Below are 56,747 nucleotides of genomic sequence, written 5' to 3'. Positions count from 1 at the left end.
GCCGGTTCGACCGACCCGCACGCCATCGCGACGCATCTCGTCGCGTTCGCCAACGCGGCCGGCGGGCAGGACAACATCACCGCGACCCTCGCGCGCGTCGGCGGCGCGGCTCAGCCCGTCGAGGGTCTCGTGACAGGCGCTAGCGCGCCTTCCTCGACCAACGGGGCGACCGACGTAGGTAAGAATGCTGCTCCGACCACAGGGGAGACCGATGGCTGACTTCACCGCGACCGTGTACCAGAACGAGTTCCTGCCCGACGGCGGGACCGACGTGCACGCGATCGTGACCATCGACTGCTCGGGCGCCGGCACCGCCGGTCAGACCGGCTCCGGCGCCGCGGGCGAGATCATCATCATCGACACGTCCGGCTCGATGGGTCAGTCCGCGATGGCCGCGGCCAAGGAGGCCGCCCAGGCCGCGCTGGCCGAGATCGTGGACGGCACGTACTTCGCCGTGATCTCCGGCAACGGCGCGGCCTTCCTGGCCTACCCGCTCGTGCAGTCCGGCCCGGCCATGGTGCCGATGGACGACGGCACGCGGCGGGAGGCGGCCGAGGCGATCTCCCGGCTCCGGTCCGGGGGAGGTACGGAGATCTCGACGTGGCTGGACATGGCCGGCGTGCTGTTCACCTCCGTGCCCGAGGTCGTGCAGCGGCACGCGATCCTGCTCACCGACGGCGAGAACAACGAGCCCGGTCCCGTGCTGGACGAAGCCATCGCCCGCGCCACCGGCTTCTACCAGTGCGACTGCCGCGGCGTCGGTGTCGACTGGAAGGTCGAGGAGATCCGCCGCATCGCCCAGGCCCTGCTCGGCACCGTCGACATCATCCCGTCGCCCGAGCAGATGGCCGCCGAGTTCGAGGCGATGATGCGCCAGTCGATGTCGCGCGGCGTGGCCAGCGCGAACCTGCGCGTCTGGACGCCCCAAGGGGCCCAGATCCTCTTCGTGCGGCAGGTCTCGCCGACCGTGGAGGACCTCACCAACCGGCGCACGGTCGTCAACGACCTCACCGGCGACTACCCGACCGGCGCCTGGTCGGACGAGTCGCGCGACTACCACGTCGCAGTCCGCCTCGCCGCGAAGGCCGTCGGGCAGGAGCAGCTCGCCGCCCGCGTGCAGCTCGCCATCGGCGACGAGGTGAAGACCCAGGGCCTGGTGAAGGCCAAGTGGTCCGACGACTCCGAGCAGACCACGCGGATCGACCCGCAGGTCGCGCACTACACCGGGCAGACCGAGCTGGCGCAGGCGATCCAGGAGGGCCTGGCCGCCAAGGCCGCCGGCAACGAGGAGCTCGCCACCACCAAGCTCGGCCGCGCCGTCCAGCTCGCGAAGGAGACCGGCAACGAGGAGGCCACCTCCAAGCTGCGCAAGGTCGTCGACGTCGAGGACGAGGACGCCGGCACCGTGCGGTTGAAGAAGACGGTGGAGAAGGCCGACGAGATGGCCCTCGACACCGCTTCCACCAAGACGACCCGGGTGCGCAAGCAGTGAAGTGCCCGAACGGCCACGACAGCCAGGCGACCGACTACTGCGACGTCTGCGGCGCAGCCATGCCGACCGGCGGGGCCGCGGCCGGCTCGCCCGGCGACACGGTCGCCGTACCGGTGCTCGATCCGGACGCCGCTGCGCCTGCCTCGGATTCGACCCCGTCAGCGCCGTCAGGTCAGGAGTGCCCGAACTGCGGCACCGCGAACGCCGCCGACGCCCTGTTCTGCGAGGCCTGCGGCTACGACTTCACCACCGGGACCATGCCGCGCAAGGGCGAGCATGCCTCCACCCCGGACGCGGCTCCGGGGAACGTCTCCCCGCCGCTCGACGACACCTGGGTGGCGGAGCTCTGGATCGACCCGCAGTGGTACGCCGAGCAGTCCAGCCCCGACCCGCTGCCCTCGGCCGGACCGCCGACCGTCGTGCCCCTGCGCAACACCTCGTTGCTCATCGGGCGCGAGTCCAAGTCCCGCGACATCCACCCTGACGTCGACTGCGGCGCCGACAACGGCGTCAGCCGCCGGCACGCCCAGCTGACCACCGACGGCACCCGCTGGTGGGTGGAGGACCTCGGCTCCTCCAACGGCACCTTCGTCGCCGGCGCCGTGGACCCGCTGCCCAAGAAGCCCATCGACGTCGGCGTGAAGCACGAGGTCGGCGCCGACGACCGCATCTACGTCGGCTCGTGGACCCGGCTCGTCATCCGCAAGGCCGCTCCGGGCGAGGTGGTCTGACGCTCGGCCCACCGCGGACGCGTCACTCCGCGAGTGGGGCGAGCGGTTCTCTCCTCGGCTCGACGACGATGTCGCGCGGGAAGCGCCGGAACGCCGGGAACTGGTCCTGGTGGCTCGAGAAGCGGTTGGTCTCCGCGTCGTAGTGGTAGATCGAGGCAACGAAGCCCGCCCACCTGAGGTGCGTCACGTCTCCCAGGCAGGCTCGTGAGAACAGGACGGCGACCACGTCCGCGGCGTAGTCGACCCGATGCTCCATCCGGGGGCAGCTGATCTTGGTCTTGCGTCCCCACTCGAAGAACCTGACGGAGTACAGAGACATCTTCTGCACGGGCCGCGCCGGGTTCTTGCCCAGGTACCAGCTGAGCTTGAACTCGGGCCAACGGTCACCGTCGGTGTCCAGGTAGATCCTCACGATGTCCGTCTGGTTCTTGACGAAGTCACGGCCGAACACGCGTACGCGGTAACGGCCGTCGACCATTGTGTCGAGCTGGGTGCCGGTCACGTCCACGATGCGCCGGCCGTCGTACGTGGCGTCCTCGTAGCTCCAGGACGTGACGGCGTCTCGCGCGACGGGGTCCGCGACGCCGGCGGGTGGAGCAGCGGGAGTCAGCGACGCCGCGACGACCCCGAGAGAGAACAGCCCCATCAGCAGTCCCATGAGAGCCTCCCCCGCCGACCATGAGCACCTGGTCGTCGACGCTACGCCGGTCACCGGACCCGGTCCAGGTCCCAGCCGCTCGCCGGCGCAGCACCGCCGCGCCCGCCGGTGGCCGTCTAGGTCGTGCCCTCGGGCGGAGTGTGCGTCTCGCCGGCCTGTCTCAGCATGCCGGCCAGGGTCTGCAGCAGCGTCCAGGCCATGGTCGGGCTGCGCTGCACGAGCGGCTGGAAGTCCCAGAGCGTGATGCCCTGGCAGACGAGCTCATCGTCGGCGGTGACGGTTGCGGTCCGGGCGCGCCCGTCGATGAGGGCGATCTCGCCGAAGTGATCTCCGGCCCCGAGCGTGCGCCGGAAGGCGCCACCCACGGTCACCGTCGCGGTGCCCGACTCGATCAGGTAGAACGCCGCCGCGTCGGCACCCTCCTTGGTCACCGTCTCACCGGGTGCGAACGTGCGCTGGGTGAAGAGCCGGGCCACGGCGTCGCGGTCCGCCTCGGCGAGACCGGACAGCAGCGGCACACGCTCCAGGGACTCGACCAGCTCCCCGGGCGGCTTGAAGGACGCGGGCGCCGCCGCGCCCGCCGATGTCGTGAGTGCGCGGCATTGCAGGAGGTAGAGCTGTCCGCCCGCGAACGCCCACTCGATGTCGCGCTCCGGGCCGTAGACCCGCTCGCAGTCGGCGGCCAGGTCGGACAGGGCCCGCAGCTGGACGTCGCTGAGGCACAGCGACTCCACCAGCTCGGGTGCGACGTCCTCGTCCACGGTGCCGCCGTCCGGTGAGGAGCGGATGGCGAAGCTCTTGAGTCCGGCACGGGCCGCGAGCACCTCGCCGCTGCGGTCCACCCGGAAGGAGTCGGGGATGACCCGGCCGGAGACGACCGCCTCGCCTAGGCCCCAGCTCGCCTCGATCATGCGCTCGTCCGCGCCGGTGATCGGGTTGCGCGTGAACATCACCCCGGCGGAGTCGGGCTGGAGCAGCGACTGCACCACCACCCCGACGCTCGGCCTCGCGAACACGCCCAGCCGCTTGCGGTAGGTGATGGCCGAGTCGGAGTTCGCCGACCACCACACCTCCCGGACCGCGCCCTCGACGTCGGCGGCCGACGGCACGTTCAGGACGGTGATGTGCTGGCCCGCGAAGCTGGCCCCGGCGCTGTCCTCGCCGACGGCGGACGACCGTACGGCGAGAGGTGCCGGCAGATCGCGGACGGCCTCGAGCAGGGCGGTCGTGCTCGCGGGCTCGCCGGACGCGATCGAGTCGACCAAGGGCCCCGGGAGGGCCACACCCGGCGGGACCGGGAGCCCGGCGCGCAGGGCGTCTCCCAGGCCCACGGCCTTCGCGCCGTACAGCTCCTCGGTGTCCGCCTCGACCAGCGGCACGATGCCGCTCACGCGAGGACCGTCACCGTGCCCTCGTCGCCGTCCACGCGCACCCGGGCGCCGTCCTCGATCCGCGCGGTGGCGTCCCGCGTGCCCACGACGCCGGGGATGCCGTACTCGCGCGAGACGATCGCCGCGTGCGACAAGGCCCCGCCGCTGTCGGTGATGATCGCGCTGAGCAGCGGCAGCAGGATGTTGAAGGCCTCGGTGGTCGCCTCCGTGAGCAGCACGTCGCCCTGCTGGATGCGGTCGAAGTCGCTGGGACCCGCGACGCGGCGCACGGTCCCCTCGCGCGAACCGGAGCTGGCGCCGAGGCCGCGGATCACCGTCTCGTCGTGAGCGACCTCGGAGACCCCGAACATCTCGCCCATGGCGGTCCCCAACGCCGCCATCAGCCGCGCCATCGGCGGCGGGAGCGCCGAGGCGTCCGGCATCGGCGGCGGGTCGTCGCCGATGTGGGTCGGCGCCTCCTTCGCGGTGTGCGCCTTGTGGAAGGCGTACCGCGTGGCCAGCTCGTCGGCGGTCGGCGACGCCGCCCCCTGGACCAGCGCGCACATCTCGTCGATGTCCGCGAAGACGATGTGCTCGGGATCGTGGAGGCGGCCGCTCGCCGCGAGCCGACGGCCCGCGGCGAGCGCCGCGCGACGCATCAGGCCGGACGCCCAGATGTCGGAGTAGACGCCGCGCTCGTCGCGGACGCTGTAGCCGACGCGAGCATCGGCGAGCAGCTCGTCGTACTCCTCGCGGTGCTCCTCGGGGACGTGGCTGCGGACGTCGGCGATCTCCGCCTCGACGTCCGAGACGGCCCCCGCCTCGTCGATGGCGGAGCGGATGGCGCGCAGGAGGACGTCGGGCATCTCGAGCGCGTAGTGGTTGGAGATGTCGAACCCGTCGAGCAGCCGGAAGCCGGCGAAGTCGAGGTAGGCGTCCAGCGCCCGGCCCGTCTCGGTGGGTTCCCGGCGCAGCCGCTCGAGCAGGGCTCCGGGCTCCTCGTCGGCGTCGAGGGCCTCGCGCGCGGCCGGGTCGGCACGGTACGCCGCGACCAGCGCGGCGTGCTGCGGCGACCCGCCGCCGGAGATGAGGGAGGCGCCCCGCATCAGGCCCAGCAGCTTCACCGTCGGCAGCCCGGTCCACTGTGCGGCGTGGACGAGGAAGTCGCTCGGCGGGATGACCGCGGTGCCGGTGAACGCCATGTGCTGCCGGATCATCGCGGCGTGGTGGGCGCGGCACCGGCGCAGGTAGTCCACGAGCTCCTCGTCGCTCAACCCGTCCGGGTCGATGTCCTGGATCTCGTGGTGGGCGAGGACGGACGCCGGCTTGCGCACGTCGTGCCACTCGGCGGCCTGCTCGCGCCACAGCTTGCGGTCGAACACCTCGCCGGCGCGCGCCACGCGGTCGGGGAAGGACTCCGGCGGGACCGGACGCATCTGCCCGTAGCAGAACCCGCTGACGTAGGCGGTCACCCTGGTCTGGAAGGGGGCACCGTAGAACGTCATCATGTCGCCGTAGCCGAGGCTGAACGGCTCCGGGTGCATCTCGGCCCAGTACGCCGTGACGGGCCGCGGGAAGTGCACCGGGTCGAGGTCCCACGGACCGGGGCCTGGTGGCTCGAAGACGAGTTGCGGCTGGGTCATGGTGTCCATCGAGGCCCCTTCTCGACGCGAGAGAACCTCAGTCTGGGGTCGCGGGCATGCCGGCACAAGAGCCCGGGACCGCGACGACCATCCTCCGCCCCGACTCCCGCCGGGGCCACAGGACCACGAGCACAGCCGCGAGCACGAGCGCGCCGCCGAGCAGCTGGGTCTGCGACAGCGACTCCCCGAACACCGCCGCCGCCGAGGCGACGGTGACGACCGGTTCGAGCACGGACAGGATCGAGGCGACCGACGGGCCGACGCGCGCGAGGCCCGCGAAGAACAGCAGGATCGAGGCGACCGTGCTGACCAGCGCGACGGCGACCAGCCAGCCCCAGGCGACGGCGCCGAAGTCGAGCGACGGGCCGCCGCGCACGAGCGAGGCGACCAAGTACGTCGTGAACGCACCGCAGCAGACCAGGGTCGTGAGCGGGACCGGCGGCACGCCGGCGACGACGCGGTCGCCGACCAGGATGTAGACCGTGTAGACGACGCCCGCGGTCAGGCCGAGGGTCACGCCGAGCCAGTCGAAGCGGTGGCCGGCCGCGGCGCTGAGCACCAGCAGGATGCCGAACAGCGCGAGGCACAGGGCCGAGGCGCGGCGGGCCGACCAGTGCTCCCGGCGCAGCAGCACCGCGCCGACCATGACCAGCACGGGATAGACGTACAGCAGCAGCGTGAGCAGGGAGGCGTCGATGCGGTCGAGCGCGGCGAAGTACGCCGCGGACTGGGCGGCGTACCCGACCGCGCCCATCAGGAACGCGGCGGCCGCCGTCCGACGCGGAAGCCCGCCGAGACCGCCGCGCCGGCGCACGATCGCCAGCATCACCAGCGCCGCCAGCCCGAACCGCACCAGCAGCAGGTCGCCCAGGCCGACGCCCTCGTCGTACGCGAGCTTGCCGAACACCGCCATCAGCCCGAAGCCGACGGCGGACAGCAAGCAGAGGACGGCGCCCACGAGACCAGCCTGACCGAACCATACCGTGAAGGTCCATCGCGAGAAACTGCACAGAACCGTGAAGGTATGCTGAAACGGTGCTGGACCTCCACCGCCTCCGCCTGCTGCGCGAGCTCGAGGCGCGCGGCACGGTCAGCGCGGTGGCGCAGGCGCTCGGGTACACCACCAGCGCCGTCTCGCAGCAGCTCCAGGTCCTCGAGCGCGAGGCCGGAGCCGGCCTGCTGCGGCGCGTCGGCCGCAACGTCCAGCTCACCGACGCCGGCCGGGTCCTGGCGGGGCACGCACGGACGCTGCTCGACGGCGCCGAGGCGGCCGAGGCCGAGGTGGCCCAGGTCGCGGCCGGACGGGTCGCCGGCACGGTCCGCGTCTCGTCGTTCCAGTCGGCGTTCCTGCGCATCGTCGCTCCCGCGGTCCGTGCCCTCGCCGACAGCCACCCCCAGGTCCGAGTCGAGGCGAGCGAGCTCGAGGTCGAGCAGGGTGTGCCCGGCCTGCGGCTCCAGCACCTCGACGTCGTCGTGGGGGACGAGTACGACGACCAGCCGCGGCCCGTCCACCGCGACCTGGCTCGCACCGACCTCGTGCGCGAGCGCGTGCGCATCGTGATGCCCGAGGACCACCCGCTCGCCCGCCGCCGCAAGGTGCCGCTCGCGGCCCTCGCCGAGCAGCCGTGGGCCGCGTGCCAGCCGGGCACCGGCCACCGGGAGATGCAGATCCGTACCTGCCGGCAGCTCGGCGGCTTCGAACCGGACCTCCGCTACGCCTCCGACGACTTCCTGATCCTGCTCGAGCTGGTGCGCACGACCGGTGCCTGTGCGCTGCTGCCGGACCTGGTCCTCGGGTACGACGCCCCGGGCGTGGTCGTGCGCGACGCTGCCGAGGGCACGATCGGTCGCACGGTCTACCTGCTCACCCGTACCTCTCGCACGCCGGCGGTCGAGGCCGTCACGACGGCGCTGCGCGACCAGGCCGGCCACACCCGATGAGTTCGCCGCCGAGCGCGGGTCGGACCGGTCATGGCTGAGCAGCTCGTGGACCTGGGCGACGTCACGCTGTGCGTGGAGAGCTTCGGCGACGAGGCGGCGACCACCCTGTTGCTGATCTCGGGCGCGTGCGAGTCGATGGACGGGTGGGACACGTCGTGGTGCGAGGAGCTCGCCGCGGGCGGTCGCCGGGTGGTGCGGTACGACCACCGCGACACCGGTCGGTCGACCGCGAGTCCGCCTGGTCGGCCGACGTACACGACGCAGGACCTCGCGGGCGACCCCCTGAGGATCCTCGACGCACTGGGCGTGCCGCAGGCCCACCTGGTGGGGCTCTCGATGGGCGGCGGCATCTCGCAGGAGCTGGCGGCCCGTCACCCCGGACGAGTCGCCAGCGTGACGCTGATCGCGACGAGCCCTGCCGGCGCGCGGGCCGACCGGTCAGCGCTGCCGGGTCCCGAGCCTCGGATCGCGCGCACGTTCGAGGACCCCGACCCGGAGCCGGACTGGGGCGACCGCGATGCCGTGATGACCTACCTGGTCGAGGCGTACCGGCCCTACGCCGGCTCCCTGGGCTTCGACGAGGACGCGACGCGGCGGATGCTCGAGGTGGTCCTGGACCGGACGACCGACCTCCAGGCCGCGAACACCAACCACTGGCTGCTCGACGGCGGCCCCTCCGAGTTCGCGATGGCCGACATCGGCGCGCCCGCGTTGGTCCTGCACGGGACCGACGACCCGATGTTCCCGTTCCCGCACGGAGAGGCGCTGGCCCGCGAGATCCCCGACGCCAGGCTGGAGCCGATGGTGGGCATGGGCCACGAACGCCCGCCGGCCGCACTGCGGGGACGGGCCACCGAGCTGATCTTGCGCCACACCTCGGGCTAGGGCTCAAGCGCCGACGAGCGGGTCCTCCTGGCCGCGGTTGAACTCGGAGTCCTTGCGCGAGAACGTCTCCCGGCGCTCCTCGAACGACATCGCCTCGACGATGGGCACCACGTCGGACCCGAACCCGCTGATCTCGGCCGAGTCGTGGGTCGGGACGACGGAGGTGACGATCGTGTCGTCGTACACGTGCAGCACGTTGACCGACTGGTCGGTGTCGACGGCGGAGATGAAGCGCTGGTCCGGCGCGATGTCGCTGATGTAGCAGGTCGCCGAGGCGACCGAGACCGGGATGCCGGCGAAGGTGCCGTACGACGAGTAGTGGAAGTGCCCGCCCAGGATCATCCGCACGTCGGTGCCGGCCAGCGCTGTCGCCAGCCGGTCCTGCCCGTCGAGCTCGATGATCGCCGCGGCCGGGAGCATCGGGATCGCGATCGGCGGGTGGTGCATCGCCAGGATCGTGCCGAGCGGTGCGGGCTCGGCCAGGACCGAGGCCAGCCAGTCGTGCTGCTCGTCGGTGATCTCGCCGTGGTGGTAGTTCGGCACCGAGGTGTCGAGCGCGACGATGCGCAGCCCGTCCACCTCGTACACGCGGTCCATCACGTCGGCGGTCGGGTCGGCGCCGAACAGCGACCGGGCGTACGCCGTCCGGTCGTCGTGGTTGCCCATGCACCAGACGACCTGCGCGCCCATCGCCGCCGCGGCCGGTTCGATCATCGACCGGAGCTGGGCGTAGGCCTCGGGCTCGCCGCGGTCGGCGAGGTCGCCGGTCAGCACGATCGCCTGCGGGACCGGGTCGATCCGCCTCAACCGGTCGAGCGCCATCTGCAGGTGCTGGACGGTGTCGACCACGCCGTACTGCAGCTTCCCGCCCGCGAGCAGGTGGGTGTCGCTGATGTGCGCGATCGTGTGGCTGGGGTGTGGGTACTGGCCGAGGGGCTGCACGGGAGGAAGCGTAGACACCCCTCGTGGTGGTCGAGGAAGGACCCGAGTCCTCCGCTGGTCGAGGAGGGACGACGTCCCGTCACGAGACCGAGGACCCCTCACCAGGTCTCGTGACGGGCGCCAGGGCGCCCTCCTCGACCGGCGGGCGGGTGCGGGACGATGACGGCGTGAGTCCCCGGCAGGTGCACAACATCGGGCGCCGCCGGGCGTGGGCCGTCTGGGCGGTCGCGCTGTCGGTCTACGTGCTCGCGGTCTTCCACCGCAGCTCGCTGGGGGTCGCGGGGCTGCTGGCCGCGGACCGGTTCGGGATCTCGGCGACCGAGCTGGCGGCGTTCACGGTGCTCCAGCTGCTCGTGTACGCCGGCATGCAGGTACCCGTCGGGGTCGCGCTGGACCGCTTCGGGTCGCGCCGGCTGATCGTCACCGGCCTGGCGCTGATGACCGTCGGCCAGCTGGCCTTCGCGTTCGTGGAGTCGTTCCCCGCGGCGCTGCTCGCGCGCGCCGTCATCGGCGCGGGCGACGCGATGATCTTCACCTCCGTGCTCCGCCTGGTGACGGCCTGGTTCCTGGTGCGACAGGCGCCGGTGGTCACCCAGCTCACCGGCCAGGTGGGCCAGCTGGGCGCGATCGCCGCGGCCGGCCCGCTGTCGTACGCCCTCCACGCCTGGGGCTGGACGCCGGCCTTCGCCGCGGCTTCCTCGATCGGCGTGGTGCTGATGGTCGTGGTGGTGCTGGTCCTGAAGGACTCGCCGTACGTCTCCGACGGCGTCGTCCGGATCAAGCTCGTCGCGCTGGCCCGGTCGCTGCGCGCCGTGTGGGGCAACCCGGGCACCCGTCTCGGGCTGTGGTCGCACTTCGTGTCGCAGTTCTCGGTGACGGTCTTCTCCCTGCTGTGGGGGTTCCCCTTCCTCGTGCGAGGCGAGGGGCTCTCCACCGGACAGGCGTCCACCCTGCTGATGGCGATGACCGGCTGGGTGGTGGTCAGCGGCCTCGTGCTGGGCTGGCTGGTCACCCGTCTCCCCTTCTACCGCTCGGTGATCGTGCTGTGCGTGGTGGCGACCATGGCCCTGTTGTGGGGAGTGGTGCTGGTGAGGGACACGCCCGCTCCGATGTGGCTCCTCGTGCTGCTCGTGTTCGCGATGGCGTCGGGCGGCCCCGCGTCGATGGTTGGCTTCGACCTCGCGCGGAGCTTCACCCCGGTCGAGGTCAGCGGGCGCGCCAACGGATTGGTCAACATCGGCGGCTTCTCCGCCTCGCTGCTGACCATGGGGCTGGTCGGCCTGGTGCTCGACCTGCGCGAGCCGGCCGGTGGGACGGCGTACGACCTCGGCGACTTCCGCGTGGCCATGTGCGTGCAGTACCTGTTCTGGGGCATCGGCGCCTTCCAGGTCGTCCGCTACCGCCGCAAGGCGCTCGACCACCTGGCCCGCGTGCACCCCGGCGCGATCGAGCAGCTCCGGCGCGGCGAGACCTTCGTGCACCCGGGCATCGGGGAGCGCGAAGGCGTCTAACCTGGCGACCATGCCGAACGCCGACCAGCAGGAGGCGCACGAGCAGCTCGTGCGCGACCTCGCGGCGGCGTACGGCGTGGCCACCGACTACTGGGACTGGCAGGGCCGGCACGTGGTCGTCGAGACGGCCACCATGGTGGCCGTCCTGGCGGCGCTCGACGTCGACGCCGCCACCGAGGGGAGCGCCCGGCAGGCCGCCGCGACCCAGCAGGACGCGGCCTGGGCACGGATGCTGCCGCCGGTCCTGGTCACCCGGCAGGGCTGGCAGCCGACGTTCGACGTGCACGTGCCCGAGGGCTCGCCCGTCGACCTGTGGATCGAGCTGGAGACCGGCGAGCACCGTGGCGGCGTCGAGCAGCGCGAGAACTGGAACCCCCCGCGCACCGTCGCTCACGAGCAGGTCGGGGAGGCGACGTTCCAGTTGCCCGGCGACCTGCCGCTCGGCTACCACTGGGTGCATGCGCGGACCACTGCGCAGGGCGGTGACCGGCTCGCGCGGATGAGCCTGGTCGTCACCCCGCACTGGGTCGGTACGCCGGCGCGGCTCGGCGACCAGCCGCGGTGGGGACTGGCCACCCAGCTCTACAGCGTCCGCTCGCCCGGCTCGTGGGGCACCGGCGACCTGGCCGACCTGGCCGACCTCGGGAGCTGGGCCGCTGTCGCGCACGGCGCCGACTACGTGCTGGTCAACCCGCTGCACGCCGCGGAGCCGACGGCGCCGATGGAGCCCTCGCCGTACCTCCCGACCTCGCGTCGCTTCGTCAACCCGCTGTACCTGCGGCCCGAGCTCATCCCCGAGCACGCGGCCCTGGGTCCCAGCGACCGCGCGGCCCTCCGGGCGTTCCAGGAGAAGGCCGGCGACCCCGTCGGCGAGCGGATCGACCGCGACACCGCCTGGACGGCCAAGCGCGAAGCGCTGCGCCGGGTGTACGCCGCCCCGCGCACGCCCGGGCGACAGTGGGCCTTCGACGGCTACTGCCGGCGCGAGGGACGCGGTCTCGAGGACTACGCCACCTGGGCCGCGATCGCCGAGGTGCACGGATCGGACTCCCTCGGCTGGCCGACGGAGCTCAAGCACCCCGACCTGCCGGCCGTCCGGGCCTTCCGAGCCGAGCACGCCGAGGCGGTCGACTTCCACCGCTGGCTCCAGTGGGTGCTCGACGAGCAGCTGGCCGGCACCCAGCTCGGCCTGCGTCGCGCCGGCATGGGCCTCGGCATCATGACCGACCTCGCCGTCGGCGTGCACGGGAGCGGCGCGGACGCGTGGTCGCTCCAGGAGACGTACGCCGCGGGCGTCACCGTCGGCGCCCCGCCCGACCCCTACAACCAACAGGGCCAGGACTGGAACCAGCCGCCGTGGCGGCCGGACCGGCTGGCGGAGGCGGCGTACGACCCGTTCCGCCGGATGGTCGCCGCCGCGCTGCGCAACGCCGGCGGCCTGCGCGTCGACCACGTCATCGGGCTGTTCCGCCTCTGGTGGATCCCGAAGGGCGCGGGCCCGACGGCGGGCACCTACGTGCGCTACGACCACGAGGCGATGATCGGCATCCTCGCGCTCGAGGCGCACCGCGCGGACGCCGTGGTCGTCGGCGAGGACCTGGGGACCGTGGAGCCGTGGGTCCGCAGCTACCTCGCGGACCGCGGCATCCTCGGCACCTCGATCCTGTGGTTCGAGATGGACCACGACCATGGCGGCGGTCCCCTTCCCGCCGAGCGCTGGCGCGAGTGGTGCCTGGCCTCGGTGACCACCCACGACCTGCCGCCGACGGCTGGGTACCTCGCGGGCGACCACGTGCACCTCCGCGACTCCCTCGGCCTGCTCACCCGCCCGGTCGAGGAGGAGCTGGCCGTCGACTCCCTCGAGCGCGAGGCCTGGTTGGGCGAGCTGCGCCGCGTCGGCCTGCTCAGCGACGACGGCGCCCAGGTGCAGGGCATCGTCGAGGCGCTGCACGCCTACCTCACCCGAACGCCGTCCCGCCTGCGCTGTCTGGCCCTCACCGACGCCGTCGGCGACCGCCGCGCCCAGAACCAACCCGGCACCATCGACGAGTACCCCAACTGGCGCGTCCCCCTCAGCGGCCCCGACGGCCGCCCCATCCTGCTGGACGACGTCTTCACCAGCGAGCGGGCCGCCCGGCTCTGCGCCGTCACCGCTGGTCGAGGAGGGACGTAGTCCCGTCGCGAGACCTCGTCATCAGGCGCCAGCGCGCCTTCCTCGACCAGCGGTGATCAGCGCGCGGGCTCGATCCGTCCTCTCACCTCGCCGAGCGCGATGCGCCCGCCGCCGGTGCCCGGAGCGGTGTACCTGAGCACGACCTCGTCGCCGTCCTCGAGGAACGTGCGGCCGTCGCCGAACGGCTCCGTACCTCCCCAGCTGAGCTCCAGGAACGACCCCCGCTGCTCGGGAGCCGGCCCGCTGATGGTGCCCGAGGCGAACAGGTCGCCCGGCCGGATGCTCGCGCCGTTGACGGTGAGGTGAGCCAGCATCTGGGCCGGCGACCAGTACATGGCCGAGTACGGCGGGCGGCTGACGACCTCGCCGTTGAGGACGACCTCCACGTCGATGTCCAGGCCGCTGGTGTCGCCGGGGGCGAGGTACGGCAGGGGCTCCGGCTCCTGACCGGGCAGGTCGACCCACGCGTGGTGGAACGCCGCCAGCGGCGTGACCCACGCCGAGACCGTCGTGGCGAAGGACTTGCCGAGGAACGGGCCGAGCGGGACGTACTCCCAGGCCTGGATGTCGCGCGCCGACCAGTCGTTGAGGCCGACGACACCGAAGACGTGGTCGGCGAACGCGTCCGCGGTGACCGAGTCGCCCAGCGTCGTGCCGGTCCCGACCACGAAGCCCAGCTCGGCCTCGATGTCGAGGCGCGTGCTCGGCCCGAACTCGGGCCCGTCGTCGCCCTTCCGCTGTCCGGAGGGTCGGACCACCGGCGTCCCGGAGGGCACGACCGTGCCGCCGCGGCCGTGGTACCCGACGGGCAGGTGCCGCCAGTTCGGCAGCAGGGGCTCGGCGTCCGGGCGGAAGATCCGGCCGACGTTCGAGGCGTGGTCGAGCGAGGCGTAGAAGTCGACGTAGTCGCCGACCGCGAACGGCATCCGCAGCTCCACCTCGTCGAGTGGCACGAGGTTGGGCTCGACCAGGTCCCGCTCGGTCTCGTCGCTGACCAGGCCCACCAGCCACGTGCGGACCGAGTCCCAGACCGGCCGGCCCTGCGCGAGGAACTCGTTGAGCGTCGGCTCCCCGAAGACAGCGTGCACGTCGAGCATCTCCGCCGCCGCGATCGGCGCGAGGTCGAGCACGAAGTCGCCGATGCGGACGCCCACCCGTGGCTCCTCGCCCTCCCGCACGAACACGCCGTACGGCAGGTTGTCGGCGTCGTACGCCGACCCCGCGGCGCCCTCGACCCAGCTGCTCATGCCTGCTCCTCCCCATGTCCCGGGTCGACCAAGCCCAGACCGACCAGGTCGTCGAGCGGCTCCTGGACGCTGCACGACCCGAACGAGACGAACCACCGCCGGGCGCCGGCCAGGTCCGAGGTGCGGGCGAGAGCGACCAGGTCGTTGGGGTAGTGGTCGGCCAGCAGCGTCGCGACCTCGCTCGTGGTCGCGCCGTCGAACGCCTGCCGTGTCGCCAGCAGGACGTTGAGGAACCCGTGGTGCGGGAAGCCCGTCTCGTGGTCCCGGTGGGCGATCGCGTGGTGCAGCCCGGCCGTGCACTTGAACGGCGTCTCGCGGTCCAGCGCGGCGTCGATCCAGCCGGCCAGTGTCTCCGGGGTCGGGAACTTCTCCGCCTCCAGCCCGCCGGTCCGGAGCTTCAGGCGGTGCTCGCCCTCGGCCACCACGTCGGCCGCCGCGAGCCAGGACGCCGTCGGCTCCGACTGCGGCAGCTCGACGTACACCGGCGTCTCCTCCCCGAGCACGCCCTCGCCGCGCGCGGCGTCCACGGCCGCGGTGACGCGCCGGGCGTTGCCGGCCAGGTCGTCGGGGTCGCGCAGCGCGATCTCCAGACCCGCGACGGGCAGGTCGTGCCTGGCGGCCAGCTTCAGCGCACCGGCGATCGCGCCCGCGCCGCCGGTCACCACGACCGACACCGGGACGCGCTCGGTCACCGACGGCAGGGCCACGTCGGTGACGACGAACGACCCGACGAGGTCGGCGTACCAGGCGTCCTGACGGCCGACGTACGCCGCCAACGCCTCGGGCAGCGGTGCGTCGCCGGGTGGGAACACCGCGGCGTCGTCGACCAGGCCTCGGAAGGGTTCCGGCAGCATCCCCTCACCCTAGTGAGCCTCAGCGGCGCCCTACGACGTCCAGGCCCTCCACAGCGCGGCGTACTCGCCGCCTTGCGCGACCAGCTCGTGGTGCGAGCCGAGCTCCACGATCCGCCCGTCGATGACGACCGCGATCCGGTCGGCGTCGTGGGCGGTGTGCAGGCGGTGGGCGATCGCGACGACGGTGCGGCCCTCGAGGAGGGCGTTCATCGAACCCTCGAGGGTGCGTGCCGTGCGCGGGTCGATCAGCGAGGTCGCCTCGTCGAGCACGAGGGTGTGCGGGTCGGCGATGATCAGCCGCGCCAGCGCGATCTGCTGCGCCTGGGCCGGGGTCAGCTGGGTGTTGCCCGAGCCGATCTGGGTGTCCAGCCCGGCCGGGAACCGCTCGACCCAGTCGTCCGACCCGACCGCGCGCAGGGCGTCCCAGACCGCCTCGTCCGAGGAGTCCTCGCGCGCCAGGATGATGTTGTCGCGCACCGATCCCTTGAAGACGTGGTGCTCCTGGGTGACCAGCGCGACCTCGGTGCGCAGCGTCTCCAGCGGCAGCTCGACCAGCTCGACGTCGCCGATCGTGACCGAGCCGGTGCGCGGCCCGTTGATGCCGGACAGCAGCCGGCCCAGGGTCGACTTGCCGGAGCCGGACGGCCCGACGATGGCCAACCGCTCGCCGGTGTCGAGGGTCAGGTCGACGCCGTGCAGCACGTCGTGGCCCTCGCGGTAGGCGAACCGCAGGTCGCTGCCGACCAGGTCGGGGCCGTCGGGCAGCTGGGTGCCGGGCGTGCGGTCCGGCGGCACCTGGGCGATGCCCAGCAGGCGGCTCGTCGAGGCGGCGCCGACCTGGAGCCGGTCGACCTCGCCGACCAGCCGGTCCAGCGGGCCGCTCAGTGCCTCGACGTACAGCACCGCCGCGGTGATCTGGCCGAGCGAGACCCAGCCCTCGTGGTAGCCCCAGGCACCGACCAGCAGGGTCACGACCCGCGGCAGGTTGAACGCCACGTCGATGACCGCGAACAGCAGGTTGCGCAGCGTCATGGTGTAGCGCTCGGCCTGGGCGGAGACCGCGATGTCGTCGTCTCCGGCACCCACGCGGCGGTCGGCGAGCCCGAGCGCCTCGACGGTGCGGGCGCCCTCGACGGTCTCGGTGAGGGTGGAGTTGATGCGGGAGTACGTCGCACCCTCGTTGATGTAGCCCTTGGGCGCCTTGCGCAGGTAGCGGCGTACCTGCGGGTAGGCGAGCGCGATCACCATCAGCGACGGCACCGCCAGCACCAGGGAGTTCAGCAGCATCGCGATGATCGAGAGCACGACGGTGAGGCCGGAGATGATCGACATCGGCACGCCGTACTGCACCGACCGGCTCATCGTGCCCACGTCGCGGGTCACGCGGGTGACCAGGTCGCCGCTGCTCGCGCTCTCCACGCGTCCGAGCGGCAGCTGGAGGATCGTGCGCACGATGTACTCGCGCGCGGAGGAGAGCAGGTCCTGCCCGAACACCGTCGAGGTGCGCTGGGCCAGGAAGGTGAAGCCCGCCTGGGCGACGACCACCACGACCACGAGCACCGCGAGGGCGTTGAGCGAGGACGCCGCGTCGCCGGCGACGGTGCGGTTGATCAGCGCGCCGAGGAGGCGGGGTACGACGAGTCCGGTCGCTGCGGCCATGCCGTTGAGCACCACCAGCAGCACGAAGGTGCGCTTGCGGTCGCGTAGCAGCGCGCGCAGGAAGTGCAGCACGGCCTGGTTGTCGGCCACCGGCCAGCCGCGCTCGGGCTTGCGGGACTGGGCGTAGTTCTCCAGCGCGCGGCGCTCGCGCAGGGAGTGCCGCCGCCGCAGCGCGGTGACGCGGTCGGTGAACGAACCCTCTCGGGGAGGCTCGAGCTCGTGCGGCACCGCCGGGGGCTCGGTGGCGCGGTCACGCCAGGTGTCCGGTGAGGTCGCCAGCAGATCAACCACGGTCGTCCACCTCCTCCCTCGTCTCGGCGTTCGCGTCCATCGCGCGGGTCACCACGCGGCGGTAGTCGGGGCTGTCGAGCAGCAGGTCCTCGTGCGTGCCCTCGGCGATGGCCCGGTTGTCCTGCACGAGCACCACCCGGTCGGCGTGGTGCAGCCACAGCGGCGACACGGTGGTCACCACGGTGGTGCGGCCGCGCCGGACGTCGGCCACCCGCTCCGCGATGCGCGCCTCGGTGTGCGCGTCCACCGCGGACGTCGGCTCGACCAGCACGAGGACGTCGGCGTCCTGCGCCAGCGCCCGGGCCAGCACGACCCGCTGCCGCTGCCCGCCGGACAGCCCGCGGCCTCGCTCGTCGATCCGGCCCTGCCAGCCGCCCGGCAGCGCGTCGTACACGTCCTCGGCGTTGGCCACCCGCAGGGCCTCCTCGGCCTCCTCGCGGGTGAGCCGCGCGTGCGGGTCGACGGCGTCCTGGAGCGTGCCGGCGAACAGCTGGCTGGTGGCGTCGCTGACCAGGATGCGGCGGCGTACGTCGGCCAACCGGGCCGCGGCCAGGTCCACGCCGCCGAGGGTCACGCCCCAGGCAGCGCGGGCGCGCTCCTCGTCGAGCTCGGCCAGCCGCGCGCGGTCGATGGCCCGTTGCTCGCGGGCCCGTCTCGCGGCGCGCCCCTTCAGGCCCTCGCCGATGTCCTGGCTGACCGGCTCGGTGTCCGGCGACAGGTAGCGGCCCAGGCGGTCGGCCAGGGCCGACGTGTCCTCGGGCACGGCGCTGACCACGATCGTGAGCTGGCCCTCGTGCGCCACGAACCCGGTCTGCTCGTCCGCGAGGTCGCCGTGCACGGGCAGCCCGACGGGCTGGGCCGGGTCCTGCCACGGCGGCCGCTGCTCGAAGATCGCGATCGCCTTGCGGGCCGACACCGACGCCCGGGTGAGCTTCTGGGCGAACTCGAAGAACGTCTGGATCGGGTAGATCATGAACAGCGCGTAGCCGAGGAAGCTGATCAGCTGGCCGATCGTCAGGTCGCCGCTGATCACCTGGCGGGTGCCGAGCCACACCAGCAGCACCACGAACACGCCGGAGAACAGCACGCCGACCGCCTCGATCGCGGCCTGCCAGATGCCGGCCGACTGGCCGGCCTGGCGGGCGAGCTGCGACTGCGCGGCGTAGTTGCTGCCGAACGTCCGCTCGCCGCCGATCCCCCGCAGGATCCGCAGCCCGGCCACGATGTCGGTGGCCAGCGAGGTCAGGTCGGAGTTGCGGCTGCGCTCGATCTCCTGGCGGCGGTGCAACGGCTTGAGGAGCGGGTACGCCGCGCCCACCAGCACCGGCGCGGCCACCAGCAGCAGCACGCCGAGCTCGAGGGACGTGCTGAGCACGATGAACGCCACCACGAGGTAGGCCACCAGCTGGGTCCACGTGCGGGCCAGGATCTCGGTCAGCGCACCGAACTCGTCGGAGTCGCTGCCCGCCACGCTGAGCACCTCGCCGGTGGGGGTGCGCCGCGGCAGCACGTGACCCATCTGCGCGGCCTTGCGGGTGACCATCTTGATGGTGCCGTAGAGGGCGATCAGCCAGGTGCGCACGATGAACGTGTGCATGAGGATGCCGAACAGGGCGCCGACCATCGTCACGGCCAGCAGCACGGCGCCCCACTGGAGCGTCTTGCTCACGTCACCGGGGACGATGCCCTCGTCGACCGCCCGGCCGAAGATCCACGGCCCCGCCATCGGCGGCAGCTGCCAGAACATCCCGAGGAAGGTCGTCGTCAGGATCACCGGCCACTGGAGCCGCAGCGTCCACAGCAGGAACCGGAACGGGGTGCGCGTGTCCGGCGCAGCAAGGGGCCCCGTCGTCGGCCCGTCCCCGCTGCGCGCGTAGAAGGTGGTGATCACCGGAGGGAAGTCGCGCATCGCCCTGCCAGGGTAGGAGCGGCCACCGACGGACCGCGATCCATTAAGCCGTCACCGATGAGTTGTCGAAGGTCGGCCCGTCTGAACGTCGACCAGTCGTGACCGAAGAACCGGAGGCCCGCATGGGCAAGCTCGTCCTGTACACCCTCGTCTCGCTCGACGGCGCCACCGAGGACCCGCACCGCTACTTCCCCGAGACGCCGGAGTACGTCGGTCCACCCATCGTCGACGAGGACATCGCCCGCCACGAGGAGGCGCTGCTCGCCCGCACGGCCGCCGTCCTCCTCGGCCGGACGACGTACGACCAGTGGTCGCGGTTCTGGCCGACCTCCTCCGACGAGTTCGCCGGCTTCATCAACAACGTCAAGAAGTACGTCGTCACCTCGAGCCCGCTGACCGGTGACTGGCCGAACGCCGAGGCCGTCTCGGGTCCGTTGGCCGACATCGTGCGCGACGTCAAGGCAGCCACCGACGGCGACGTCTGCGTGCACGCGAGCATCACCCTGGCGAAGGCCCTGCTCGCCGCGGGTCTCGTCGACGAGCTGTGCCTGAGCGTCGGTCGCGTCATCGACCCGGCCGGCCCGCGGCTCTTCGACGAGGTGCCGGACCGGGTCGTGATGACCCTGCTCGAGGCGGCCCCGACGTCCAGCGGCAGCGTGTGGCTGAGGTACGCGATGGACACGGCCCCTCACTAAGGTGCCGACATGGCGTACTACCGGGCCGTCGGCTCCGTACCCCCCAAGCGGCACACCCAGCACCGCGACGAGACGGGCTTCCTCTACCGCGAGGAGCTGATGGGGGAGGAGGGGTTCAGCTCGGACTCCTCGCTGCTCTACCACCGCGGCGTACCGTCCGCGATCGTCGACAGCGTCCCGTGGCAGCTGCCCGACCAGGGCCGGACGCCGAACCACCCGCTCAAGCCACGGCACCTCAAGCTGCACGGGCTGTTCCCTGCTCTGGGTGAGGGCGAAGGCGCCTGCCCGGTCGAGGGCCGCCGACTGGTGCTGGGCAACAACGACGTGCGTATCAGCTACGTGGTGACCGGCACCGACGCCTCCCCGATCTACCGCAACGCGATCGGCGACGAGTGCGTGTACGTCCAGGAGGGCTCCGGCACCGTCGAGACGGTCTTCGGCGTGCTGCCGTACCGCACCGGCGACTACGTGCTGGTCCCGCGGGCGACCGACCACCGGTGGGTGCCCGCCGAGCCGAGCCGGCTGTACGCCATCGAGGCCAACTCGCACATCGCCCCGCCGAAGCGGTACCTGTCCCGGTACGGCCAGCTGCTCGAGCACGCGCCGTACTGCGAGCGCGACCTGCACGGCCCCACCGAGCCGCACCTGGTCGAGGGCACCGACGTCGAGGTGCTGGTCAAGCACCGCGTGTCCAACCTGCCCGGCGGGGTCGGCGGCAGCCGGCTCACCTACGCGACGCACCCGTTCGACGTGGTCGGCTGGGACGGCTGCCTCTACCCCCACACGTTCAACGTCGAGGACTACATGCCGATCACCGGCAAGGTGCACCAGCCGCCGCCGGTGCACCAGGTGTTCGAGGGCCACAACTTCGTGGTCTGCAACTTTGTGCCGCGCAAGGTCGACTACCACCCGCTGGCGATCCCCGTGCCCTACTACCACTCGAACGTCGACTCCGACGAGGTCATGTTCTACGTCGGCGGCGACTACGAGGCGCGCAAGGGCTCGGGCATCAACATCGGCTCGATCTCCCTGCACCCCGGCGGCCACGCCCACGGCCCTCAGCCGAGCGCGATCGAGGCGTCGCTCGGCGCCGAGGCGTTCGAGGAGCTCGCGGTCATGATCGACACGTTCCTGCCCCTCGACCTCGGCGAGGCCGGGCTGGCGTCGGAGGACCCGGCGTACGCCTGGACCTGGGCCGGCCGCGGACCCGACCGCTCGGACATCGACGACGAGTCCGGCGACGGCGGGTCCGCGGTCTACTCCAACTCCTGACCGGACCAGCGGCTGGCTAGGGCACCAGCAGCCAGCGGCCGCGCTGGCCACCACCGCCGACCTTGGCGAACACGGTGGCCGCCTCGTGCAGCGGCGCCGTGCCGGCGACCCGCACGGCGAGCTCGCCGTCGGCCGATCGCCGCAGCAGGTCGGCGAGCAGGGCGCCGTCACGCCTCACCTGGACCGCGGTGACGGTGATGCCGCGCTCCGTGGGCACCGGCTGGCTCGGCTGGACGCCGACGAACGTGCCGCCGTCCTTCACGTAGGCCAGCGCGCCGGCCTGGAGCACCGCACCGTCGAGCACGGCGTCGTACGACGCGGGCTCGACGTGGGCGGTGAAGCCGGCGCCGGTCGACCGCACGAACTCCTCGTCGCCGGGCCGTCCGAGACCGGTGACGTCCCAGCCCGCGGCCCGCGCGAGCGCGACGGCGTACCCGCCGACCGCCCCGCCCGCACCGGTCACCAGCAGGCTCCGACCGTCCGGCTCGCCGAGCAGCGCGAGCGCCTGGTGAGCGGTGACCGAGTTCAGCGGGATGGACGCCGCCTCGACCAGGTCGAGGCCCTCGGGCACGACGGCCACGGCCTCGGCGTCCAGCAGCACGTACTCGGCCAGCGCGCGGTCGGCGCCGACCATGTCGTCGTCGAGGCCGGCGACGGGGTCGCCGACGGCGTACGCCGTGACGTCCGGGCCGACCTCGGCGACCCGGCCGGAGACGTCCCAGCCGAGGCCCACCTGGCGGCCACCGGCCACGAGGTCGGTGCCGAGGGACGACGCCACGAACGCGTCGACAGGGTTGACCGCTGCGGCCACGGTCTCGACGAGGACCTGGCCGGGGCCGGGAACAGGACGGTCGCGCTCGACGACCTGGGGCTCGTCGTGGCCGGGGACGGACTGGATGGATCGCATCGTGTTCTCCTCTGGTGTGGATGTCGTTGTCACTCCACGATGCGTCGGTTACTCTCTTTTCGGAAGTAGGCACCCAGAAGTGGGGCAGGCACCCGGAGGTAAGCACATGCCGACGATGACCGCGGCGCAGCAGCGCGAGCAGGCCAAGCACGAGTTCGACGCGTTCCTGGCGGACTGCCCGAGCCGGGTCGTGCTCGAGCGGATCTCCGACAAGTGGGTCACCCTCGTGATGGCGTCGCTGTCCGACGGCCCGAGGCGCTTCTCCGAGCTGTCGCGCCGGCTGGCCGGCGTGAGCCAGAAGATGCTCACCCAGACCCTGCGCACGCTCGAGCGCGACGGCCTGGTCAGCCGCACGGTCACCGCGTCGGTGCCCGTGCGCGTCGACTACGAGCTCACCGACCTCGGCCACTCGCTGCAGGACCCGATCAAGCTCCTCAAGGCCTGGGCCGAGGACCACGTCCCGGACGTCCGCGAGGCGCAGGAGCGGTACGACGCGGCACACGACGCGGGGAAGAACTCATGAGCTCCGTGCAGGTGCTGACGCCGCGCGACGTACCTCTCGGTGGGCTGCGCGCGATGCGCGTCCGCCGTACCCTCCCGCAGCGCGAGCGTTCCCTCGTCGGCGCGTGGTGCTTCGCCGACCACTACGGTCCCGACCCCGTCGCCGAGACCGGCGGCATGGTGGTGCCGCCGCACCCGCACACCGGGCTGCAGACGGTGAGCTGGCTGTTCGCCGGTGAGGTCGAGCACCGCGACTCGGCCGGCAACCACGCGATGGTCCGGCCCGGCGAGCTCAACCTGATGACCGGCGGCCACGGCGTCAGCCACTCCGAGGTCTCGACTCCTGGCACCGAGGTGCTGCACGGCGTCCAGCTGTGGGTCGCCCTGCCCGACGGTGCCCGCGACCGTCCGGCCCGGTTCGACCACTACGCGCCGCCGCCCCTCACCGGGCCGGGTTGGTCGGCCCACGTCTTCCTCGGGTCCCTGCTCGGCCACACCTCGCCCGTCGAGACGGCCACCCCGCTGCTCGGCGCCGAGATCGTCCTCGACCCCGGGGCGGTGCTCGAGCTCGCCGTCGACGCGACGTACGAGCACGGCGTCCTCGTCGACACCGGCTCGGTCGTCGTCGCCGGCCAGCCGGTGAAGCCGTCCGAGATGGGGTACGTGGAGCCGGGCTCGCCCGACCTGCGGATCGAGGCCCTCGAGGCCAGCCGTGTCGTCCTGCTCGGCGGCCCGCCGTTCGGCGAGCAGATCGTGATGTGGTGGAACTTCGTCGGCCGCGACCACGACGAGATCGCGCGGTACCGAGAGGAGTGGCAGGCCCAGATCACCCGCGACGGCGAGGTCGTCGGCGACAGCCAGGACGTCGCCGACGGGCGCTTCGGCATCGTGGTGGGCGACCACCTGCCTCCGATCCCGGCCCCGGTGCTGCCGACCGCGCGGCTCAAGCCCCGCGGCTGACTCATCCGCCGAGTTGCGTCCCCGGAACGGTCGAGTTGCGCCCCCGGGACAGCCGAGTTGCGCCCTGAGCACGCTCGCTTCTCGTGCCAGTGGCGCAACTCGACGGTGTCGGACGCGCAACTCGACGGTGTCGGAGGCGCAACTCGCCCTGTCGGTGGGTGGTGCCAGGATCGCCCCGTGCCCGGACCCATCGTCGGTGACGACGGCCTGGCTCGCTGCCCCTGGGGGGCGAGCCACCCCGTTCACCTGGCCTACCACGACGCCGAGTGGGGGATGCCCGTCCACGGCGAGGCGGCCCACCTCGAACGACTGACCCTGGAGGCGTTCCAGTCCGGGCTGTCCTGGTTGACCATCCTCAACAAGCGGCCGGCCTTCCGGGCCGCCTTCGCCGGCTTCGACGCGGACGTCGTGGCGGCGTACGACGACGCCGACCGGGCCCGCCTGATGGCCGACGCCGGCATCGTCCGCAACCGGCTCAAGGTCGACGCGGCCATCACCAACGCCGCCGCGACGGTGGCGCTGCGTGAGGAGGGCGGGCTGGCGGCGTTCATCGAGGGCTTCCGCCCGGAGGTGGGCCCGGCGCCGGTCACGACCGAGGACATGGTGGCCACCTCGGCCGAGTCCGTGGCGCTGTCGAAGGCCCTGAAGAAGAAGGGGTTCGTGTTCGTCGGACCGACCACGATGTACGCCCTGATGGAGGCCATCGGCATCGTCGACGACCACCTCGTGGGCTGCCACCGACGGGGCTGCGCGAACGCCTGATCCAGGGCCGGATCGACCGCGGAATACCCGCTGGTCCAGCGTGGTTCAGACGATTTCGTGGTCTCCGGACCGCCTGTGTATTCTCAACGGTCGTTGCCCCTTTAGCTCAGTCGGCAGAGCGTCTCCATGGTAAGGAGAAGGTCTACGGTTCGATTCCGTAAAGGGGCTCTCGATCCCGGCGGGGTAGCTCAGGTGGTTAGAGCACACGGCTCATAATCGTGGTGTCGCGGGTTCGAATCCCGCCCCCGCTACTGCACCACTGCGACACGCATCATCGACCGAAGGATTCCCCGTGGCCAGCAAGACCAGCGACGTTCGCCCCAAGATCACGCTCGCCTGCACCGAGTGCAAGGAGCGCAACTACATCACCAAGAAGAACCGGCGCAACGACCCAGACCGCATGGAGCTGAACAAGTTCTGCCCGCGCTGCCGCAAGCACACCGCGCACCGCGAGACCCGCTGACCCCTCTTCTGCTGCACGACGACCCGCCCGGTCCTCCGGGCGGGTCGTTTGCTGTCCCGCCTCCCGCGATTCGTCAGCGGTCTTCCGGGTGCCCGCACCGGGGCGATCTCTGACGAATCGCGAGAGGGGCGGCCACTAGGGTGAGGAACATGCCCGTCGACCAGTCCCTCGTCGGCCGGGAGTTCCCGCCGACGCAGCCGTACCGGGTCTCGGCCGAGAAGGTCCGCGAGCTGGCGAGTGCGACAGGGAGCCGCGAGGACCCCGTCCCGCCGACGTTCCCGATCGTGATGGCGTTCGAGGCGATGAACGCGTTCCTCGCCGACGTCGGGGTCGAGCTGCACCGGATCGTGCACGGCGAGCAGCGGTTCGCCTACGAGCGCCCGATCGTCGTCGGCGACGAGCTGACGGCCACGCTGAAGGTCGCGACCCTGAGACAGATCGGCGGCAACGACATCATCGGCACGCGCAGCGAGATCCGTGACGCGGGCGGCGACCTCGTCTGCACCACGACGGCCACCCTCGTCCACCGGGGTGACGCGTGACTCCCGGGGACGTGCTCGAGACGAAGACCTACGCCGTACGCCGCGCCGACCTGGTCCGCTACGCCGGCGCGAGCGGCGACTTCAACCCCATCCACTGGTCCGACCGCGTCGCCACGGCCGTCGGCCTGCCCGGCGTGATCGCCCACGGGATGTTCACCATGGCCCTGGCCGCCCGCGCGGTGGGCGAATGGACGGACGGAGCCGAGGTCGTCGAGCTCGGCTGCAAGTTCACCAACCCCGTCGTCGTCCCCGACGACGACGAGGGCGTCGAGGTGCAGGTCGCCGGCACCGTCAAGAGCGTCGAGGACGGCCTGGCCACCATCGCCCTCGAGGTCACCTGCGACGGGCAGAAGGTGCTCGGCGTCTCCAAGGCCGTCGTCCGTGCCTGAGCTCCTCGCCGACCACACCACGCTCCGCCTCGGCGGACCCGCAGCGACATGGGTCCGTGCCGAGACCGAGGCCGCGCTGATCGAGGCCGTCAGTGAGGCCGACCAGCAGGGAGAGGAAGTCCTCGTCCTCGGGGGCGGCAGCAACCTCGTCGTCGCCGACGACGGGTTCCCCGGCACGGTCGTCGAGGTCGCCACCCGCGGCATCGACAGCGACATCGGCGACGACGTCGACGCCTCGTGCTCCGGCGCCACGGTCAAGGTCGCGGCCGGCGAGCCCTGGGACGCGTTCGTCGCGCTGGCCACCGAGAAGCGCTGGGCGGGCATCGAGGCCCTGGCCGGCATCCCCGGGTACGTCGGCGCCACCCCGATCCAGAACGTCGGCGCCTACGGGCAGGAGGTCTCGCAGACCATCGCCAGCGTCCGGGTCTGGGACCGCAAGCTGCGGGGCGTGCGTACCTTCGCCGCCGCGGACTGCGGGTTCGGCTACCGCACCAGCCGGTTCAAGCAGGACCCCGGCCGCCACGTCGTCCTCGACGTCACCTTCCAGCTCAGGCTCGGCACCTACGGCCCGCCGATCGAGTACGCCGAGCTCGCGCGCACCCTCAACCTCGAGGTCGGCGAGCGCGCCCTCATCACGTCGGTGCGCGAGGCGGTGCTGGCCCTGCGCACGCGCAAGGGCATGGTCCTCGACCCGACGGACCACGACACCTGGAGCGCGGGCTCCTTCTTCACCAACCTCGTGCTGCCCGCCGACGCGGTCCCGGACGGCGCTCCCGCCTGGCCCCAGCCGGACGGCCGGGTGAAGACGAGCGCCGCCTGGCTCATCGAGCACGCCGGCTTCGCCAAGGGTCACGGGAACGACCGCGTGAGCCTCTCCACCAAGCACACCCTCGCCCTGACCAACCGCGGCACCGCCACCACCCACGACCTCCTGGACCTGGCGCGCGAGGTCCGCGACGGCGTACGCGAGAAGTTCGGCGTCACCCTCGTCAACGAGCCCGTGCTGATCGGCTGCGAGCTCTAGCGACACTTCGCGCACGACCCGTGTCGGATGCGCACGAGGTCGAGGGGTTGAGGGGTTGGCGGGGCCGGTCACAATACGGGCCTGTCCTTCGTCAGACCCGTGTGCCGGAACCCCGACCGACCCCTGGAGAGACCCCGATGAGCCACGTCGCCGACAGCCACGACCTGATCCGGGTGCAGGGTGCCCGCGAGAACAACCTCAAGGACGTGAGCGTCGAGCTGCCGAAGCGCCGGCTGACCGCGTTCACCGGCATCTCCGGCTCGGGCAAGAGCTCGCTGGTCTTCGGCACCATCGCCGCCGAGTCCCAGCGGATGATCAACGAGACGTACTCCGCCTTCGTGCAGGGATTCATGCCCACGCTGGCCCGCCCCGAGGTCGACCTGCTCGAGGGCCTGACGACCGCGATCATCGTCGACCAGGAGCGGATGGGCGCCAACCCGCGCTCGACGGTCGGCACCGCGACGGACGCGAACGCGATGCTGCGGATCCTCTACAGCCGCCTCGGGCAGCCGCACGTCGGTCCTCCCACGGCGTTCTCCTTCAACGTGCCCACCCGCAAGGCCAGCGGCGTGTTGAGCACCGAGAAGGCCGGCGGCCGCGTCGAGAAGAACGTCGTGCGCGAGGTCGTCTACCTCGGTGGCATGTGCGCCCGCTGCGAGGGCATGGGGTCGGTCTCCGACTTCGACCTCACCGAGCTGTACGACGAGGACAAGTCGCTCGCCGAGGGTGCGCTGAAGGTGCCCGGCTACTCGATGGAGGGCTGGTACGGCAGGATCTTCGCCGGCTTCGGCTTCGACATGGACAAGAAGCTGGGCACGTTCACGAAGAAGGAGCGCGAGGACCTCCTCTACAAGGAGCCGACCAAGATCAAGGTCGAGGGCATCAACCTCACCTACGAGGGCGTCATCCCGAAGATCCAGAAGTCGATGCTGTCCAAGGACGTCGAGGCGATGCAGCCGCACATCCGCGCGTTCGTCGACCGGGTCATCACGTTCCAGACCTGCCCGGAGTGCGACGGCACCCGGCTGAGTCCCGAGGCCCGGTCGTCGAAGATCAACGGCAAGTCCATCGCGGACCTCTGCGCGATGCAGATCAGCGACCTGGCCGAGTGGGTGCGCGACCTCGACGAGCCGTCGGTCGCCCCGCTGCTCAAGGGCCTGCGCGAGCTGCTCGGCTCGTTCGCCGAGATCGGTCTCGGGTACCTCTCCCTCGACCGGCCCGCCGGCACCCTGTCCGGCGGCGAGGCCCAGCGCACCAAGATGATCCGCCACCTCGGGTCCTCGCTGACCGACGTGACCTACGTGTTCGACGAGCCCACCATCGGCCTGCACCCGCACGACATCCAAAGGATGAACCAGCTGCTCCTCCAGCTGCGCGACAAGGGCAACACCGTCCTGGTCGTCGAGCACAAGCCGGAGACCATCGCGATCGCCGACCACGTCGTGGACCTGGGTCCGAAGGCCGGTACGGCGGGTGGCCAGGTGGTCTTCGAGGGCACGGTCGCGGGTCTGCGGAAGAGCGACACCATCACAGGTCGGCACCTCGACGACCGGGCCTCGCTGAAGGAAGTGGTCCGCGAGCCCTCGGGCGCCCTGGAGGTGCGCGGCGCGTCCACCCACAACCTGAAGGACGTCGACGTCGACGTCCCCCTCGGCATGCTGTGCGTGGTCACCGGGGTGGCCGGCTCGGGCAAGAGCTCGCTCATCCACGGCTCGATCGCCAAGCGCGACGGTGTGGTCGTCATCGACCAGGGCGCCATCCGCGGCTCGCGCCGCAGCAACCCCGCGACGTACTCCGGCCTCCTCGAGCCGATCCGCAAGGCCTTCGCCAAGGCCAACGGCGTCAAGCCGGCGCTGTTCAGCTCGAACTCCGAGGGTGCCTGCTCGACCTGCAACGGCGCGGGCGTGATCTACACCGAGCTCGGCGTGATGGCGACCGTCGAGACGACCTGCGAGGAGTGCGAGGGCCGGCGCTTCCAGGCCGCGGTGCTGGAGTACACCTTCGGCGGCAAGAACATCAGCGAGGTGCTGTCGATGCCGGTCGAGGAGGCGGTCGGGTTCTTCGCCGACGGGGACGCCGCCACCCCGGCGGCGCACAAGATCCTGGAGCGGCTCGCCGACGTCGGCCTCGGCTACCTCACCCTCGGCCAGCCGCTGACGACCCTGTCCGGAGGCGAGCGCCAGCGGCTGAAGCTGGCCACCCAGATGGCGGAGAAGGGCGACGTCTACGTGCTCGACGAGCCGACCACGGGCCTGCACCTCGCCGACGTCGAGCAGCTGCTCGGCCTCCTGGACCGGCTGGTCGAGGGCGGCAAGTCGGTGATCGTCATCGAGCACCACCAGGCCGTGATGGCGCACGCCGACTGGATCATCGACCTGGGTCCCGGCGCCGGCCACGACGGCGGCACGGTCGTCTTCGAGGGCACCCCTGCCGAGCTGGTGAAGGCGAGGAAGACGCTCACCGGCAAGCACCTCGCCGAGTACGTCGCGCGCTAGTACACGCTGACGTCGCGCTTCGGCACCCGCACAGGGCCGGAGACCCCGTCGACCACGGACCAGCCGCCCGGCGGCAGGCCGAGGTCGAGCGGGACGACGAGGCCGTGGGTGTCGACGCACCGCGTGCGCACGCCGGCGGTCCCGACCGGTCGCCCCTGGAGGCGGCTGACCGGGAGCCGCTCGTCGGCGAGGACGACGCAGCTGAGCGGTCCGTCCGGTGACCGGACGGTGGCCAGCCAGGCGGGGCCCTGGGACCGGAAGACGCCGGGACGCGTCTGCTCGGCGACCAGGTCGCGGACATACCCGGCCATCCGCTCCAGGTACGCGTTGGTGCTCTCCGGACCCCACGCCACGGCGTCGCGTCCGCTCTCGACGCACGTGCGCTCCGTGCACGCGACGTACAGGTGGCGCGGTCCGCCGGGCCGCAGCCGGAAGTACAGCGCCGCTTGCGGCACCCGCACACGCACGTGTGTCGGCGTGAACGCGACCTCGACGCCGCGCAGGGAGTCCGTCGCCGTCCACTCCGAGGCGTTGCGGGCGGTCACCCGGTTGCCGAGCAGCGCGAGCTCCTGGCCGGTCGCGCGGCGGACGGCCTGGTACGTCGGGCGCCAGTGCAGCCACTCGGCTCCCGGCGCCGGGGTCGTCCGCAGCGGTTGGAGGACCGTGACGTTGGGGCTCGAGGTCGCCGTCGGCTCGGCCACCGTCGTGCTCGCCGGCACCGGCGGCACGAGCACGTCGACCTGGCGCTCGGGCTGTCCGCCGCACCCGGTGAGGGCGAGCAGCAGCGCAGCCGCGACCACCGCCCGAGCTCTCATGGCGTCCACGGTGCCATCCGGATCGCCGTGGGTCCGCGGATCGGCCGAAAACTACCCGCTCGGGCCGGTCAGCCAGGCGTCGACGTCCGCGAGCAGCCCGGCGACCACGTCGGTCGGCGCACGGGACGCGCGCACGGACATCCGGGCCAGCTCCGCCAGCTGCTCGTCGGTGAGGTCGTGGGCGGCGCGCATCGTCGCGTACTGCCCCGCGAGGCGGGAGCCGAACAGCAGCGGGTCGTCGGCGCCCAGGGCCACGGTGGCGCCGGCCTCGAGGAGCTGCGGGAGCGGCACCGAGGTGAGGTCGGAGTACACGCCCAGCCCGACGTTGGACACCGGGCACACCTCGAGCGCCACGCCCTGCTCGACGATCCGCTCCAGGAGTGCGGGGTCCTCGACCGAACGGATCCCGTGCCCGAGGCGGTCCGCGTGCAGGGCGTCCAGGCAGGTGCGCACCGACTCGGGTCCGACCAGCTCGCCGCCGTGCGGCATCAGCGCCAGACCGGCCCGCTCGGCGATCCGGAACGCCGGCGCGAACTCCGCCGTGGTGCCCCGCCGCTCGTCGTTCGACAGGCCGAAGCCCACCACCCCGCGACCGGCGTACTGCGCCGCCAGCCGCGCCAGGGTACGGGCGTCCATCGGGTGCCGGGTGCGGTTGGCCGCGACGATCACCGCGATCCCGAGCCCGGTGCGCTCGGAGGCGTCCCGGACGCAGTCGAGCACCAGGTCGGTGAAGGCCGTGATGCCGCCGAACCTGGCGGCGTACCCGGACGGGTCCACCTGGATCTCCAGCCACCGCCCGCCGTCGCGGACGTCGTCCTCCGCGGCCTCCAGGACCAGGCGGCGTACGTCGTCCTCGGTGCGCAGGACGGACCGGGCGACGTCATAGAGGCGCTGGAACCGGAACCAGCCCTTCTCGTCGGCGGCGCTCAGCTGCGGCGGCCAGTCCTCGACCAGGGCGTCGGGGAGCACGATGCCGTCGCGGAGCGCGAGCTCCACAAGGGTCCCGTGCCGCATCGACCCCGTGAAGTGCAGGTGGAGGTGCGCCTTCGGGAGCTGGGAGAGATCCCTCAAGCGCTGAGCTCCATCAACTGAAGAGCTTCTGCAGCCGCGTGATCCCCTCGACCAGGTCGTCGTCGCCGAGCGCGTAGGAGAGACGGAGGTACCCGGGCGAGCCGAACGCCTCGCCCGGCACGACGGCCACCTCGGCGGTGTCGAGGATGTACTCGGCCAGCTCGGCCGAGGTGTCGATGGTGCGGCCGTCGTACTCCTTGCCGAGCAGCCCCTTGACCGACGGGTACGCGTAGAACGCCCCCTCGGGCATCGGGCAGAGCACGCCCTCGATCTCGTTGAGCATCGACACGATCGTCCTGCGGCGCCGGTCGAAGGCCGTCTTCATCGCCTCGACGGCGGTGAGGTCGCCGGTCACCGCGGCCAGTGCGGCGCGCTGGGACACGTTGGCGACGTTGGACGTCGCGTGCGACTGCAGGTTGGCGGAGGCGGCGACGAGGTCCTTCGGGCCGATCATCCAGCCGACGCGCCAGCCGGTCATCGCGTAGGTCTTCGCCACGCCGTTGACGACCACGCAGTTGTCCTGGAGGTAGGGGCACAGCACGGGCAGCGAACCGGTCTCGACGCCGTCGTACACGAGGTGCTCGTAGATCTCGTCGGTCAGCGCCCACAGGTCGTTGTCCTCGACCCAGCGGCCGATCGCGCGGATCTCGTCGGCGGTGTACACCGCGCCGGTCGGGTTCGACGGCGAGACGAACAGCAGGACCTTGGTGCGCTCGGTGCGCGCGCCCTCGAGCTGCTCGACGGTGACCTTGTAGCCCTGCGTCTCGTCGGCGAACACCGCCACCGGCACGCCGCCGGCCAGCTGGATCGCCTCCGGGTACGTCGTCCAGTACGGCGCCGGGACGATGACCTCGTCGCCCGGGTCGATCATCGCGGCGAAGGCTTCGTAGATCGCCTGCTTGCCGCCGTTGGTGACCAGCACCTGGCTCGGCTCGACCTGGAGGCCGGAGTCGCGCAACGTCTTGTCCGCGATGGCCTTCCTCAGCTCGGGAAGGCCGCCGGCCGGGGTGTAGCGGTGGGCCCCTGGGTCGCGGCAGGCCTCGACGGCGGCTTCCACGATGTAGGCCGGCGTGGGGAAGTCCGGCTCCCCGGCGCCGAAGCCGATCACCGGGCGTCCCTCGGCCTTCAGCGCCTTGGCCTTGGCGTCCACCTTGAGCGTCGCGGACTCGGCGATGGCACCGATGCGCTGGGAGACACGACGGTCACGAGGTGAGGTCCCTGGAGGCATGTCGCCATCGTAGGACTGCGTCGTCCGGGCCTGTTCGGACTGGTCATTTGGACGGGTCTTCTGCGTTCCACGTAGAGTGGCACCTTGGTGGTCTCCCACAGGCTCTCGCCTGCCCATCGGAGCCTCACCGGAGGGCACTAGCTCAACTGGCAGAGCATCGGTCTCCAAAACCGAAGGTTGGGGGTTCAAGTCCCTCGTGCCCTGCGAAACGTCGATCGGAAGGTGGAAAGGCAGTGTCGGACAGCAAGGCCGTACGCCGCGAGCGTGGCCATGACGCCGAGAAGCGCACCGGCCCGGCCACGTTCTACCGTCAGGTCGTCGCCGAGCTCCGCAAGGTCGTCTGGCCGACGCAGGAGCAGCTGGTCACCTACTTCCTGGTCGTGATGGTCTTCGTGCTGTTCATGATCGGCATCGTCTCGCTGCTCGACCTGGGCTTCGGCAAGCTCGTCTTCTGGGTGTTCTCCGGCGGCTCGACCCAGTAGTCAGCCCCGTGGTCAGCGCAGCAGTCCCGCCCGTCGAGCCACCGAGCCACCCTCCCCGAACCACCCGCCACCAGTGATGGAGCAGCACGTGTCCGAGCAGTACCAGTCCGAGGAGCTCGAGGTCCCGACGGCCGACGCCGCCGACCAGGCCGACGAGGTCACCGAGGCCGCCGTCGCCGAGACTCCCGAGGAGACCGCGACGCCCGACGTGACCGATGTGCCCACCGCCGAGGCCGCCGACGAGCTGCCACTGGGCGACGAGGTCGCCGAGGACGTCATCGCCGAGGAGTCCGCCGAGCCGGCCGAGGCGCTGGTCCAGGAGGACGCCGACGCCGGCCTCGAGGACGAGTCCCAGGGCGAGTCGGCCGACGAGGCACCGGCCGACGAGGTCGAGGCCCCGGAGGCTGCCGAGGACGACGCCGCCGACGACGTCGAGGCCGAGGTGGCCGCCGACGACGAAGCCGACGAGGACCTGACCGAGGACGCGGACGAGGACGCGGACGAGGCCGCCGCGGACCAGGACCCGCTGGAGGCCTTCCGCAACGAGCTGTACGCCAAGCCCGGCGACTGGTTCGTCGTGCACACCTACTCCGGTATGGAGAACCGCGTCCGCGCGAACCTCGAGAACCGCATCTCCTCCCTCCACATGGAGGACTACATCCACGAGATCGTGGTGCCGACCGAGGAGGTCGCGGAGATCAAGAACGGCCAGCGCAAGATGGTCAAGCGGACCGTCCTGCCCGGGTACGTCCTGGTCCGCATGGACCTCACCGACGAGTCGTGGGCTGCCGTCCGCCACACGCCCTCGGTCACCGGCTTCGTCGGCCACAGCCACCAGCCGGTGCCGCTGAGCATGGCCGAGGTCGAGAACATGCTGGCCCCGACCGTGGTCGCCGCCGCCGAGGCCGCCGCTGCGGCCGCGGGCACCGCCCCGGCCGGAGGCGTGGCGACCAAGAAGCCCGTCGAGGTCGCCGACTTCGACGTCTCGGACTCGGTGATGGTCGTCGACGGCCCCTTCGCCACGCTGCACGCCACGATCACCGAGATCAACGCCGAGGCCCAGCGGGTCAAGGCGCTGGTCGAGATCTTCGGCCGCGAGACGCCGGTCGAGCTCAGCTTCTCCCAGATCCAACGAGTCTGACGGGACTCGCCGCGCGCAGCGAGCTTGCGAGCGCGCGGGCGAGACCGTCAGAACCGAGGCAGGTCGAGCGAGCGTCCGGCCGAGCTTGCGAGGCCGGAACCGCGGGTCGAGACCCGGTGACCGAGCAAGCAACCGGAATTGGTCGCCGTACGAGAAGCAAGGCAGAATGACGCGGTTGCCTGAGGGCGACCGCACCACCAGTGGCAGAGGACAGGGAGTCCTCGTCATGACCACGAGAAGAAAGTTGGAGAGATGCCTCCCAAGAAGAAGATCGCCGCACTCGTCAAGGTGCAGCTCCAGGCCGGCGCCGCGACCCCGGCCCCGCCCGTCGGCACCGCGCTCGGCCCGCACGGCGTGAACATCATGGACTTCTGCAAGGCCTACAACGCCCAGACCGAGTCCATGCGCGGCAACGTGATCCCCGTCGAGATCACCATCTACGAGGACCGGTCGTTCACCTTCATCACGAAGACCCCGCCGGCCGCCGAGCTGATCAAGAAGGCCGCCGGCCTGCAGAAGGGCTCGGGCGTCCCGCACAAGGAGAAGGTCGGCAAGCTGACCAAGGACCAGGTGCGCGAGATCGCCACGACCAAGCTGCCGGACCTGAACGCCAACGACATCGACGCCGCGATGAAGATCGTCGAGGGCACCGCCCGCTCCATGGGCGTCACCACCGACTGACCGTCGTACGTCGACACCTCCTCCCCGTGGCAGGGCCGCGCTGGCCCGACTGACCACACCTGGACACACACCGAAAAGAGACCAGCCATGCAGCGCAGCAAGACCTACCGGGCAGCCTCCGAGACCTTTGACAAGGCCGAGGTCTACGCCCCGCTCGCCGCGATCAAGATCGCCAAGGGCGCCAGCAAGAAGAAGTTCGACGAGACCGTCGACGTCGTGATGCGGCTCGGGGTCGACCCCCGCAAGGCCGACCAGATGGTCCGCGGCACCGTCAACCTGCCCCACGGCACCGGCAAGACCGCCCGCGTGCTCGTCTTCGCCAACGCCGACAAGGCCGATGCCGCCCGCGAGGCCGGCGCCGACGTGGTCGGTGGCGACGAGCTGATCGACAAGGTCAGCGGTGGCTGGCTCGACTTCGACGCCGTGGTCGCGACCCCCGACATGATGGGCAAGGTCGGCCGCCTCGGCCGCGTGCTCGGCCCCCGTGGCCTGATGCCGAACCCGAAGACCGGCACGGTGACCCCCGACGTCGCCAAGGCCGTCTCGGACATCAAGGGCGGCAAGATCGAGTTCCGCGTCGACCGGCACGCCAACCTGCACTTCATCATCGGCAAGGCGTCCTTCTCCGAGGTCCAGCTGGCCGAGAACTACGCCGCCGCCCTCGAGGAGGTGCTGCGGCTCAAGCCGGCCAGCTCCAAGGGCCGCTACATCAAGAAGGTCACGGTCTCCACGACGATGGGCCCCGGCATCCAGGTCGACCCCAACCGCACCCGCAACGTGACGGGTGAGGACGAGGTCGCTCCCGCCTGATCGGCGGCCCGACGGCTGGTACCTTCGGCGCGTGAGCACGGCGGAGGCCCGCGTGGGGGAGTCCCTCGGGGTGACCGCGAGCCTCGGCGTCCTGGCCGAGGTGCGCGCTTTCGTCAGGTCCGCCGTCGGCGGGCTGGGAGCCGACAAGCGCACCGTCTCGGCGCTCGTCCAGTGCGTCGACGAGTGGGTGACCAACGTGGTCGTGCACGGGTACGGCGAGACGCCGGGCCCCGTGTCCGTCACGGCCCGCCGCGACGGCGACGACATCGTCGTCGTGGTGCGCGACGAGGCTTCGGCGTACGACCCGGCGACCGCTCCGTCCTTCGACCGGGATGCTCCCCTGGAGCGGCGCCCGTTCGGCGGGATGGGCATCGCCCTGATCAGGGACCTGAGCTCGAGCTTCGAGCGCAGGGCTCCGACCGGGGCGACGCCTGGTGTCGGCAACGAGGTGACCATGCGCCGACCGGCGCTGACTGGAGGAGCGTAAGTGTTCACGTCGATCGACCGGATCTCCGACTCCGTCGCCGTCCTCGGGCTGGACGGCGAGCTGGACGCCTCCAACTACCGGGACCTGATGACGACCGGTGAGCAGCTGTACGCCGAGGGCGTGCGCACGCTGGTCCTGGACATGAGCGACCTCGAGTACATGTCGAGCTCGGGCATCGTGGCGCTGCACTCGCTGGCGCTGGTCTACCGCGGCCAGGCGCCCCACGACCCGGACGCCGGCTGGGAGGCACTGCACGCCGCCCAGGCCGACGCCGAGGCCGGCGGCCCTCACGACCAGCTGCGGCTGGTGGCGCCGAGCGAGGCCATCGACGTCGTGCTGGAGCGCACGGGCATGAGCCGGATCATGCCGGTCTTCCCCGACCGCGCCGCCGCCCTCGGCGGATAGCGCGGTGTCCGAGCTCGCGTCGCTCGCCGACGACCCCGGGCTCGAGGTCCTGCTGGCAGCCGCCTCGGCGCTGGCCGGTGGTGCGGCGATCGCCCTGGAGGACAGCCCGGGACCGGACGGCCGGTCGCTGCCACTGCGGCTGGACGAGCGCACGGTGGGCCACGTCCACTACGACGCGGCCGTCCCCGGCGAGCTGGCCGAGCTGGTCCGCGCCTCGCTGGAGATGACCATCCGCGGCGCCCGGGCGCACGCGTCGCGGGTCAGGGCGGCCCAGGAGCTGGCCATCGGCCGGGACATCCAGCGCTCGCTACTGCCGCGCCGCTTCCCGGACGTCGCAGGGTGGCGGTTCGCGGCCGACTACGAGCCCGCCCGGGAGGTCGGTGGAGACCTGTACGACGTGTTCCGGGTCCGCGGGTCGGGTGCGGACGTGGCCCTCCTGATCGCCGACGTGACAGGCAAGGGCGTCCCCGCCGCGCTGCTGATGGCCGACACCAAGGCCCTGCTCCACGCCGCCGCCGACAACGCCGACGACCCGGCCGACGCGCTGTCGAGGGTGAACCGGATCCTCACCCTCGAACGGCGCAGCTCGCTGTTCGTGACCGCGGCCCTGGCCGAGGTGGACGCCGGGAGCGGCGCACTGCGGCTCGCGAGCGCGGGACACGAACCGCCCCTGCTGCTCGGCCCCGGCGGACGGGTCGAGCAGATCCGGGCCGGTGGCCCGATCCTGGGCGCCTTCGCCGGCGCGACGTACGACCTCACGGACTGCCAGGTCGCGCCGGGTGAGACCGTCGTGCTCTACACCGACGGCATCACCGACACCCGGGACGAGGGCGGCACGTTCTACGGCGAGGCGCGGCTGCTGGCCCTGGTCGCCGGGCTGCATGGGGTGGAGCCGGAGGAGGTCCTCGCGGCCGTGCTCGACGACGTGCGGTCGTTCCGTGGGGAGGCTGAGGTCTACGACGACCTCACCATCCTGGTCGCCCGCCGCGAGCCCTGAGAGGCACGCCTAGTTGTCGAGGCGCTCCTCGACGAGGCGCTCGGAGACGATCGAGCCGTCGATGTCGAAGCGGCCCTGCATGAACTTCTTGCGGAACTCGATGTCGAGCCCGGTGGCGCCCTGCCGGTTCTTCTCCAGGGTGACGACCGTCCACTCGCGCATCCGCTCGAGGCCGTTGATGTCGTAGACGAGGGCGTCGCGGTTCACGATGTCGGCCTTGGTGTTCATGATCATCACGATGTCGGGCTCGTAGGCCAGTGCGGTCGAGCCCTTGAGGTGCCGGGCGCGCATCCGCTGGCCGGGGTTGAGCCCGTCGCGGTCGGCCGACGACAGCGCGAGGACCGGGCTGGCGAAGTCGATGGCCAGGTCCTTGAGCTGCTGGGTGATCAGGGTGATCTGCTGCTCCTCGGACATGGTGCGGTCGAACGGCTTCACCTTCTGGAGGTAGTCGACGACGATCAACGGCGGCTGGCCGGTGTCGGCGTACACCTCCTTGGCGTTCTCGTTGATCGCGGCCATGTCGGTGTGCGCCGAGGTCGACCGGTGGATGACCAGCCGGTCGGAGTACTTGCCGATCGACATCAGGGCGTCGAGACCCATCGACCCGGCGGTCTCGAGGAGCCGCTCCGGCAGGCCGCCGACGCCACCCTTGCCGTCGAAGGCCTCGCGGATCTGGGAGATCGGCGGGGCGCTGGTGCCGAACATCAGACCGGCCTCGAGCGAGATCAGGCGCTGGAGCAGCACCTCCGCCTCGAGCTCGAAGGAGAACATCACCGCCGAGCAGCCCGCCGCGGCGGCGTTGCGGCACATCTGGAGCGCCATCGTCGACTTGCCCTGGCCCTGGGGGCCGGCGAGCACGTTCAGGGCGCCGGCGCGCATGCCGCCGCCGATGCTCTCGTCGAGGATGGGGAAACCGGTCGGCCAGATCTGCACCTCCGCCTCCGGCGAGCGCAGGCGCGCGTCGGAGCGCTCGACCACAGCGGTGAGCGAGGTGAGCTTCTGGTCCATGTGTCCAATTCCAGCGAACCTCAACTATCCGCTCGGGCAGAACGCCGGGATCTGGCCCGAAAGGAGCATTGGCATGGCCCGAACGGACCACGACCCGGCTAGACACACCGGACGCCCCGCCCGATTGTCCGGGCGGGGCGTCATGTCGGTGGTAGGGCGGTCGTCGCGCCGTCACTTGTCGGCGAACAAGCGCTCCTCGACCAGCTGCTCGGCCACGATCTTGCCTTCGGTCTCGAACCGGCCCTGGTGGAACCGCTTGCGGAACTCCAGCTCGACCGCGTCGTGACCCTGGCGGTTCTTCTCCACGGTGATGACGGTCCACTCGCGGTACTTGTCCAGGCCGTTGACGTCGAAGAGCAGGTGGTTGCGGGCCACCACGTCGGACTTGGTGTTCATGATCAGCACGACGTCGGGCTCGTAAGCCAGCGCGGTGCCGCCGCGCAGGTGACGGGCACGCATCCGCTGGCCGGGCTCGAGGCCCTGCTTGTCGGCGGCGGCGACGGCCATCACGGGGGCCTCGAAGTCGATCGCGAGGTCCTTCAGCTGCTCGGTGATCTTGGTGATGCTCTCCTCGTCGGAGAGCCTCGCGTCGTCGAACTTCACCTTCTGGAGGTAGTCGACGATGATCAGCGGCGGCTGACCGGTCTCCCCGATGACCTCCTTGATGCACTCGGACATCGTCGGGATGTCGGTCGCGGTCGTGGTGGAGCGGTGCACGACCAGCCGGTCGGCGTACCCCTGGATCCGCATGATCGCCTCGATGCCGGCGGTGCCGGACAGTCGTTCGGGCAAGCCCCCCAGCTTGCCGTCGTTGCCTTCGAACGCCGACCGCACCTGGGTCAGGCCCGGTGCGTGGATGCCGCCGATGAGGCCGGACTCCATCGCGATCAGGCGCTGCAGGAGCCCTTCGGCGTCGAGCTCGAACGAGAAGAAGACGGCGGCCCTGCCGGACGCCACGGAGTTGCGCGCCATCTGCAGGGCCATGGTCGTCTTGCCCTGACCCTGAGGTCCGGCAAGCAGGTTGAGCGCCCCGGCCCGAAGGCCACCCCCAAGGACGTCGTCGATGAGTGGGAACCCCGTCGGCCAGAGCCGCACCGAGGAGTCCGGGGACCTCAACCGAGCATCAGCACGATCCAAGATCGTGGCAAGAGAATGCAGTTTCGGGTCCACGGTCCCATTGCAACAGATCGCAGGCGCAGGCGTGACCGTTCGGTAAAATCTGACTAGTCCGGTCGGAGCGTGCGGATCATCCGTTCGGAGGACGTTGACGGCCCGACCGTCACGATTTGTCCGCGCCGTGCGTCGGCCCGTACTGTGGGCCGCTGAAACCAGAGACCGCTGGTCGGCAGGCTGTTCAGGATCGTTCTGACGGCTCGTCCGAAGGTCCCGCAGCAGTGGGCGGCCCGCGCAGGTGACAGAGCATGAGTGTCCGGTCCGCCGGTCATCTTGACGCCCTGAGCCTGCGCTCGGGGCGTTCGTCGTTGTCGGGCCCGGAACACCACCTGCAGCGGTCTCCCCATCCGGAAGGAGATCCATGGCGCGGGCTGAGAAGGCTGCGGCTGTCGCGGAGATCGTTGAGTCGTTCAACGAGGCTTCGGGCGCCGTCCTCACCGAGTACCGCGGTCTCACCGTGAAGCAGCTCCAGGAGCTGCGTCGTTCACTGCGTGGGAACGCCGACTACGCCGTGGTCAAGAACACGCTGGCCAAGCTGGCCGCCACCGAGGCGGGCATCGACGGCTTCGACGACCTGCTCACCGGCCCGACCGCGATCGCCTTCATCAACGGCGACGTGGTCGAGGCGGCCAAGGGTCTGCGTGACTTCGCCAAGGCGCACCCCACCCTCGTGATCAAGGGTGGCGTCCTCGACGGCAAGGCTCTCGACGCGAAGGAGGTCGCCCAGCTGGCCGACCTCGAGTCGCGCGAGGTGCTCCTGGGCAAGCTGGCCGGCGCGATGCTCGCGTCGCTCAGCCAGGCCGTCTACCTGCTCAACGCTCCCATCGCCCAGGCCGCTCGTCTTGTCGGCGCGCTCGAGGCCAAGCGGGCTGAGTCTGGGCAGGACCTGGCTGCGGCCGCTGAGGAGGCCGAGGAGGCCCCCGCAGCTGCCGAGGACGCTCACGTCGGTTCCGAGGAGGAGGCCGCTGACGACTCGGCGGCCGCCGCCGAGGAGACGACCGAGTCCGAGGACCAGCCGACCGAGGCCTGACGGCTCCGGTCACCACACCACCCACACAAACCCCGGACCGGCCGCGCACCACGGCCGGGCCACCGATTGGAAGGAAACGCCACCATGGCGAAGCTCAGCACCGACGAGCTCCTCGACGCGTTCAAGGAGATGACGCTCATCGAGCTCAGCGAGTTCGTGAAGCAGTTCGAGGACACCTTCGGCGTGACCGCGGCCGCCCCGGTCGCCGTCGCCGCCGCCGCCCCTGCTGCCGGTGGTCCCGGCAACGTGGGCGAGGAGGCCGCCGAGCAGGACTCGTTCGACGTGGTCCTCGAGGCCGCGGGCGACAAGAAGATCAACGTCATCAAGGAGGTGCGCGCCCTGACCTCCCTCGGCCTGAAGGAGGCCAAGGACCTGGTCGAGGCCGCTCCGAAGCCCGTCCTCGAGGGCGTGGCGAAGGACGCAGCGGAGAAGGCCAAGGAGGCCCTCGAGGGCGCCGGCGCCACCGTCACCCTCAAGTGACCCCTCGCTCCTAGAGCGACACCGTCGACAGGCGGGCACCCGACCGGGTGCCCGCCTGTTGCGTTCGACCAGCGGTGGGAGGATCCCGGGCGTGACCATCGCGTTGCTGGGTGACCACAGCGACCATCCCAGCCACCGGGAGCTGGACGCCGTCGTCCCGCGGCTGGCCGAGGAGCTCGGCGTCGAGGCGCGCTGGGTCGCCACCGACGGCGGCGAGGACGTCACGACGTACGACGGGGTCTGGCTCGTGCCCGGGTCGCCGTACGCCGACGACGCGGTCGTCCTGGCCGCGCTGACCCGCGTCCGGGAGGGCGGCACGCCGTTCCTGGGCACCTGCGGCGGACTGCAGTACGCCGTCCTCGAGCTCGCCCGTACCGTCCTGGGTCGCCGCGCCACCCACGCCGAGACCGACGGGGTCGAGGACGACAACGTGGTCGCTCCGCTGGCGTGCTCGCTCCAGGGCGAGCAGCGCCTGGTCACGCCGGTCCCGGGCACCCGTTTCGCGGGCTGGGTGGACGGGCCGTTCGTGGGCACCCACTACTGCTCCTACGCCCCGACCGCCGCCGTCGTGCGGGACCTCGAGGCGGCTGGCGTCGTCGTCGGCGCCACTGCGCCCGACGCCGGAGCCGAGGTGCTGGAGGTCCCTGACCACCCGTTCTACGTGGCCAGCCTGTTCCAGCCGCACGTCGGCGCCTCCAGGGGTGAGCCCCTGCACCCCTTGATCCGGGCGTTCGTGGCGTCCGTCACATCAGGGGCCACCACTCCGTAACCTCCACGCCGCCCGCCCGTTGTGCCTCCTGGAAGCGGTGAACGGGAGGCACTCCTTCCTCGACAGGGCACGGTCGAAGCGAAGGGAGGCGCGACCCCGATGGGTGTCGAGATCAAGATCGACGGACTCACGAAGTCCTTCGGCAAGCAGCTCATCTGGGGCGACGTGACGCTGACCGTCCCCGCGGGCGAGATCTGCGTGATGCTCGGCCCGTCCGGCACCGGCAAGTCGGTGCTGCTGAAGACCCTCATCGGGCTGCTCAAGCCCGACCGGGGCTCGGTGGTCATCGAGGGCACCGACATCGCCAGCTGCTCCGAGCGCGAGCTCTACGAGATCCGCAAGCTGTTCGGCGTGCTGTTCCAGGACGGCGCGATGTTCGGCTCGATGAACCTCTACGACAACGTCGCGTTCCCGCTGCGCGAGCACACCAAGAAGTCCGAGTCCGAGATCCGCGACGTCGTCATGGAGAAGATGGACCTGGTCGGTCTCATCGGGGCCGAGACCAAGCTCCCCGGCGAGATCTCCGGCGGCATGCGCAAGCGCGCCGGTCTGGCCCGGGCCCTGGTGCTGGACCCCGAGATCGTCCTCTTCGACGAGCCGGACTCCGGCCTCGACCCCGTCCGCACGGCGTTCCTCAACCAGCTGATCGTCGACCTGAACGCGCAGATCGACGCGACGTTCCTCATCGTCACCCACGACATCAACACGGCCCGCACGGTCCCGGACAACATCGGCCTGCTGTACCACCGGCACCTGGCCATGTTCGGCCCGCGGGAGATGCTGCTCAGCTCCGAGGAGCCCGTCGTCCGTCAGTTCCTGAACGCCCAGCGCGTCGGGCCGATCGGGATGTCGGAGGAGAAGGATGCCGACGAGCTGGCGGCTGAGAAGGACCAGGAGCTCCCGCCCCTGCCGCCGATCCCCCTCCAGCAGGAGCCGTCCAACGGCATCCCGCGCCGCAGCCAGCGCCCGCCGGGCGAGTGGTGCCGGGAGAACGGCGTCACGCCCCCGCCCGGCTCGTTCGAGCCGAACATGACCATGACGACGGGGGCGTGACGTCATGTCCTCGACCACGGCATCTCGTGTCCTCGCGCCCGTCGGCACCGCCGGCAAGCTCTTCGCTTTCGGCCTCGACGTCGCGCGCGGGCTGTTCCGCCGCCCGTTCCAGACCCGCGAGTTCCTCCAGCAGGCCTGGTTCATCGCGTCGGTGACGATCATCCCGACCGCGCTGGTCGCCATCCCGTTCGGCGCCGTGATCGCGCTGCAGGTGGGCGGCCTGATCAAGCAGTTCGGCGCCCAGTCGTTCGTCGGCTCCGCGTCCGTCCTCGCCGTGGTCCGCGAGGCCGGCCCGATCGCCACCTCGCTGCTCATCGCCGGCGCCGGCGGCTCGGCCATCGCCGCCGACCTCGGTGCGCGCAAGATCCGCGAGGAGCTCGACGCGATGATGGTGCTGGGCATCGACCCGATCCAGCGCCTCGTCGTACCCCGCGTCCTGGCCTGCATGCTGGTCGCGGTCTTCCTCAACGGCCTGGTCAGCGTCGTGGGTGTCTCCGGCGGCTACGTCTTCAACGTGGTGCTCCAGGACGGCACGCCAGGGGCCTACCTGGCGAGCTTCACCGCGCTCGCCCAGCTGCCGGACCTCTGGCAGGGCATGGCCAAGGCCCTGGTGTTCGGGATGGTGGCCGCCATCGTCGCGTCGTACAAGGGCATGAACGCCAACGGCGGCCCGAAGGGCGTCGGCGACGCGGTCAACGAGTCGGTGGTCGTCAGCTTCATGCTCCTGTTCGTCATCAACTTCGTGATGAGCGCGATCTACTTCCAGCTCGTCCCGCCGAAGACGGGTTGACCACGATGGCCGGCTTCAAGTCCCTCTACCAGACGCCCGCGAGGTCGCTCGACGACCTCGGCGGCCAGCTCGCCTTCTACCTGAAGGCGATCGCGTGGACACCGCGCACGGTCTCCCGCTACAAGAAGGAGATCCTGCGGATCCTGGCCGAGGTGACCCTCGGGTCCGGGTCGCTCGCCGTCATCGGCGGCACGGTCGGCGTCATCACCGCCATGTGCTTCTTCACCGGCACCGAGGTCGGGCTCCAGGGGTACGCCGCGCTCAACCAGCTGGGCACGTCGGCGTTCTCCGGGTTCGTCTCGGCGTACTTCAACACCCGCGAGATCGCCCCGCTCGTCGCGGGCATCGCCCTGGCCGCGACCGTCGGCTGCGGCTTCACCGCGCAGCTCGGCGCGATGCGGATCTCCGAGGAGGTCGACGCGCTCGAGGTGATGGCGATCCCGTCGCTGCCGTTCCTGGTCACCACCCGCATCATCGGCGGGCTCATCGCGATCATCCCGCTGTACGTCGTGGGGTTGCTGTCGTCGTACTACGCGACGCGGCTGACGGTCACCAAGTTCTTCGGGCAGAGCGAGGGCACCTTCGACCACTACTTCAACCAGTTCCTGCCGCCGGGTGACGTGCTCTGGTCCTTCGGCAAGGTGCTGGTCTTCGCGGTCACGGTGATCCTGATCCACTGCTACCACGGTTACAACGCCTCCGGCGGCCCCGCCGGCGTCGGCGTCGCGGTCGGCCGCGCGGTGCGCACCAGCATCGTCGCGATCAACGTGCTGGACCTGTTCCTGTCCATGGCCATCTGGGGCACCACCACGACGGTGAGGCTGGCCGGCTAGTCATGCGGATCAACCACAAGGTCCTCGGGATCGTCTTCCTATGCCTGCTCCTCGCCGGGGTGTGGCTGACGTACGGCGTCTTCAGCAAGAAGTTCGTCTCCTACGACAAGGTGACCCTCCAGACCTCGGCCCTCGGCCTCCAGCTCCCCGAGCGCGCGGACGTGAAGATCCGCGGCGTCATCGTCGGCGAGGTCCTCGGGTTCGACACCGATGCCGATGGCGCGGAGGTCACGCTCGGCCTCTACCCGGACCAGGTGAGGACGATCCCGGCCAACGTGACGGGCTCGATCGTGCCGAAGACGCTGTTCGGCGAGAAGTACGTCTCGCTCGAGGTGCCCGCGGATCCCTCGCCCGAACACATCGAGGCCGGCGCGACCATCGGACGCACCGAGGTCGCCATCGAGGTCGAGAAGGTCCTCAACGACCTGTACCCGCTGCTGCGCGCGGTGCAGCCGGCCGAGATCAACCAGACCCTCAACGCCATCGCCACCGCACTCGAGGGTCGCGGCGAGCTGATCGGCAAGAACCTCGAGACCGTCGACTCCTACCTCAAGCGGCTCAACCCGCAGATCCCGGCGATCGTCGACGACCTCCGGCTGACCGCCAAGGTGTCCACGACCTACGCCCAGGTGATGCCGCAGATCGCGCACATCCTGCGCAACACCATCACGACCACGACCACGCTCGAGGGCCGCGAGGAGAAGCTGAACGCCTTCTTCGACGACCTCGCGACGTTCTCCGACGACGCCCGCGTCTTCCTCGACGAGAACGGCGACAACCTGATCCGCCTCGGCCAGCTCGGCGCGGCCCAGCTGCGGGTGCTGGCGAAGTACGCCCCGGAGTACCCCTGCCTGACCGGCGGCATCGTGAACGCCGGCAAGCTCCAGGCGGAAGCCTTCCGCGGCTTCACCCTGCACATCGTCCTGGAGACCCTGCCGAACCAGCCGCGCGGCTACACCGCGGCCGACGTCCCCGTCCTCGGCGACAAGCGCGGCCCGTCGTGCCTGCACCTGCCGACGCCGCCGTGGTCCCAGTCCAACCCGCTCCGCCACCAGCCCGACTTCGTCGACGGCGTGAACACGCCGACCGGCAAGGGCACCGACCGCGTCGCACCCGGGTTCGGCCAGCAGATGGGCCAGCAGATGGGCCAGTACGCCGGCACCGCCGACGAGACGGCCGTCCTCAAGTCCCTCCTCGGGCCCGGCCTCGGCCTCACCGCCGACGACGTCCCCGACCTCGGCCCGCTGCTCCTGGGCCCGATGGCGCGCGGGGCGGAGGTGACGCTGCGGTGAAGGCCCTGGACAAGAAGACGACCGTCGACCTGGTCAAGCTGGTGATCTTCATCGTGATCACCACACTGGCCACGGGCCTGCTGGCCATCACGATCGGCAACCTCGACTTCGGCACCAGCCGCGAGTACAAGGCGGAGTTCACCGACGCGACCGGCGTGACCAAGGGCGACGACATCCGCATCGCCGGCGTGAAGGTCGGGACGGTCAAGGACATCCAGATCGTCGACCGCACCCGCGCACTGGTGACGTTCACCGTGCAGGAGTCGACGACTCTGTCGCGCGCCACCCGGGCGGACATCCGCTACCGCAACCTGGTCGGGCAGCGGTACATCTCGCTGAGCAACGGCATCGGCGACAGCGACCGGCTGAAGGAGGGGGCCACGATCCCGGTCAGCCAGACCTCGCCGGCCCTCGACCTGACCGTGCTGTTCAACGGCTTCAAGCCGCTCTTCGAGGCCCTGTCGCCCAGCGACATCAACAGGCTGTCCTACGAGATCGTGCAGGTGTTCCAGGGCGAGGGCGGCACGCTCGAGGGGCTGCTCGCGCACACCGCCTCGGTGACCTCGACGCTGGCCGACCGCGACCAGGTCATCAGCCAGCTCGTCGACAACCTCAACGAGGTGCTGGCCCACATCGGCAGCCGCGACGACCAGCTGAACCGCCTCATCACCACGTTCCGCACGTTCGTCGGTGGCCTCAAGGACGACCGCCAGGCCATCCTCGGCTCTCTGGACCAGATCTCCAACCTCTCGGTCGAGACCGCCGGGCTGGTGCAGGGCATCCGCAAGCCGTTCGTGGAGGACATCAAGAACCTGCGCGCCGTGGCCGAGAACATCGACCGCAACAAGGCCGAGCTCGACCGCGCGCTCCAGGTGCTGCCCATCAAGCTGGAGAAGGTGGGCCGGACCGCGATCTACGGCTCGTGGTTCAACTTCTACCTCTGCCAGTTCCAGGGCAACGTCAAGGTCGCGGGCGTCACCGTCCCGGTGCAGTACAACACCGGCTCCGACAGGTGTGCTCTGGGGTGATGGACAGATGAGCAAACCGTTCAGGGAGAGGAACCCCGTCGTGGTCGGGGCGATCAGCCTCGCCGTCGTCGCGGCGCTGATCCTCGCGGCGTTCAACGCGCAGAACCTGCCGATCATCGGCGGCGGCGACGTCTACTACGCCGCCTTCAAGGAGGCCGGCGGGCTGAAGGCCAACGACGAGGTCCGCATCGCCGGCGTGCGCGTCGGCAAGGTGGAGAAGGTCGAGCTCGACGGCGACCACGTGAAGGTGACCTTCCGCATCGAGGACCCGGCCGACTTCGGCAAGGACACGCGGGCCGACATCAAGGTCAAGACCCTGCTCGGCGCGATGTTCCTGGCGCTCGAGCCCGCAGGATCGGGCCAGCTGTCGGCGGGGTCGGAGATCCCCGTGAGCCGCACCAGCTCGCCGTACGACGTCGTGAAGGCCTTCTCCGGCCTCGCCGAGACCTCCGACCGGATCGACACCGACCAGCTGGCGCAGTCGCTGACGACGCTGGCCGACCTGACCCGCAACACCCCCGAGGAGTTCCGCTCCGCACTCGACGGCGTCTCGCGGCTCTCGACCAACATCGCGGCCAAGAACGACCAGATCAACACGCTGCTGGGCAACCTCCAGAACGTCTCGGAGGTCCTCGACGCCCGCGACCAGGACATCGTCGGGCTGATGCGCGACTCCGACGTGCTGTTCCGCGCGCTGGTGAAGCGCCGCGACTCGGTGCACCGGCTGCTGGTCTCCACCACGACCCTCTCCACCGAGCTCACCGCGCTGGTCCGGCAGAGCCGCGCGGACCTCCAGCCCGCGCTGTCGCACCTCCAGTCGGTGGTGGACGTCCTGAACAAGAACGAGGACAACATCGACAACAGCCTCCGGCTGATGGCGCCCTTCTACCGCGTCTTCGCGAACACGCTCGGCAACGGGCCGTGGTTCGACACCTACATCCAGAACATGCCTCCCGTCCCGCAGGTCGGGTGATCGCGATGGACCTGGTGAAGAAGATCGTCATCCCCCTCGTGGTGGTCGCGTTCCTGGTGGTCGCGGCGTTCACGTTCATCGGCGGGGAGCAGACCAAGACGCTGACCGCGCACTTCCCCCGCACCGTCTCGATCTACGAGGGCAGCGACGTGCGCGTGCTCGGCGTGCCGGTCGGGCACGTCGACACCGTGACCCCGTCGGGCACCGACGTCGTGGTGACCATGTCGTACGACGCGAAGGTCAAGGTCCCCGCGGACGCCGCGGCGGTCATCGTGTCGCCGTCGATCGTCGGCGACCGCTTCGTCCAGCTGACGCCGGTGTACACCGGCGGCGAGGTGATGAAGGACGGCGCCACGCTGGACGCCGACCAGACCGCGGTACCGCTGGAGCTCGACCAGATCTACCAGAGCCTCGACGACCTGACGGTGGCGCTGGGTCCGAACGGCGCCAACGCGAAGGGCGCGCTCACCGACCTGCTCGAGACGACCGCCGCGAACTTCGGCGGCCAGGGCGCGAAGTTCCACCAGACCATCCAGGACTTCAGCAAGCTGACCGGCACCCTGGACGACAACAAGGAGGAGCTGTTCGGGTCGGCCAAGGCGCTCGAGGGCTTCATCCACACCCTCGCGGCCAACGACTCGACCGTCCGCAAGTTCAACCGGTCCCTGGCCTCGGTGTCCACGATGCTCGCGGGCGAGCGTGACGAGCTGTCGGCCTCGCTGCGCCACCTGGCCGTGGCCATGAAGGAAGTGTCCGGGTTCGTGGCCGAGAACAAGGAGCTGCTCGGCAGCAACATCAAGGGGATCAACCGCGTGGCCAAGGTGCTGGTCAAGCAGCGCGACGCCCTCGCCGAGATCCTGACGGCCGGTCCGGTGGCCCTGAACAACCTCGCGCTGACCTACAACCCGCAGTCCGGCACCCTCGACACCCGGGCGAACCTCCAGATGCTCGGCGACCAGATCACCAGCGACCCGGCCGCGTTCCTGTGCGGCATCGTCGGCCAGGCCGACACGTCGGGCGACGTGTGCGACACGATCACGGACGTGCTCGGCAAGCTGCCGGCCGCACCCCGGGCCGGGGCGCTGAGTGGCGGCGTCCGGGCGCCCGAGGAGTTCGACCCCTCCCTCGGTGGACTCGTGGAGGTGGACAAGTGACCCGCCTCAGGCTGCTCGTGCTGGCCCTGCTGGGGTCGCTGACCCTCACCGGCTGCGGCATCGACATCTACAAGCTGCCGCTGCCCGGCGGCACGGACGTGGGCGACCACCCGCTCACCGTGCACATCATGTTCCGCGACGTGCTCGACCTGGTGCCGCAGTCGACGGTCAAGGTGGACGACGTGAGCGTCGGCAAGGTGACCGACGTCAGTCTCGACGGCTCGACCGCGGACGTGACCGTGCAGCTGCGCCGGGACGTGCAGCTGCCCGACAACGCGGTCGCCACCATCCGCCAGACCAGCCTGCTCGGCGAGAAGTTCGTGTCCCTGGCCCCGCCCGAGTCCGGCGCCAGCGCGAACCCGCTGCAGAACGGCGACGTGATCCCGCTGGAGCGCAGCGGCCGCAACCCCGAGGTCGAGGAGGTCCTCGGCGCGCTGAGCCTGCTGCTGAACGGCGGCGGGGTCGCGCAGCTGCGCACCATCGCCCGGGAGCTCAACCTCGCGCTCGAGGGGCGCGAGGGCACCGCCCAGTCGGCGCTGGACCAGATCCGCACCCTGATGACCCAGCTCGACGACCACAAGGCCGACATCGTCAACGCGATCGACAAGCTCAACGACCTGTCGGTGGCCATCAACAAGCAGCGCGACACCATCGACGCCACGCTCGAGGAGCTGCCGTCCGCCCTGACGTCGATCGACAAGCAGCGCAAGGACCTGGTCAAGATGCTGCACGCGCTCGCCGACCTCAGTGACGTCGGCGTCCGGGTCGTGCGGGCCTCCAAGGACGCCACCATCGACTCGCTCCAGCAGCTGACGCCGGTGCTCGGCCAGATCGCGGCGTCCGGCGACGACTTCGTCAACGCCTTCAACGTCTTCCTCACCTACCCGTTCGTCGACGAGGTGGTCGGCCGCGACCCGCAGGTCGCGCGCAACCTGCACATGGGCGACTACACGAACCTCTCGATCCAGCTCGACATCGACGTGGACACCGGGGTCACCCTGCCGACCGGGCTGCCGACCGGCCTGCCGACGCTGCCGACCAACCTGCCGACGACGCTGCCGACGATCCTCGACCCGACCGTCATCCTCGGCGACGTCGCCGCCTGCCTCGCCAGTGGCAACCTCGCGAGCCCCGAGTGCCAGAAGGTGCTGCTCATCCCCGAGAAGCTGCTCAAGCTGCGCGAGGAGTGCGCCAAGCAGGAGAACCAGGACAAGGCCGTCTGCAAGCAGCTCGCCCTGATCCCGGGCCTCCCGACCCAGGACACGCCGTCGATCCCCGCGACCGAGCTGACCTCGATCCTCACGTCGCTGCCCTCGGTGACGCTGCCCGCCCTGCCCAGGGCCGCGCCGGGTGGAGAGCTGAGGCTCGACTACGGCGAGCACGGGCCGACGATGAAGCAGCTGATGGACCTCTACGACCCCGACCTGGTGAACCTGCTCGTGCCGGGGATGGTGATGCCGCGATGATCACCCAGCGCACCCGGATCCAGCTGGTCGTGTTCCTGCTCATCACGCTGGTGGGCGTCAGCTTCGTCGGCGCCCGGTACGCCCGGCTGGACCGCCTGGTGATGGACACGTCGTACACGGTCGTCGCCCACTTCGCCGACTCCGGCGGCATCTTCGCCGGCGGCGAGGTCAGCTACCGCGGCGTGCGCGTCGGCCAGGTCGAGAAGCTGAAGCTCACCGACGCCGGCGTCGACGTGTACCTCGACATCGACAACAAGTTCGACGACATCCCGGCCGACACCCTCGCCGTGGTGGGCAACCGGTCGGCGGTGGGGGAGCAGTACGTCGAGCTCCAGCCGCAGGCCGACGGCAAGCCCTTCCTGCGCGACCGCTCCGAGATCGCCCAGGACGACACCCGGACCCCGATCCCGACCCAGAAGCTGCTCGGCGACATCTCGACGACCGTCGAGTCGGTCGACCAGGACGCCCTGCGCACGACGGTCGGCGAGCTCGGCGCGGCGTTCGGCGGCACCGGCGAGGACCTCCAGCGGATCATCGACAGCGGCACGTCGTTCATCGACGCCGCCAACGCCAACTTCGACACCACCACCGCCCTCATCAAGGACGGCAACACCGTCCTCAAGGGCCAGGTCGCCTCGGCCGGCGCGATCCGCACCTTCGCCCGGAAGCTGAAGCTGTTCACCGGCTCGCTGGCCGGCTCCGACAAGGACCTGCGGGCCGTCATCGACAACGGGTCCGCCACGGCGAACGAGCTGAAGAGCTTCCTGGACGAGAACAAGGTCGACCTGGCCGAGCTGGTCAACGAGCTGGTCACGACCGGCGAGGTCGTGGTCCAGCACCTCGACGGGGTCGAGCAGATCCTGGTGCTCTACCCCTACATCGTCGAAGGCGGCTTCACCGTGGTCTCGCGGTCCCCGGGCACCGGGCTGTACGACGCCCACTTCGGCATGATCCTGACCTCCAACCCGGAGGTGTGCCACGCCGGCTACGAGTCGACGGACCGGCGGCCGCCGCAGGACGGCTCCAACCGGCCGATGAACACCAACGCCCACTGTGCCGAGCCGCCCTCCAAGTCGAACCCCCGCGGCGCCCAGAACGCCCCACGCGCACCAGCCGCCTATCGCGCACCAGTGGTCGCGTCGTACGACCCCTCCACCGGCCACCTGCGCTGGGGCGACCGCGTGCCGCGTGACCTTTCCTCGCCTGGCTCGTTGGCCCCTCGAACCCTGGGAGGGGATTCGTGGAAGTGGCTGTTCCTGCAGCCGCTGCTGCAGAGCAACTGAAGACGAACTGATTGTTTGGGAGAGGGAGACCCCATGACAGTCCTGCTGAGGGAGCGAGAGCGCACGACGGACGCACCCGTCCAGTCGCCGCGGTTCCGCCGTGGCCTCTTCGCCGCGCTCGTGGCCATCGTCGTCGTCGGCGCAGTCGCGCTGGCCTGGCTCGTCGCCGGTCGCGGGGTCGGTGCCGTGGGCGGAGGCCAGGGCGACGTCCAGCGCGAGCGTGAGGCCGTGATGGCCCAGACCGAGCAGTTCATGCTGCGGATGGGCACCTACGGGCCGGACCTCCTGGACGAGAAGGGCGGCATGCCGGAGTACCGCCAGCGGGTCGAGGAGGTCATCACCCCGAAGTTCGCCGTGTCGTTCGAGAAGGAGGCGGCCACCGCCGAGCAGCTGGTCGCGCAGGCCAAGATCTCGCGCCAGGCGCAGGTCTTCGCCACCGGCGTCTCCACCATCGACGAGGACTCGGCCACCGCGCTGGTCGCCGGGTCCTTCACCGACAGCTACCCGAAGGCCGGCCAGCGCGACCCCTCGCCGTTCCGCATCGAGGTCGACCTCGTGAAGGTCAAGGGGAAGTGGCTCGTCGACGACTTCTCGCCCGTGACGGGGGGTGATGGCCAGTGAGCACCACGGTGACCACCCCGAGCTGGTACGACGTCCTCGACGTCGCTCCCGAGGCCTCCGAGGCCGAGATCCGGACCGCCTGGAAGTCTGCCATCGCCGACCTCGACCCCTCCGACCGCCGCTTCCGGGTGCTCAACCAGGCGGCCGAGGTGCTGCTCGACCGGAAGGCCCGCCGGGCCTACGACGCCGAGCTGGCGGTCGCCGAGCCCGAGACCGATGCCGACGCCGACGCCGAAACGGACGAGGAGACCCCGGCGTCCACGCCGGCCGCCACCACGCGCCGTACGGGCTGGGTGCCCGCCGGGTGGCTCCTGGTGGCTGTCGCCGTCGTCGCGGCGCTCGTGGTGGGGGCGTGCGCCGCGATCTACGCGGGTGGCACGTCGGAGGCGACCGTCGCCGACGCGACGCGCCAGGCCCAGGCCGCGGCCGAGCGGGCCATCGTGCCGGTGCTGTCCTACGACGCGACGGACATGGCCGGTTCGCAGCAGGCCGCCGATGCGTACCTGACCGCGGACTACCGCAAGGAGTACGACAAGCTCTTCACCGTCCTGGAGGAGAACGCCGGCCGCACCGGCACGGTCGTCACCGCGCAGGTGGTCGCGTCCGCCGTCGTCCGCTCCGGCGACGACCGGGTCTCGGTGCTGCTCTTCGTGAACCGCCCGACGACCAACAAGCAGGTCAAGAACCCCGTCGTCTACAAGGACCAGGTCACCGTGACCATGCAGAAGGTCGGCGACTCCTGGCTGGTCGACAACCTCGTGACGTCCCCGGCCGCGGGCTGACCTGCTGGTTTCACCGGCCGGCCGGTGAAACCTGCGCTGGATGGCCGGAACTTCGCCCGTCCAGCGACAGAGGTTTGTCCGTCAAGCACGCCGTCGGCACCCCTGTGCGGGCGTAGCCACCGGAGTCCGGGCCAGGCCAGGATGACGGCCATGCGTGAGTGGGCCGAGGAGATCATCGAGAAGGCCGAGAACGTCGTCTACCTGGCGGTGGCCGTCGTGCTGCTGGTCGTGGCCGCGGTCGTCCTGGGCGCGACGGTGTGGAAGTTCGGCGCCCTCAGCGACGACGGAACCGTGTCGGTGGCCGCGGAGGTCCTGGACCTGCTCCTGCTCGTCTTCATCGTCGTGGAGCTGCTGTACGCCGTGCGGACGACGCTCGCCGAGCGCGAGCTGGTGGCCGAGCCGTTCTTGGTGGTCGGGATCATCGCCTCCATCAAGGAGATCGTGGTCCTCTCGGTCAAGGCCCCCGACTACGTGGGCACCGATCACATCGAGGACACCCTCTGGCTGATCGGCGTCCTCACCGCCACGATCGGCGTGCTGGCGGCCGCCTCGCTGCTGCTGCGCCGTAAGGAGCGCGAGCCCGCCGAGGGTGACGGCGGCGGTCCGGACGCCGCCCACGAGCGCGACGGCACGGCCCCCAGCCCGTCCTGAGCTGTCCGACCCGCTTCCCCAGGTTTCGCGGATGTGCTTGACCTGGGGTGCCCTTCGGGTCATCATCGTCGGCAGCGACATGCGCACGGCTTGTCTGCCCACTTGTGGTGCGCGCATGTATCGGCTATCGTGGCCCCTCGCGTCTGCCCTCAGATGCCCATCCGCCTGCCCGGTGGCCGATGGTGTGGTGGGAGGCGCCATTCACCCCAGGACACGTCGAAGGACACCTGTTGGCCGCGCGCAGCTCTGCTGAAAACTCACGCCGCATCTCGTTCGCAAAGATCTCCGAGCCTCTCGAGCTCCCCCAGCTCCTCTCTCTCCAGACCGACAGCTTCGACTGGCTGGTCGGCAACGAGGCCTGGACCGCCGAGGTCGCGCGCCGTCGCGACGCCGGCGAGGACGTCTCCGAGAAGTCGGGGCTCCAGGAGATCTTCGAGGAGATCTCCCCGATCGAGGACTTCTCCGAGACCATGTCTCTCTCGTTCGAGGACCCGGTCTTCTACGACCCCAAGTACACCGTCGACGAGTGCAAGGAGAAGGACTTCACCTACTCCGCCCCGCTCTACGTCTCCGCCGAGTTCACCAACAACGAGACCGGTGAGATCAAGGGCCAGACGGTCTTCATGGGCGACTTCCCGCTCATGACGCCCAAGGGCACGTTCATCATCAACGGCACCGAGCGTGTCGTCGTCTCCCAGCTGGTCCGCTCGCCGGGTGTCTACTTCGAGCGCACCGCCGACAAGACGTCCGACAAGGACATCTACACCGCGAAGGTCATCCCGAGCCGCGGTGCCTGGCTGGAGTTCGAGATCGACAAGCGCGACATGGTCGGCGTCCGCCTCGACCGCAAGCGCAAGCAGAACGTCACCGTGCTGCTCAAGGCCCTCGGCTGGACCAACGAGCAGATCCGCGAGGAGTTCGGCCAGTACGAGTCGATGATGCTGACCCTCGAGAAGGACCACACCGAGGCCCAGCGCGACGCCCTGCTCGACATCTACCGCAAGCTCCGTCCGGGCGAGCCCCCGACGGAGGAGGCCGCGCAGACGCTGCTGAACAACTACTACTTCAACCCCAAGCGCTACGACCTGGCCAAGGTCGGCCGCTACAAGATCAACAAGAAGCTCGGCACCCACGAGGCCTTCGACCAGCAGACGCTGACCATCGACGACATCGTGGCCGCGATCCGCTACATCGTGCGCCTGCACAACGGCGACACGGTGCTGGCCGACGCCTCCGGTGCGGAGATGAAGGACCCCGAGGGCAAGACCATCGAGGTCCAGGCCGACGACATCGACCACTTCGGCAACCGCCGCATGCGCACGGTCGGCGAGCTGATCCAGAACCAGCTCCGCACCGGCCTGGCCCGCATGGAGCGCGTGGTCCGCGAGCGGATGACGACCCAGGACGTCGAGGCGATCACGCCGCAGTCCCTGATCAACATCCGTCCCGTGGTGGCGGCGCTGAAGGAGTTCTTCGGCACCAGCCAGCTGTCGCAGTTCATGGACCAGACCAACCCCATCTCCGGTCTCACCCACAAGCGTCGCCTGTCGGCGCTGGGTCCCGGCGGTCTGTCCCGCGACCGTGCGGGCATGGAGGTCCGCGACGTCCACCACAGCCACTACGGCCGCATGTGCCCGATCGAGACCCCTGAGGGTCCCAACATCGGCCTGATCGGCTCGCTGGCGTCGTACGGCCGGATCAACCCGTTCGGCTTCGTCGAGACGCCCTACCGCAAGGTGGTCAAGGGCAAGGTCTCGGAGCAGGTCGACTACCTGACCGCCGACGACGAGGGCAAGTACGTCATCGCCCAGGCCAACGCGCCGCTCGACGACAAGAACCGCTTCACCGAGGAGCGGGTGCTCGTCCGCCAGCGTGACGGCGACGTGTCCGAGGTCCCGGCCGAGGACGTGGACTACATGGACGTCTCCCCGCGCCAGATGGTGTCGGTCGCGACGGCCCTGATCCCGTTCCTCGAGCACGACGACGCCAACCGCGCCCTCATGGGCGCGAACATGCAGCGCCAGGCCGTGCCGCTCATCCGGAGCGACTCGCCGCTGGTGGGCACCGGCATCGAGTACCGCGCCGCGGTCGACGCCGGCGACGTGGTCGTGGCCGAGAAGGCCGGCGTGGTCAAGGAGGTGTCGGCCGACTTCATCGAGACGATGAACGACGACGGCACCTACCAGACCTACCGGCTGGCCAAGTTCCGCCGCTCCAACCAGGGCACCTGCATCAACCAGCGCCCGCTGGTGACCGAGGGCGACCGGCTGGAGGTCGGCACGCCGATCGCCGACGGTCCGTGCACCGACAACGCCGAGATGGCGCTGGGCACGAACCTCCTGGTGGCGTTCATGCCGTGGCAGGGCCACAACTACGAGGACGCGATCATCCTCAGCCAGCGCCTGGTGCAGGAGGACATCCTCACCTCGATCCACATCGAGGAGCACGAGGTCGACGCCCGCGACACCAAGCTGGGTCCGGAGGAGATCACCCGGGACATCCCGAACGTCTCCGAGGAGATGCTGGCCGACCTCGACGAGCGGGGCATCATCCGCATCGGCGCCGAGGTCAACACCGGCGACATCCTGGTCGGCAAGGTCACGCCCAAGGGCGAGACCGAGCTGACCCCGGAGGAGCGGCTGCTCCGCGCGATCTTCGGTGAGAAGGCGCGCGAGGTGCGCGACACCTCGATGAAGGTGCCGCACGGTGAGTCCGGCACGGTCATCGGGGTCCGCGTGTTCGACCGCGAGGACGGCGACGAGCTGCCCCCGGGTGTCAACCAGCTGGTCCGCGTGTACGTCGCGCAGAAGCGCAAGATCTCCGTGGGTGACAAGCTCGCCGGCCGTCACGGCAACAAGGGCGTCATCGCGAAGATCCTGCCGATCGAGGACATGCCGTTCATGGAGGACGGCACGCCGGTCGACGTGG

General features: G+C 70.8%; 55 protein-coding genes and 3 tRNA genes (2 of these 58 only partly in view). 43 read left to right on the top strand and 15 right to left on the bottom strand.

Annotation, left to right across the window (positions count from 1 at the left end; all coding sequences use genetic code 11):
- The 3 genes in view from ISU07_RS11185 to ISU07_RS24775 are tightly spaced (each overlapping or abutting the next) and all read left to right on the top strand, a layout consistent with a single transcriptional unit that may run on beyond the window.
- Positions 1-219 carry the 3' portion of a PP2C family serine/threonine-protein phosphatase gene (locus ISU07_RS11185; RefSeq protein ID WP_194706863.1) on the top strand. The gene continues 993 nt to the left of window position 1, outside the view, so the window shows 219 of its 1,212 coding nt (coding positions 994-1,212); the start codon falls outside the window, past its left edge; the stop codon is at positions 217-219.
- On the top strand, positions 212-1,492 hold the full coding sequence (locus ISU07_RS11180; RefSeq protein ID WP_194706862.1) for a vWA domain-containing protein: 1,281 nt from the start codon (positions 212-214) through the stop codon (positions 1,490-1,492). The genes ISU07_RS11185 and ISU07_RS11180 overlap by 8 nt, the downstream gene beginning before the upstream one ends.
- A complete protein-coding gene (locus ISU07_RS24775) occupies positions 1,489-2,223 on the top strand; it encodes an FHA domain-containing protein (protein ID WP_323742553.1) in 735 nt (244 codons plus the stop codon). The genes ISU07_RS11180 and ISU07_RS24775 overlap by 4 nt, the downstream gene beginning before the upstream one ends.
- Before the next feature lie 22 nt (positions 2,224-2,245).
- Here ISU07_RS24775 and ISU07_RS11170 read toward each other — a convergent pair whose 3' ends face one another.
- The 4 genes from ISU07_RS11170 to ISU07_RS11155 all read right to left on the bottom strand — a co-directional run bounded on the left by ISU07_RS11170 (position 2,246) and on the right by ISU07_RS11155 (position 6,852).
- Positions 2,246-2,881, bottom strand: a complete 636-nt coding sequence (locus ISU07_RS11170) for a hypothetical protein (protein WP_194706861.1) — start codon at positions 2,879-2,881, stop codon at positions 2,246-2,248.
- A gap of 116 nt (positions 2,882-2,997) precedes the next feature.
- Positions 2,998-4,272: a PEP/pyruvate-binding domain-containing protein gene (locus tag ISU07_RS11165; RefSeq protein ID WP_194706860.1), complete on the bottom strand. Its 1,275-nt coding sequence runs from the start codon at positions 4,270-4,272 to the stop codon at positions 2,998-3,000.
- Positions 4,269-5,903: a PEP-utilizing enzyme gene (locus tag ISU07_RS11160; RefSeq protein ID WP_194706859.1), complete on the bottom strand. Its 1,635-nt coding sequence runs from the start codon at positions 5,901-5,903 to the stop codon at positions 4,269-4,271. The genes ISU07_RS11165 and ISU07_RS11160 overlap by 4 nt, the downstream gene beginning before the upstream one ends.
- A 28-nt stretch (positions 5,904-5,931) precedes the next feature.
- Complete coding sequence (locus tag ISU07_RS11155) at positions 5,932-6,852, bottom strand: DMT family transporter (protein WP_194706858.1); 921 nt, start codon at positions 6,850-6,852, stop codon at positions 5,932-5,934.
- A gap of 77 nt (positions 6,853-6,929) precedes the next feature.
- Here ISU07_RS11155 and ISU07_RS11150 point away from each other — a divergent pair, with 77 nt between their 5' ends.
- Together ISU07_RS11150 and ISU07_RS11145 are read left to right on the top strand one after the other, a co-directional pair.
- Positions 6,930-7,835 (top strand): LysR family transcriptional regulator, encoded by a 906-nt coding sequence (locus ISU07_RS11150; RefSeq protein WP_194706857.1) that lies wholly within the window; start codon positions 6,930-6,932, stop codon positions 7,833-7,835.
- Between the two features lie 30 nt (positions 7,836-7,865).
- The gene (locus ISU07_RS11145; RefSeq protein WP_194706856.1) at positions 7,866-8,720 is read left to right on the top strand and encodes an alpha/beta fold hydrolase; all 855 of its coding nucleotides are present in this window, start codon (positions 7,866-7,868) and stop codon (positions 8,718-8,720) included.
- Between the two features lie 3 nt (positions 8,721-8,723).
- Here the strand turns inward: ISU07_RS11145 and ISU07_RS11140 are convergent, their stop codons facing one another.
- Positions 8,724-9,662: a phosphodiesterase gene (locus ISU07_RS11140; RefSeq protein ID WP_194706855.1), complete on the bottom strand. Its 939-nt coding sequence runs from the start codon at positions 9,660-9,662 to the stop codon at positions 8,724-8,726.
- Between the two features lie 167 nt (positions 9,663-9,829).
- On the opposite strand from ISU07_RS11140, the gene ISU07_RS11135 reads away from it, so the two are divergent.
- Both ISU07_RS11135 and malQ read left to right on the top strand, forming a co-directional pair.
- Positions 9,830-11,173 (top strand): MFS transporter, encoded by a 1,344-nt coding sequence (locus ISU07_RS11135; RefSeq protein WP_194706854.1) that lies wholly within the window; start codon positions 9,830-9,832, stop codon positions 11,171-11,173.
- A 10-nt stretch (positions 11,174-11,183) separates the two neighbouring features.
- Entirely contained in the window at positions 11,184-13,346 is a 2,163-nt protein-coding gene (gene malQ, locus ISU07_RS11130) for a 4-alpha-glucanotransferase (protein WP_194706853.1), read from the top strand.
- 56 nt (positions 13,347-13,402) lie between these two features.
- Here the strand turns inward: malQ and fahA are convergent, their stop codons facing one another.
- From fahA to ISU07_RS11110, 4 genes are read right to left on the bottom strand one after another with little or no spacing between them, the layout of a single operon-like run.
- Positions 13,403-14,593, bottom strand: a complete 1,191-nt coding sequence (fahA, locus tag ISU07_RS11125) for a fumarylacetoacetase (RefSeq protein WP_194706852.1) — start codon at positions 14,591-14,593, stop codon at positions 13,403-13,405.
- Positions 14,590-15,447, bottom strand: a complete 858-nt coding sequence (locus ISU07_RS11120; protein ID WP_194706851.1) for a hypothetical protein — start codon at positions 15,445-15,447, stop codon at positions 14,590-14,592. Before ISU07_RS11120 ends, fahA begins: the two co-directional genes overlap by 4 nt.
- 30 nt (positions 15,448-15,477) lie before the next feature.
- Entirely contained in the window at positions 15,478-17,397 is a 1,920-nt protein-coding gene (locus ISU07_RS11115) for an ABC transporter ATP-binding protein (protein ID WP_323742552.1), read from the bottom strand.
- Positions 17,390-19,306: an ABC transporter ATP-binding protein gene (locus tag ISU07_RS11110; protein ID WP_194706850.1), complete on the bottom strand. Its 1,917-nt coding sequence runs from the start codon at positions 19,304-19,306 to the stop codon at positions 17,390-17,392. The genes ISU07_RS11115 and ISU07_RS11110 overlap by 8 nt, the downstream gene beginning before the upstream one ends.
- Positions 19,307-19,404: 98 nt before the next feature.
- On the opposite strand from ISU07_RS11110, the gene ISU07_RS11105 reads away from it, so the two are divergent.
- Positions 19,405-20,001 (top strand): dihydrofolate reductase family protein, encoded by a 597-nt coding sequence (locus ISU07_RS11105; protein WP_194706849.1) that lies wholly within the window; start codon positions 19,405-19,407, stop codon positions 19,999-20,001.
- 9 nt (positions 20,002-20,010) lie between these two features.
- Positions 20,011-21,273 (top strand): homogentisate 1,2-dioxygenase, encoded by a 1,263-nt coding sequence (locus ISU07_RS11100; RefSeq protein WP_194706848.1) that lies wholly within the window; start codon positions 20,011-20,013, stop codon positions 21,271-21,273.
- A 16-nt stretch (positions 21,274-21,289) separates the two neighbouring features.
- Here the strand turns inward: ISU07_RS11100 and ISU07_RS11095 are convergent, their stop codons facing one another.
- Positions 21,290-22,180 (bottom strand): NADP-dependent oxidoreductase, encoded by an 891-nt coding sequence (locus ISU07_RS11095; RefSeq protein WP_194706847.1) that lies wholly within the window; start codon positions 22,178-22,180, stop codon positions 21,290-21,292.
- Between the two features lie 106 nt (positions 22,181-22,286).
- Here ISU07_RS11095 and ISU07_RS11090 point away from each other — a divergent pair, with 106 nt between their 5' ends.
- The 10 genes from ISU07_RS11090 (at position 22,287) to ISU07_RS11045 (ending at position 29,316) form a co-directional block, all read left to right on the top strand.
- Positions 22,287-22,703: a winged helix-turn-helix transcriptional regulator gene (locus ISU07_RS11090; RefSeq protein WP_194706846.1), complete on the top strand. Its 417-nt coding sequence runs from the start codon at positions 22,287-22,289 to the stop codon at positions 22,701-22,703.
- Positions 22,700-23,641, top strand: coding sequence for a pirin family protein (locus tag ISU07_RS11085; RefSeq protein ID WP_194706845.1), 942 nt, complete (start codon positions 22,700-22,702; stop codon positions 23,639-23,641). The genes ISU07_RS11090 and ISU07_RS11085 overlap by 4 nt, the downstream gene beginning before the upstream one ends.
- Before the next feature lie 177 nt (positions 23,642-23,818).
- Positions 23,819-24,403 (top strand): DNA-3-methyladenine glycosylase I, encoded by a 585-nt coding sequence (locus ISU07_RS11080; protein WP_323742551.1) that lies wholly within the window; start codon positions 23,819-23,821, stop codon positions 24,401-24,403.
- Between the two features lie 95 nt (positions 24,404-24,498).
- A tRNA-Thr gene (locus ISU07_RS11075) sits at positions 24,499-24,571 on the top strand.
- A 9-nt stretch (positions 24,572-24,580) separates the two neighbouring features.
- Positions 24,581-24,654 (top strand) — tRNA-Met (locus ISU07_RS11070).
- Positions 24,655-24,695: 41 nt separating this feature from the next.
- Complete coding sequence (rpmG, locus tag ISU07_RS11065) at positions 24,696-24,866, top strand: 50S ribosomal protein L33 (RefSeq protein ID WP_194706844.1); 171 nt, start codon at positions 24,696-24,698, stop codon at positions 24,864-24,866.
- Positions 24,867-25,015: 149 nt separating this feature from the next.
- The gene (locus ISU07_RS11060; protein ID WP_194706843.1) at positions 25,016-25,408 is read left to right on the top strand and encodes an FAS1-like dehydratase domain-containing protein; all 393 of its coding nucleotides are present in this window, start codon (positions 25,016-25,018) and stop codon (positions 25,406-25,408) included.
- A complete protein-coding gene (locus tag ISU07_RS11055; protein WP_323742550.1) occupies positions 25,405-25,797 on the top strand; it encodes a MaoC/PaaZ C-terminal domain-containing protein in 393 nt (130 codons plus the stop codon). Before ISU07_RS11060 ends, ISU07_RS11055 begins: the two co-directional genes overlap by 4 nt.
- The gene (locus ISU07_RS11050) at positions 25,790-26,821 is read left to right on the top strand and encodes a UDP-N-acetylmuramate dehydrogenase (protein WP_194706842.1); all 1,032 of its coding nucleotides are present in this window, start codon (positions 25,790-25,792) and stop codon (positions 26,819-26,821) included. The genes ISU07_RS11055 and ISU07_RS11050 overlap by 8 nt, the downstream gene beginning before the upstream one ends.
- 797 nt (positions 26,822-27,618) lie before the next feature.
- Positions 27,619-29,316 (top strand): ATP-binding cassette domain-containing protein, encoded by a 1,698-nt coding sequence (locus tag ISU07_RS11045; protein WP_407671416.1) that lies wholly within the window; start codon positions 27,619-27,621, stop codon positions 29,314-29,316.
- Here ISU07_RS11045 and ISU07_RS11040 read toward each other — a convergent pair.
- Genes ISU07_RS11040 through ISU07_RS11030 form a run of 3 tightly spaced genes read right to left on the bottom strand, consistent with a single transcriptional unit; the run spans position 29,313 to position 32,430 of the window.
- Positions 29,313-30,131, bottom strand: a complete 819-nt coding sequence (locus ISU07_RS11040; RefSeq protein WP_194706840.1) for a hypothetical protein — start codon at positions 30,129-30,131, stop codon at positions 29,313-29,315. The genes ISU07_RS11045 and ISU07_RS11040 overlap by 4 nt on opposite strands.
- 51 nt (positions 30,132-30,182) lie before the next feature.
- The gene (locus ISU07_RS11035; protein ID WP_194706839.1) at positions 30,183-31,202 is read right to left on the bottom strand and encodes an adenosine deaminase; all 1,020 of its coding nucleotides are present in this window, start codon (positions 31,200-31,202) and stop codon (positions 30,183-30,185) included.
- A gap of 13 nt (positions 31,203-31,215) precedes the next feature.
- On the bottom strand, positions 31,216-32,430 hold the full coding sequence (locus ISU07_RS11030) for a pyridoxal phosphate-dependent aminotransferase (protein WP_194706838.1): 1,215 nt from the start codon (positions 32,428-32,430) through the stop codon (positions 31,216-31,218).
- A gap of 131 nt (positions 32,431-32,561) precedes the next feature.
- Between ISU07_RS11030 and ISU07_RS11025 the strand changes: the two genes are divergently transcribed.
- The 8 genes from ISU07_RS11025 to ISU07_RS10990 all read left to right on the top strand — a co-directional run bounded on the left by ISU07_RS11025 (position 32,562) and on the right by ISU07_RS10990 (position 37,433).
- Positions 32,562-32,634, top strand: a tRNA-Trp gene (locus ISU07_RS11025).
- A 29-nt stretch (positions 32,635-32,663) separates the two neighbouring features.
- Entirely contained in the window at positions 32,664-32,912 is a 249-nt protein-coding gene (gene secE, locus ISU07_RS11020) for a preprotein translocase subunit SecE (protein ID WP_194706837.1), read from the top strand.
- Between the two features lie 88 nt (positions 32,913-33,000).
- The gene (gene nusG / locus ISU07_RS11015) at positions 33,001-34,053 is read left to right on the top strand and encodes a transcription termination/antitermination protein NusG (protein ID WP_407671414.1); all 1,053 of its coding nucleotides are present in this window, start codon (positions 33,001-33,003) and stop codon (positions 34,051-34,053) included.
- Positions 34,054-34,305: 252 nt separating this feature from the next.
- Positions 34,306-34,734, top strand: a complete 429-nt coding sequence (gene rplK, locus ISU07_RS11010) for a 50S ribosomal protein L11 (RefSeq protein WP_194706836.1) — start codon at positions 34,306-34,308, stop codon at positions 34,732-34,734.
- An 87-nt stretch (positions 34,735-34,821) separates the two neighbouring features.
- Positions 34,822-35,544 (top strand): 50S ribosomal protein L1, encoded by a 723-nt coding sequence (gene rplA, locus ISU07_RS11005; protein WP_194706835.1) that lies wholly within the window; start codon positions 34,822-34,824, stop codon positions 35,542-35,544.
- Between the two features lie 31 nt (positions 35,545-35,575).
- Positions 35,576-36,031: an ATP-binding protein gene (locus ISU07_RS11000; protein ID WP_194706834.1), complete on the top strand. Its 456-nt coding sequence runs from the start codon at positions 35,576-35,578 to the stop codon at positions 36,029-36,031.
- Positions 36,032-36,436, top strand: coding sequence for an STAS domain-containing protein (locus tag ISU07_RS10995; protein WP_194706833.1), 405 nt, complete (start codon positions 36,032-36,034; stop codon positions 36,434-36,436). It begins immediately after the preceding gene.
- A gap of 4 nt (positions 36,437-36,440) precedes the next feature.
- Entirely contained in the window at positions 36,441-37,433 is a 993-nt protein-coding gene (locus tag ISU07_RS10990; protein ID WP_194706832.1) for a PP2C family protein-serine/threonine phosphatase, read from the top strand.
- 9 nt (positions 37,434-37,442) lie between these two features.
- On the opposite strand, the gene ISU07_RS10985 is transcribed toward ISU07_RS10990, so the two are convergent.
- Positions 37,443-38,441, bottom strand: coding sequence for a DnaB-like helicase C-terminal domain-containing protein (locus tag ISU07_RS10985; RefSeq protein WP_194706831.1), 999 nt, complete (start codon positions 38,439-38,441; stop codon positions 37,443-37,445).
- Between the two features lie 171 nt (positions 38,442-38,612).
- A complete protein-coding gene (locus tag ISU07_RS10980) occupies positions 38,613-39,977 on the bottom strand; it encodes a DnaB-like helicase C-terminal domain-containing protein (protein ID WP_228521724.1) in 1,365 nt (454 codons plus the stop codon).
- On the opposite strand from ISU07_RS10980, the gene rplJ reads away from it, so the two are divergent.
- From rplJ to rpoB, 16 genes are all read left to right on the top strand, one after another.
- A complete protein-coding gene (gene rplJ / locus ISU07_RS10975) occupies positions 39,976-40,644 on the top strand; it encodes a 50S ribosomal protein L10 (RefSeq protein ID WP_194706829.1) in 669 nt (222 codons plus the stop codon). The genes ISU07_RS10980 and rplJ overlap by 2 nt on opposite strands.
- Positions 40,645-40,728: 84 nt before the next feature.
- Positions 40,729-41,124 (top strand): 50S ribosomal protein L7/L12, encoded by a 396-nt coding sequence (rplL, locus tag ISU07_RS10970; RefSeq protein ID WP_194706828.1) that lies wholly within the window; start codon positions 40,729-40,731, stop codon positions 41,122-41,124.
- A gap of 91 nt (positions 41,125-41,215) precedes the next feature.
- Positions 41,216-41,893 (top strand): glutamine amidotransferase-related protein, encoded by a 678-nt coding sequence (locus ISU07_RS10965; protein WP_194706827.1) that lies wholly within the window; start codon positions 41,216-41,218, stop codon positions 41,891-41,893.
- Between the two features lie 99 nt (positions 41,894-41,992).
- Entirely contained in the window at positions 41,993-42,946 is a 954-nt protein-coding gene (locus ISU07_RS10960; protein WP_194706826.1) for an ABC transporter ATP-binding protein, read from the top strand.
- A gap of 4 nt (positions 42,947-42,950) precedes the next feature.
- A complete protein-coding gene (locus tag ISU07_RS10955; RefSeq protein ID WP_194706825.1) occupies positions 42,951-43,736 on the top strand; it encodes an MlaE family ABC transporter permease in 786 nt (261 codons plus the stop codon).
- 5 nt (positions 43,737-43,741) lie between these two features.
- Positions 43,742-44,569 (top strand): MlaE family ABC transporter permease, encoded by an 828-nt coding sequence (locus ISU07_RS10950; protein WP_194706824.1) that lies wholly within the window; start codon positions 43,742-43,744, stop codon positions 44,567-44,569.
- Between the two features lie 2 nt (positions 44,570-44,571).
- A complete protein-coding gene (locus tag ISU07_RS10945; protein ID WP_194706823.1) occupies positions 44,572-45,861 on the top strand; it encodes an MCE family protein in 1,290 nt (429 codons plus the stop codon).
- Entirely contained in the window at positions 45,858-46,889 is a 1,032-nt protein-coding gene (locus tag ISU07_RS10940; RefSeq protein WP_194706822.1) for an MCE family protein, read from the top strand. The genes ISU07_RS10945 and ISU07_RS10940 overlap by 4 nt, the downstream gene beginning before the upstream one ends.
- A 7-nt stretch (positions 46,890-46,896) precedes the next feature.
- Positions 46,897-47,862, top strand: a complete 966-nt coding sequence (locus tag ISU07_RS10935; RefSeq protein WP_194706821.1) for an MCE family protein — start codon at positions 46,897-46,899, stop codon at positions 47,860-47,862.
- A 5-nt stretch (positions 47,863-47,867) separates the two neighbouring features.
- The gene (locus tag ISU07_RS10930; RefSeq protein ID WP_194706820.1) at positions 47,868-49,016 is read left to right on the top strand and encodes an MCE family protein; all 1,149 of its coding nucleotides are present in this window, start codon (positions 47,868-47,870) and stop codon (positions 49,014-49,016) included.
- The gene (locus ISU07_RS10925; protein ID WP_194706819.1) at positions 49,013-50,482 is read left to right on the top strand and encodes an MCE family protein; all 1,470 of its coding nucleotides are present in this window, start codon (positions 49,013-49,015) and stop codon (positions 50,480-50,482) included. Before ISU07_RS10930 ends, ISU07_RS10925 begins: the two co-directional genes overlap by 4 nt.
- On the top strand, positions 50,479-51,765 hold the full coding sequence (locus ISU07_RS10920) for an MCE family protein (protein ID WP_194706818.1): 1,287 nt from the start codon (positions 50,479-50,481) through the stop codon (positions 51,763-51,765). The genes ISU07_RS10925 and ISU07_RS10920 overlap by 4 nt, the downstream gene beginning before the upstream one ends.
- Positions 51,766-51,798: 33 nt before the next feature.
- Complete coding sequence (locus ISU07_RS10915) at positions 51,799-52,386, top strand: hypothetical protein (RefSeq protein WP_194706817.1); 588 nt, start codon at positions 51,799-51,801, stop codon at positions 52,384-52,386.
- Complete coding sequence (locus ISU07_RS10910; protein WP_194706816.1) at positions 52,383-53,168, top strand: J domain-containing protein; 786 nt, start codon at positions 52,383-52,385, stop codon at positions 53,166-53,168. The genes ISU07_RS10915 and ISU07_RS10910 overlap by 4 nt, the downstream gene beginning before the upstream one ends.
- Before the next feature lie 150 nt (positions 53,169-53,318).
- On the top strand, positions 53,319-53,819 hold the full coding sequence (locus ISU07_RS10905; protein ID WP_194706815.1) for a phosphate-starvation-inducible PsiE family protein: 501 nt from the start codon (positions 53,319-53,321) through the stop codon (positions 53,817-53,819).
- Positions 53,820-54,049: 230 nt separating this feature from the next.
- Positions 54,050-56,747: the 5' portion of a DNA-directed RNA polymerase subunit beta gene (gene rpoB, locus ISU07_RS10900; protein WP_228521678.1), read on the top strand. 794 nt of this gene lie beyond the right edge of the window; the window shows 2,698 of its 3,492 coding nt (coding positions 1-2,698); its start codon is at positions 54,050-54,052; its stop codon lies beyond the right edge, outside the window.

It is taken from the genome of Nocardioides islandensis (assembly GCF_015352455.1).
In the GTDB taxonomy this organism is placed as follows: Bacteria; Actinomycetota; Actinomycetes; order Propionibacteriales; family Nocardioidaceae; genus Nocardioides; species Nocardioides islandensis.
The sequence above is the reverse complement of the archived record's forward strand: the minus strand, read 5'-3'. Positions and strand labels throughout refer to the sequence as shown.

Excerpts from the sequence above, each read along its gene's own strand:
- ISU07_RS11180 (WP_194706862.1), top strand. The coding sequence starts at position 212 with ATGGCTGACTTCACCGCGACCGTGTACCAGAACGAGTTCCTGCCCGAC.
- ISU07_RS11170 (WP_194706861.1), bottom strand. The coding sequence starts at position 2,881 with ATGGGACTGCTGATGGGGCTGTTCTCTCTCGGGGTCGTCGCGGCGTCG.
- ISU07_RS11160 (WP_194706859.1), bottom strand. The coding sequence starts at position 5,903 with ATGGACACCATGACCCAGCCGCAACTCGTCTTCGAGCCACCAGGCCCC.
- ISU07_RS11145 (WP_194706856.1), top strand. The coding sequence starts at position 7,866 with ATGGCTGAGCAGCTCGTGGACCTGGGCGACGTCACGCTGTGCGTGGAG.
- malQ (WP_194706853.1), top strand. The coding sequence starts at position 11,184 with ATGCCGAACGCCGACCAGCAGGAGGCGCACGAGCAGCTCGTGCGCGAC.
- fahA (WP_194706852.1), bottom strand. The coding sequence starts at position 14,593 with ATGAGCAGCTGGGTCGAGGGCGCCGCGGGGTCGGCGTACGACGCCGAC.
- ISU07_RS11120 (WP_194706851.1), bottom strand. The coding sequence starts at position 15,447 with ATGCTGCCGGAACCCTTCCGAGGCCTGGTCGACGACGCCGCGGTGTTC.
- ISU07_RS11110 (WP_194706850.1), bottom strand. The coding sequence starts at position 19,306 with ATGCGCGACTTCCCTCCGGTGATCACCACCTTCTACGCGCGCAGCGGG.
- ISU07_RS11100 (WP_194706848.1), top strand. The coding sequence starts at position 20,011 with ATGGCGTACTACCGGGCCGTCGGCTCCGTACCCCCCAAGCGGCACACC.
- ISU07_RS11095 (WP_194706847.1), bottom strand. The coding sequence starts at position 22,180 with ATGCGATCCATCCAGTCCGTCCCCGGCCACGACGAGCCCCAGGTCGTC.
- ISU07_RS11090 (WP_194706846.1), top strand. The coding sequence starts at position 22,287 with ATGCCGACGATGACCGCGGCGCAGCAGCGCGAGCAGGCCAAGCACGAG.
- ISU07_RS11085 (WP_194706845.1), top strand. The coding sequence starts at position 22,700 with ATGAGCTCCGTGCAGGTGCTGACGCCGCGCGACGTACCTCTCGGTGGG.
- ISU07_RS11060 (WP_194706843.1), top strand. The coding sequence starts at position 25,016 with ATGCCCGTCGACCAGTCCCTCGTCGGCCGGGAGTTCCCGCCGACGCAG.
- ISU07_RS11045 (WP_407671416.1), top strand. The coding sequence starts at position 27,619 with ATGGACAAGAAGCTGGGCACGTTCACGAAGAAGGAGCGCGAGGACCTC.
- ISU07_RS11040 (WP_194706840.1), bottom strand. The coding sequence starts at position 30,131 with ATGAGAGCTCGGGCGGTGGTCGCGGCTGCGCTGCTGCTCGCCCTCACC.
- ISU07_RS11030 (WP_194706838.1), bottom strand. The coding sequence starts at position 32,430 with ATGCCTCCAGGGACCTCACCTCGTGACCGTCGTGTCTCCCAGCGCATC.
- rplK (WP_194706836.1), top strand. The coding sequence starts at position 34,306 with ATGCCTCCCAAGAAGAAGATCGCCGCACTCGTCAAGGTGCAGCTCCAG.
- rplA (WP_194706835.1), top strand. The coding sequence starts at position 34,822 with ATGCAGCGCAGCAAGACCTACCGGGCAGCCTCCGAGACCTTTGACAAG.
- ISU07_RS10985 (WP_194706831.1), bottom strand. The coding sequence starts at position 38,441 with ATGGACCAGAAGCTCACCTCGCTCACCGCTGTGGTCGAGCGCTCCGAC.
- rplJ (WP_194706829.1), top strand. The coding sequence starts at position 39,976 with ATGGCGCGGGCTGAGAAGGCTGCGGCTGTCGCGGAGATCGTTGAGTCG.
- ISU07_RS10980 (WP_228521724.1), bottom strand. The coding sequence starts at position 39,977 with ATGGATCTCCTTCCGGATGGGGAGACCGCTGCAGGTGGTGTTCCGGGC.
- rplL (WP_194706828.1), top strand. The coding sequence starts at position 40,729 with ATGGCGAAGCTCAGCACCGACGAGCTCCTCGACGCGTTCAAGGAGATG.
- ISU07_RS10960 (WP_194706826.1), top strand. The coding sequence starts at position 41,993 with ATGGGTGTCGAGATCAAGATCGACGGACTCACGAAGTCCTTCGGCAAG.
- ISU07_RS10955 (WP_194706825.1), top strand. The coding sequence starts at position 42,951 with ATGTCCTCGACCACGGCATCTCGTGTCCTCGCGCCCGTCGGCACCGCC.
- ISU07_RS10950 (WP_194706824.1), top strand. The coding sequence starts at position 43,742 with ATGGCCGGCTTCAAGTCCCTCTACCAGACGCCCGCGAGGTCGCTCGAC.
- ISU07_RS10945 (WP_194706823.1), top strand. The coding sequence starts at position 44,572 with ATGCGGATCAACCACAAGGTCCTCGGGATCGTCTTCCTATGCCTGCTC.
- ISU07_RS10935 (WP_194706821.1), top strand. The coding sequence starts at position 46,897 with ATGAGCAAACCGTTCAGGGAGAGGAACCCCGTCGTGGTCGGGGCGATC.
- ISU07_RS10930 (WP_194706820.1), top strand. The coding sequence starts at position 47,868 with ATGGACCTGGTGAAGAAGATCGTCATCCCCCTCGTGGTGGTCGCGTTC.
- ISU07_RS10920 (WP_194706818.1), top strand. The coding sequence starts at position 50,479 with ATGATCACCCAGCGCACCCGGATCCAGCTGGTCGTGTTCCTGCTCATC.
- ISU07_RS10915 (WP_194706817.1), top strand. The coding sequence starts at position 51,799 with ATGACAGTCCTGCTGAGGGAGCGAGAGCGCACGACGGACGCACCCGTC.
- ISU07_RS10905 (WP_194706815.1), top strand. The coding sequence starts at position 53,319 with ATGCGTGAGTGGGCCGAGGAGATCATCGAGAAGGCCGAGAACGTCGTC.